Below are 53,953 nucleotides of genomic sequence, written 5' to 3' on the forward strand. Positions count from 1 at the left end.
CGCGCGACGCTGGGGTTGCACCCCAGCCTACGAAAACCCGCCTAGCGTTCCTCGGATGCGAGCTGCATCCTGCGCCGCAACTGCGCGGCCTCTTCCGTCGCGCCCGCCTTCTCGGCACGCATCGCCTGCGCGCCCAGCCACGCCATCACCGCGCGCCGCCAGCCCTGCTCCGATGCCGTATCCGTCGCGGCCTTCAGCACCTCGGGATCGGCCTTCTCGGTCCGCAACAGCACGCCCGCGGCGATCAGCCGCGACAGCGGGTTCCTGATGCCTTTCAGGGCACCGGCGCCGCCCTGCCCGCCCGCGACGCCGCGGTAATCCTCCTGCAGCAGCTTGGCCTGCTCCGGCGCGATCCGGCCGGCCAGGAAGTCCGCATAGGCGCGCTCCGCATCCGACGCGTCGCGGCGCAGCGGCTCGAAGCCGGTGCACGGACTGAAATCCAGGCTCGCCACCTGCACCGCGCAGCGCGTGAGCTCCGCGCGCGCCACCAGCGAAGGCTGCGCCGTGCTCGCCACCTCGCTGCGAAAGCGCGCGAATTCCGCCGTGGCGACGCGGTCCTTGCCGGACAGGTAGGCGCGCTCGTAGCGGTCCTGCGCGCCGTCGGCGTTCACCAGCCAGTCCGGCTGGCGCGGCTTGTTGCCACAGCCCGCGAGCAGCAACGCCAGGATGAGCGTGAGGAGCCGGATCATGGCAATTCGATCTTGCGGTCTTTCGAGAACGGCCACTTGCGGTTCAGGTCGTTGATCAGGTCCTCGATCTTGCGCAGGTTGGCCTCGACGTCACCGCGCAGGCTGCCCAGGTCCTCGCTCGCCTTGTTGACGTTGCCGGCGATGCCCTGCGCCTCCTTCAGCACGGCGTCCACCCGCTGCAGGCTGCCGCGCGTCTCGGCCAGCAGCGCATGCAGCTGGCGCACGCTGGCCTGCGCGTCGTCGGCGATGCCGCCCTGGCCGAACACCCGCTGGTCGGCGTGGCCCACCAGCCGGTCGCCGTTGGCCGCCAGGCGCTGCACCTGCGCCATCGCCGTGTTCGCGCGATCGATCGCCGCCACCAGCTTCTGGGCGTCGGTCTCGTTGCCGAAGATCGCGTGCAGCGCGCCCTTGTTGCCCTGCAGCTTCTGGGTGAAGGCCTGCAGGTTCTGCATGGAGCGATTCAGCTCGGAGTTCGCCGCCGTGATCTGGTTCAGGTTGTCCAGCACGTCCTTCGCGGCGCCGATCACGCGCCCGACCTCCTCGTTGAAGTCGCCGCGCAGCACCGGCCGCTCTGCGCCGTCGGGCAGCGGCGGGTCGGTCAGCACGCCGCTGTAGGCGCGCAGCTGCGCCGACCCGAAGATCGGCTTGATCAGCGTGAAGACGCTGGAGGTGCGAAGCCACTTGGCGTCCTTCTCCACCACGTCGATCAGGATGCGCACGTTGCCGCGCTCGCCGAGTTCCACCCGCTTGACGGTACCGATCGGAAAGCCCGAGAAGGTGAGGTCCATGCCGGAGGCCACGCCTTCGGCGTTGTCGGCCACCAGCACCAGCTGCTGCTTGGGTTCGAAGTAGCCGCGCGCGCGCAGTAGGAACAGCGCCGAGGCGACGATGAGCGCCACGGTGAAGGCCAGCAGCATGGTGGCCTTCAGCTCCAGGTTCTTCACCGGCACGTTCTTGCCGGCGGGTTCGGACTTCCCGGCCGGGGTTTCCGGCTGCGGGGGCGCGGTCGGGGACGGCGGACGGTTCGGGTCGGCCATGGTCAGATGTAGTTGCCCACGAGCGAGGACGCCTCCAGGATCAGCAGCACGCCGAACATGCGCACCAGGCCCTGCAGCGCGGCGCTCTCGCGCGAGCCGTCGTCCTCGATGTTGTTGAGGCCGGACGCCATCGGGATGACCGACACGGCGATGGCGAAGAACAAGGTCTTGAGGGCAAAGATGAAGGTGAACATCGGCTCGAACACGCGGCCGGTCATGTGCGTGTAGCCGTCGATGCCGGCCATGGTGAAGCCGTAGACGGCGAAGTAGGCGAGGATACCCGCCACCACGCAGCTGAGGGCGGCCAGCGTGATGCAGGAGAAGATGCCGGCCAGCAGCCGCGGCAGCACTTCGACGTCGATCGGGTCGAGCCGCCGCCTGCGCAAGGTGCGGAAATGGCCCGCGCGCCGCATCTCCACCAGCGCGGCGCCGCTGGGGATGGTGCAGCGCAGGGCGACGAACAGCGCCGCCGTGAGCGGGATCAGTTCGACCACCAGCACCCGCACCACCATCTCCAGGGCATATTGCGACAGGCCGTAGCTGGCCGACGTGACGATCACGATGCGGGTGATGATCAGCGTGAACAGGGCGATCAGCACCGTGAACCAGCCGAGAATGGGCGCCGTGTCGAGCCACACGTGGCGCGCCAAGTTGTACCGTGTCTGCGGCCCGTAGCTGCGCGGGGAGAAGGAGCGCACCACCATCACCGAGCCGAAGAAGGTGATGCGCGCCCAGGCCGCGGCCCAGCGGATGGGCGCCTTGCTGGTGTGGCCGATGTGCCGGTACCAGGTCGCTGCTTTGGTCATATGCCGGCGATGGTAATGGGCGCTGAACGACAAGGTCGTAAGGCGGCGCCTACAGTTGAGCCATGACCGGGAAAGGATGCGGGATGGACTTCGATTGCGACCTCTTCGTCATCGGCGGCGGCAGCGGCGGCGTGCGCGCCGCGCGCATGGCGGCGCAGCGCGGCGTGCGGGTGATGCTGGCCGAGGCGGCCGCGCTGGGCGGCACCTGCGTCAACGTCGGCTGCATCCCCAAGAAGCTTTATAGCTACGCGGCGCACTTTGCCGACGATTTCCGCGATGCCGCCGGCTTCGGCTGGGACCTCGCGCCGGCACGCTTCGACTGGCGGCGGCTGAAGGCGAATCGCGCCAAGGAGATCGCGCGCCTGAACGGCGTCTACGAAGGCCTGCTGCGCGACGCCGGCGTGGAGTTGCAGCGCGGGTGGGCCACGCTGTGCGATGCGAACACGGTCCAGGTCGCGACCGGCGACACGGCGAAACGCTGGCGCGCGCGCCACGTCCTGGTCGCCGCCGGCGGCACGCCCTCGGTGCCGCACTTCCCCGGACGAGAGCACGTGCTCACCTCGGACCAGATGTTCGACCTCGATCCCTTCCCGCGCCGGCTCGTCGTGGTGGGCGGCGGCTACATCGCCTGCGAGTTCGCCTCGATCTTCAACGGCCTCGGCGCGCAGGTCACGCAGCTCTACCGCGGCGAACAGGTGCTGCGCGGCTTCGACGACGACGTGCGCGCCTTCCTGGCCACGGAGGTGCGCAGGCACGGCGTGGACCTGCGGCTGCGCGTCGACGTGGAAGCCGTGGACCGGTCCGCCGACGGCCTGGCGGTGAAGCTCACGAACGGCGAGACGCTGGCCGCCGATGCCGTTCTCTACGCGACCGGCCGCGTGCCCAACGTCGCCGGGCTCGGCCTCGACGCCGCCGGCGTGCAGCTCTCGGCGCACGGCGGCATCGTCGTCGACGGCGACTATCGCTCTTCCTCCGCCTCGGTCTACGCGGTCGGCGACGTGACCGCGCGGCTGCAATTGACGCCGGTGGCGCTGGCCGAAGCCATGGTGGTGGTCGACCGGCTGTTCGGCGGCGGCGAGCGGGACCTGTCGTACGAATACGTGCCGACGGCCGTCTTCACCCATCCGAACGCGAGCACCGTCGGCCTCACCGAGCTGCAGGCGCGCGAGCGCTTCGGCGCGGTGCGTATCTTCCGCACCGATTTCCGCGCGCTGAAGAACACCTTGAGCGGCAGCGAGGAGCGCACGCTGATGAAGCTGGTGGTGGACGCCGCCAGCGACCGCGTGGTCGGGCTGCACATGGTCGGACCCGACGCGGGGGAGATCGTGCAGGGCTTCGCCGTGGCGATGAAGGCCGGCGCCACCAAGGCCCAGTTCGACGCCACCATCGGCATCCACCCGACCGCCGCGGAGGAGTTCGTGACGATGCGCGAGCCGGTCCCCTCCTGAAAAAAGCGGGGGCGACGCGTGCGTGACAACTTCACGCAGGTCGAATCTGGGTAAGACAGGGACTACAGCCTTTACACGGCCTTTGCGTGCCAAATCGCTATCTCAAGCGTTCAATATCGCATGAGCGCGAACGACACACGTACCGGCGTCAGGCAGGGCTGCCGCCGGTGGAATCATGGCCTGGCAGCCCTGGCATTGGCATGGGGCGGCACGGCCTGGTCGCAGGTGGTGTCCGTTCCCGCCGCTCACCTCAACCATGCGGAGGGCCCGGTGGCGGTCGCGCCGCAGGGCGACAAGGAGTGGCACGACGTGCAGCCGCGCCGCGTGCTCAAGCGCGGCGACCGGCTGTGGACCGACCGCGGCTCCCGCGCCGAAGTGCAGGCCGGCGGCCATGCGCTGCGGCTGAACGGCGAGACGCAATTGGTACTGGAGAACGTCGGTGACACCGCGACCCAGTTGAGCGTCACGCAGGGCAGCGTCGTCGCCACCGTCACGCGCATGAACCCGGGCGACAGCTTCGAGGTCGGCACGCCCAACCTCGCCTTCCGCGCCCGCCAGCCGGGCGATTACCGCATCGACGTCGACACGAAACAGGGTCTCACCCGCATCGTGGTGCTGTCCGGATCCGCCGTGGTGTTCGGCGAGAAGGGCGAGGCCCTGGAGGTGCGCAACGGGCAGCGCGTCACCTTCCGCGAACGCAGCCTGGCGCGCGTTCAGCAGGCGGCGTTTGCCGCCAATGACGATTTCGATCGCTGGGCCGGCGCGCGCCGCCGCGGCGAACCGACGGTCAGCATGCCCGTGGCGGCCGCTGCGGCGCCGGTGCCGGCGCCCGCGGCGGAGCCTTCGAGCAGGAGCCGCACGATCGTCATCCCCGGCGGTCCCGCGGTGGCCGCGGCCAAGCCGGCGCCCGCCACGAAGGCCGTGCCCGCCGTCGCCGTCGCACCGGCGACGCCGATGGCGATCGCTCCCGCGCCCGTCGTCCCGATGCCCGCGGCCAAGCCGATCCCCACCACGCCGATGGCGGCGCCCCTGCGCGTGACCGCCCCCGCGCCCACCGTCCCCGTTTCCTCGCAGGCCGCGCTGGCCGAAGCGCAGGCGCGGGCCCAGGCAGCGCGCGAGAAGGCGGAACGCGAGCGCCTCGCGGCGCAGCAGCGCGCGGAGGAAGACAAGCGTGCGGCCGCCGTGCGTGCGGAACGTGCGGAACGTGCCGAACGTGCCGAGCGCGCCGAACGCGCCGAACGCGAAAAACGCGCGGCGATCGCCGCCGATGCGAAGCGCGCCGAGGAGCGCAAGCGCGCGATCGCGGTGAAGCGCGAGGAAGACCGCAAGCACGCGAAGCGGGCCGAAGAGGAACGCAAGCTGCAGGCCAAGCGCGCGGCGGAAGACAAGCGGCTGGCGCTCAGGCGCGCCGAGGAAGAGCGCCGGCACGCGAAGCGCGCAGCGGAGGAAAAGCGCATCGCGGCCGCTCGCCAGGCCGAGGCGCAGAAGGTGTCGGAGCAGGCCCGTCGCAAGCAGCTGGCCCGCCTGCAGGAGCAGGCGCACCGCGAGGAACAGGCCGTCCAGGCCCGCCGCGAGCAGGCCGCGCGCCGGGCGGAGGAAGACCGTCGGGAGGAACAGGCCCGCCGCGAGGAACAGGCGCGGCATGAAGAGCAGGCCCGTCGCGACGAGGATTTGCGCCGGCAGCGCGCCCTGGCGGATCAATGGCGGCGCGAACAGGAGCGCCGGGACCAGGAAGTGTGGCTGCGCCAGCAGCAGCAGCTGCAGCCGGTGCGGCCGGCGCCGATGGGCGTGCCGGCCCGCCGGGTCAGTTGACGCGGCGCGTGTAGGTGCGGGTGACCGCGGCGGAGGCGGCCTTCTCTTCTTCCGGCGGCAGGTAGATCGTGGTGCGGTCGATCTTGGCGTCGAAGGCGGCGATCTCGGCGCTCGCGCAGCGGATCACGGCGCGATCGAGGGGATGACACTGGCGCTGGCTCAGTTTGGTGAGTTGCTCCGACCCTTCGATATGGGCGCGGACCTGGGCCGGGTCGACCATCAGGGCGAAAGGATTGGCGGCCATCGCTTGCGTCATTTTCTTGGACTCCTTGATTGATTTGCGTCTCTCTGGGACGTCGTTCTGGATGACGCAAACTGTCGTTCCTGGGCCCAAAAACGAAGGTCAGCGGAGTGCGTTACACCTTGTAGGACGGTTTCGCACCGACGGCCGGGTTTGCAGGCGCTTGTAAAGGGAGTTGCACAATAGGCGCATGCCCTTCCAGCCGCCGTTCATCGCACCCACTTTCCATACCGATCCCGAGAGCGCGCTGGACCAGGTCCGCGCCATCTACGCGCAGCAGATCCACCACCTGCGCGAGGCGATGCAAAGGTTCGTGGCCGGCGAGTCCATGCCGGGGCGGGTGAGGGCCTGCTATCCGTACGTGCGGATCCAGACCGAAAGCGTTCTGCCGCAGGCGCAGCTCGAAAACGCGGGCCTGTCGTATGGCTTCGTCGCCAGCGCGGGCCGCTACGAGACCACCCTCACGCGCCCGGACCTGTACGGCAACTACTACCGCGAGCAGTTCCGGCTGCTGCTCGCCAACCACGGCGTCGCGCTGGAGGTGGGCACCAGCAACGAGCCGATGCCGATCCACTTCTCCTTCGCGGAGCACGACCACATCGAGGGCAACCTGCCGCCGCAGCGGCGCGCCATGATGCGCGACCTGTTCGACCTGCCGGACCTGTCCACGATGGACGATGGCATCGCCAACGGCACGCAGGGCTTCGATCCGGCGTCGCATCCGCTGTCGCTGTTCACCGCTTCGCGCGTCGACTACTCCCTGCACCGCATGCGGCACTACACGGGCAGCGCGCCGGACTGGTTCCAGAACTTCGTGCTGTTCACCAACTACCAGTTCTACATCGACGAATTCGTGAAGCTCGGTCACGAGGAGATGAACCGCCGCGACAGCGAGTACATCGCCTTCGTCGAGCCGGGCAACGTGGTGACGCGCCGCGTGGGCCTGCCGCGCGAGGCCATGGACAGCCTGGGCGCGCCGCCGCCGCGGCTGCCGCAGATGCCGGCCTACCACCTGATCCGCCCGGGGCACCACGGCATCACGATGGTCAACATCGGCGTGGGCCCCTCGAACGCGAAGAACATCACCGACCACGTCGCCGTGCTGCGTCCGCATGCCTGGCTGATGCTGGGACACTGCGCGGGCCTGCGCAACAGCCAGCAGCTGGGCGACTACGTGCTGGCGCACGGCTACGTGCGCGAGGACCACGTGCTGGACGAGGAACTGCCGCTGTGGGTGCCGATCCCGGCGCTCGCCGAGATCCAGGTGGCGCTGGAGCAGGCGGTGGCGGACATCACGCAGTGCAAGGGCGCGGACCTCAAGCGCATCATGCGCACCGGCACGGTGGCCAGCACCGACAACCGCAACTGGGAGCTGCTGCCCGGCAACGAACCGCAGCGGCGCTTCTCGCAAAGCCGCGCGGTGGCGCTCGACATGGAATCGGCCACCATCGCCGCCAACGGCTTCCGCTTCCGCGTCCCCTACGGCACCCTGCTGTGCGTGAGCGACAAGCCCCTGCACGGCGAGATCAAGCTGCCGGGCATGGCCAACCAGTTCTACCGGGAACGCGTCGACCAGCACCTGCGCATCGGCATGCGCGCGATCGAGATCCTGCGTTCACAGGGGCCGCAGCGGCTGCACTCCCGCAAGCTGCGCTCCTTCGACGAGGTCGCGTTCCAGTAACGCCTGTCTTCGTAGGTCGGGGTGAGCCCGCAGGCGAACCCCGACGCCTAGAGCGCCGCCTCGGTCTCGATCAGCGTCGCCATCGCCTCCCCCAGCCGCACCGGCTTCGTCGGCCCCCAGTCCGGCGTGAACGTCAGCACGTTGCGCGGGAACAGCAGGATCACCGTGGAGCCGAGCAGGAAGCGGCCCATCTCCGCGCCCTTGGCGATCACGATGTCCTGGTCGTCGTAGCGCCACTCGCGCGGCTCGCGGGTGCGCGGCGGGTTCACCACGCCGTGCCACACGGTGGCCATGCTGCCGACGATGGTGGCGCCCACCAGCACCATCACCATCGGTCCGTGCGCGCAGTCGAACTCGCACACCACCCGCTCGTTGCGCGCGAACAGGCTGGGCACGTGGCGCGCCGTCAGCGGGTTGACCGAGAACAGGTCGCCCGGCACGTAGATCATCCGCTTCAGGCGCCCCTCGCAGGGCATGTGGATGCGGTGGTAATCCTTGGGCGCGAGGTACAGCGTGGCGAAGTGGCCGTGGTCGAAGCGGTGCGCCAGCGCCTGGTCGCCGCCCACCAGCGCGCGGGTCGAGTAGCTGTGGCCCTTGGCCTGGAACAGCTGGTCGTGCTCGATCGGCCCGAACTGGCTGATCGCCGCGTCCACCGGGCAGATGAAGGGCGCGTTCCCGACCGGGCGCGCGCCTTCGCGCAGGGGCCGGGTGAAAAAGTCGTTGAAGCTGGCGTAGCTCTCGAGGCGCGGCTCCACCGCCTCCGCCATGTTCACCTGGTACTGGGCCGCGAAGCGCCGCACCATCCATCGCGTCACGGGCCCGAGCCGCGCGCCGGCCATCTTGCCGGCCAGCACGGTGAGGAACTTCTTGGGCAACAGGTACTGCTGCGTGATGGGCAATGGGGGTAGCAGGGGAAACAAGCGGCGTCCTGGTCGGCAAATCGCAAAATTCTACGGCGGCGCAGCCCGGCAGGCGCGCCGGGCCGGGCTGCGACACAATAGCCGCCGCCCATGACCGAGCCGCTCCTCGACGCCCGCGACCTGACCAAGCGCTACGGTGAAGCCACCGTCGTCGACAGTCTCTCCTTCCGCATCGAGGCCGGCGAGTGCCTGGGCGTGATCGGCCCCAACGGCGCCGGCAAGACGACGACGCTGCGCATGTGCCTGGGCCTCACCGAGCCCGACGGGGGCGAGATCCGCGCGCTCGGGCTGCGCATGCCGCAGGACGCGCTGGTCATCAAGTCGCAGCTGGGCGTGGTGAGCCAGTTCGATTCGCTGGACCCGGACTTCAGCTGCGCCGAGAACCTGCTCGTCTATGGCCGCTATTTCGGCCTGCCCGAACGGCGCGTGCGCGAGCGCATCCCGCAGCTGCTGGAGTTCGCCGCGCTGACGCACAAGGGCCAGGCCAAACCCGGCGAGCTTTCGGGCGGCATGCGCCGGCGCCTCTCGCTGGCGCGCGCGCTGGTCAACGATCCGCGCCTGCTCATGCTGGACGAGCCCACGACGGGCCTCGATCCGCAGGCCCGCCACCTGATGTGGGAGCGGCTGCAGGTGCTGCTGCAGCAGGGCAAGTCGATCCTGCTGACGACGCACTTCATGGACGAGGCGGAACGCCTGTGCAACCGGCTGCTGGTGCTGGACCACGGCCGCAAGATCGCCGAAGGGCGTCCGCGCGACCTGATCGCCGAACACCTGGAGCCCGACGTGGTGGAGGCCTACGGCAACGGAGTCCTGGAGATCGCGCAGTCGCCGCTCAAGTCGCTCGCGCGCCGCACCGAGGTGAGCGGCGAGACGGTGTTCTTCTACACGCAGGACGCGCGGCCGCTGCTCGACACGCTCGGGCGCGAGCATCCCAAGCTGCGCACCCTGCACCGGCCGGCCAACCTGGAGGACCTGTTCCTCAAGCTCACCGGCCGGCAGATCCGCGAAGGAGCCTAGATGACGACGCACGTCTCTCCCTGGCGCGCCCCGGCGCTGTCGCTGCGCTGGTGGCCGGTGTTCCGCCGCAACCTGCTGGTGTGGCGCAAGCTCGCCATCCCCAGCCTGATCGGCAACATCGCCGAGCCGCTGATCTGGCTGGTGGCCTTCGGCTACGGCATGGGTGCGCTGGTGGGCAGCGTGCGGGTCGAAGGCGCCGAAGTGCCCTACATCGTGTTCCTGGCCAGCGGTTCGATCTGCATGAGCGCGATGAACGCCGCCACCTTCGAGGCGCTCTATTCGGCGTTCTCGCGCATGCACGTGCAGAAGACCTGGGACGGCATCCTCAACGCGCCGGTGGTGCTGGACGACATCGTGCTGGCGGAGATGCTGTGGGCCGCCTACAAGGCGATCTTCACGGTGACGGCGATCCTGATCGTGATGCTGGCGCTGGGCATCAGCGCCAGTCCCAAGCTGCTGGTGGCCTGGCCGGTGCTGCTGGGCGCGGGCATCACCTTCTCCTGCATCGCGCTGATCTTCAACGCGCTGGCCAAGGGCTACGACTTCTTCACCTACTACTTCACCCTGTTCCTCACGCCGATGATGTTCCTGTCCGGGGTGTTCTTCCCGCGCGAGCAGCTGCCGCAGGTGGTGCGGGTGGTTTCCGACTGGCTGCCGCTGACGGCGGCGGTGGAGCTGGTGCGGCCGATGTTCGTCGACCAGTGGCCGGAGCACTGGCTGCGGCATCTGCTGGTGCTGGCCGGGTATGCGGTGGTGGCGTTCTGGATCGCACTGGCGCTGACCCGGCGGCGGTTCGCGGCTTGAACAAGGCTGGGGGTTCGTAGGCTGGGGTGGAACCCCAGCGCTGGGGTTGCACCCAGCCTACAAGGCAACGCTCTCCTCGGAAGGCGTGGTGACCTCCGGTCGACGCGCCGACTGCCGGATCATCTCCGCCGCCTTCTCCCCGATCATGATCACCGGCGCATTGGTGTTGCCGCCCACGATGCTGGGCATGATCGACGCATCCACCACGCGCAGGCCTTCCAGGCCGTGCACGCGCAACTGCGGATCGACCACCGCCAGCGCGTCGCTGCCCATGCGGCAGGTGCCCACCGGGTGGTAGATCGTATCGGCGTGGCTGCGCACGAAGGCCTCGATCTGTTCGTCGCTGCACGCCGCCGCGGAGGTCGCGAGTTCGCGGCCGCGGTGGTCCGCCAGGGCGGGCTGCGCCAGGATCTCGCGCATCAGCCGGAAGCCCTTCACGAGGCGGCGCGTATCGTCATCGTCGGCCAGGAAGTTGGGGTCGATGCGCGGCGCGGCGAGCGGATCGGCGCTCGCCAGCGTCAGCGTGCCGCGGCTCTTCGGGCGCAGCAGGCAGACATGGCAGGAGTAGCCGTGGCCGAACACCGTCTTGCGGCCGTGGTCCACCAGCTTGCCGATCACGAAGTGCAGCTGCAGGTCGGGGAGGGCCTCCTGCGGCGAGCTGCGGATGAAGCCGCCCGCCTCCGCGAAATTCGTCGTGAGCATCCCGCTGCGCTGCCGCCGCCATTCGAGGATGCCCTTCAGCGTGTTGAGGATGCCGGGAAAGGACAGCCCGAACAGGTCCGTGAGGTGCGGCGCGTCGACCACCTGCACGACATCGACGTGGTCGTGCAGGTTGCGGCCGACACCGGGCAGGTCGTGCACCAGCGGGATGCCCTGCCGCCGCAGCTCCTCCGCCGGCCCGACGCCGGAGAGCATCAGCAGCTGCGGCGACAGCAGCGCACCGGCGCTGAGGAGCACCTCGCGGCGCGCGCGAACCTGCCGTTCCACGCCGTCCTGCAGGAAGGCGACGCCGGTCGCACGACGGCCTTCGAACAGCACGCGAGTGGCATGAGCCCCGGTGAGCACGTGCAGGTTGGCGCGATGCCGGTTCGGCGCGAGGTAGGCCTTGGCCGCGCTGAAGCGCTCGCCGTTCCTGTGCGTCACCTGGTACAGGCCCACGCCCTCCTGCTCCGCACCATTGAAATCGCGGTTCTCGCGAAAGCCCGCCTCCTTCGCGGCATCCACGAACACCGGCCCGAAGCGATGCGGGCTGCGCAGGTCCATCACGTTCAGCGGCCCGCCCGTGCCGTGGAAGGCGTCGGCGCCGCGCTCGTTGTGTTCGGCGCGCTTGAAGTACGGGAGCACCTCGTCCCAGGACCAACCAGTGTTGCCCGCTGCGGCCCACGCGTCGTAGTCGGCGCGATGGCCGCGTGCGTAGATCATCGCGTTGACCGAGCTGGAGCCGCCCAGCACCTTGCCGCGCGGCTGGTAGCCGCGCCGGCCGTTGAGCCCGGCCTGCGGCACGGTCTGGAAGCCCCAGTTCGCCTGCCCGTTCCGAGCGAGCAGCGCGAGCCCCGCGGGACAGTGGATGAGCACGCTGGTGTCGGGCGGGCCCGCTTCGAGCAACGCCACCTGCACCGACGGGTCCTCGCTCAGGCGCGCGGCCAGCACGCAGCCCGCGCTGCCGCCGCCGACCACCAGGTAATCCACGCTTTCCGGATGGGAAGAAGCCATGCCCAGTCTCCTCTGCGGCCAGTCTAGGGTTTCCCTCCACAAGGTGGACGAGTGGCTGCTCTAATGCGGCCCATGGACACCGCCACGCCCGCAGAGGGCACCATCGTCACCGAGCGCCGCGGCGCGCTGCTCCTGATCGGAATCGACCGGCCCGCCAAGCGCAACGGCTTCACGCCGCGCATGTTCCGCGAGCTGGCGCAAGCCTACACCTTGCTGGACGACGATCCAAGCCTGCGCGTGGGCGTGCTGTTCGCCCACGGCGAGCACTTCACCGCGGGCCTGGACCTGCCCGCGATCGCGCCGTTCATGCAGAAGGGCGAGAAGCTGTGGCCGCCAGGCATGGTGGAGCCGCTGGATCTCGGCTCGCCCGGCTACCGGCGGCGCACCAAGCCGATGGTGGCGGCGGTGCAGGGCATCACTTTCACCCTGGGCATCGAGCTGATGCTCGCGGCCGACGTGGTCATCGCCGCCGACGACTGCCGTTTCTCGCAGCTGGAAGTCAGGCGCGGGATCATGGCCACCGGCGGCGCGACCCTGCGCATGGCCGAACGCGCGGGCCTCGGCAACGCGCTGCTGCACCTGCTCACCGGCGACGAATTCGGGCCCGCCGAGGCGCTGCGGCTGCACTTCGTGCAACGGGTGGTGCCGGCGGGCCGGCAATTCGACGAGGCCCTGCGCGTCGCCGAAGCGATCGCGGCGCAGGCCCCGCAGGCCGTGGTCGCCACCCGCCTGAACGCGCTGAAGGCGGTGGAGCACGGGCCGCTGGAGGCGATGGCGGAGTTCGTGCCGGTGCAGCAGCGCCTGTCGCGCAGCGAGGACGCGGCCGAAGGCCTGCGTTCGTTCGTCGAGAAGCGGCCGGCGCGGTTCACGGGGAAGTAGGCACGCGCGGGCGGCTGCCTGGAAACCCTGGATCCCCGCCTGCGCGGGGATGACGGAACTCCAGTTGAGTTGCACGCAATTCGATTTCGAGCTACAGTTCCGTCCATGCCGAACCGCAGCCTCTCCGCCGACGAAGCCCTCCTGCTGGAGAACCAGGTGTGTTTCGCCCTGTACTCGGCGTCGCTCGCGATGACCAAGCTGTACAAGCCGCTGCTCGACGAGCTGGGCCTCACCTATCCGCAATACCTCGCGATGCTGGTGCTGTGGGAGGGCGACGGCCTGATGGTGTCCGAGCTCGGCCAGCGGCTCTATCTCGATTCCGGCACGCTCACGCCGCTGCTCAAGCGGCTGGAGTCCGCCGGCCTGGTCAGCCGCCTGCGCGACGTGGCCGACGAGCGTCGCGTGCACATCCACCTCACTTCCGCCGGCCGCCGGTTGAAAGCGAAAGCGGCGAAGGTGCCGGCCTGCGTCCTGGCGGCCAGCCAGTGCTCGCTGCCCGAACTGAAACAGATCACCGACCAGGTGCGCCTGCTGCGCGAGCGGCTGGCGGCCTGAACCCTCCCCCGCTTCGCGAGAAGCCTCCATCCCCGAAGGAACAACCATGGCCACTCCCCTCGACAAGGTCCTCTACACCGCCAAGACGCACGTCACCGGCGGCCGCGAAGGCGAAGGTCGCTCCAGCGACGACCGCATCTCGGTCAAGCTGTCCTCGCCCGGCGGCCCCGGCAACGGCACCAATCCCGAACAGCTGTTCGGCATCGGCTATTCCGCCTGCTTCATGGGCGCGATGAAGGCGGTGGCGCCCAAGGTCGGCGTCAAGGTGCCGGACAACGCGGCCATCGACGCGGAAGTGGATCTGGGCCCCACCTCGCTCGGCTACGGCATCTCGGTGCGGCTGAACATCAGCCTGCCGGGCCTGGAGCGCGCGCAGGCCGAGAAGCTGGTGGAGGAAGGCCACAAGGTGTGCCCCTACTCCAACGCCACCCGCAACAACATCGACGTCAAGCTGAACATCGTCTGAGGCCCGGCGCGCGGCGACAATGCCGGCATGCAGCCAGATGCCGTGCGCCATCCTTACGAGACCCTCACGCCGGACGCCGTGCTGGACGCACTGGCGTCCGTCGGTCTCTACGGCGACGGGCGCCTGCTCGCGCTGAGCTCCTACGAGAACCGGGTGTACCAGGTGCACCTGGAGGAGCCTTTCGAAGGCGCCGCGATCGTGGTGGCCAAGTTCTACCGGCCCGCGCGCTGGAGCGAAGCGCAGATCCTGGAGGAGCACGCCTTCGCGGCCGAACTGCAGCAGGCCGAAGTGCCCGCCGTCGCGCCGCTCGCGCCGGGCGGGCGCACGCTGCACCATCACGCCGGCTTCTTCTTCAGCGTGTCGCCGCGCCGCGGCGGCCGCACGCCCGAACTCGACGACGGCGACGTGCTGGAATGGATCGGGCGCTACCTGGCGCGCCTGCACGTCGTCGGCGCGAAGCATCCCTTCGCCACCCGTCCCGCGATCGACCTGGACGGCTTCGGCCGCGAGCCGCGCGACTGGCTGCTCGCGCACGACGCGATCCCGCTGGACGTGCAGGGCGATTGGGAACGCGCCTGCGAACAGGCGTTGCGGCAGATCGGAGCCGCGCTCGATGCGGCCGGCGAAGCGGACGTGCAGGTGCTGCGCCTGCATGGCGATTGCCATCCCGGCAACATCCTCTGGACTCCCGACCAGGGCCCGCATTTCGTCGACCTCGACGACGCGCGCAGCGGGCCGGCGGTGCAGGACTTGTGGATGCTGCTGTCAGGCGAGCGGGCGCAGCGGCAGCGCCAGCTCGGCTTCCTGCTCGATGGGTACGAACAGATGCGTGAGTTCGACCGCGCGGAGTTGGCGCTCGTCGAGCCTTTGCGCACGCTGCGGCTGATCCACTACAGCGCCTGGCTGGCACGGCGCTGGGACGACCCGGCGTTTCCGCGGGCGTTTCCGTGGTTCGGCACGCCCGACTACTGGCGCGGGCAGGTGCAGATGCTCGTGGAGCAGATGGAGGCGATGGAGGAGCCGCCGCTGGTGGCTTGAGGGATGGTGGGCAAGCAAAGCTTGCCCACCCTACGCCGGGGACGTGAGCCTCGTAGGGTGGGCAACTCCGTTGCCCACCATGACGATCACTTCAGCGGATTCTCGAGAACGCCGATCCCGCCGATCTCGATCTTCACCACGTCGCCCGACTTCAGGTACTTCGGCGGCTTGAAGCCGATGCCCACGCCGGCCGGCGTGCCGGTGGCGATCAGGTCGCCCGGGTACAGCGTGATGCCGGCGGAGATGCACTCGATCAGCGTCGGGATGTCGAAGATGAAGTCCTTCGTGTTGGCGTTCTGGCGCAGCTCGCCGTTGACCCAGCACTTCACGTCGGTGTTCTGGCCGTCCATCTCGTCGGCCGTCACCAGCCACGGGCCCATGGGGCAGAAGGTGTCGAAGGACTTGCCCAGCAGCCACTGCGAGTGGCGGCCCTGCCAGTCGCGCGCGGTGAAGTCGTTGATGATCGTGTAGCCCCACACGTGCTTCATCGCATCGGCCTTGCTGATGCCCTTGCCGCCCTTGCCGATCACCACGGTGAGTTCGGCTTCGTAGTCGAGGGCGTCGGAGGCCGCGGGCTTGAGGATGGGCTCATTCGGACCGATCACCGATTCGGGCACCTTGGAGAAGATGATCGGGTGCGCGGGGATGTCGCCGCCGGACTTGGCGCTGGAGTCGAAGCCGCTGCCGGCGAATTCCTTGGCGTGCGCGTGGTAGTTCTTGCCGACGCAGAACACGTTGCGACGCGGACGCGGGATGGGCGCGACGAGCTTCACCTGCGCCAGCGGGATCGCGGCGCCGGTGGCGGGCAGCGCGCGGCCCGCGGCCTGCGCCTCCACCAGCGGCAAGGCGCCCAGCGCGGCATCGGCGGCGCTCAGCTGGAAGGGCTCGACCTGTTGGCCGTCGGCGGAAATCCGGCCGACGCCGGGCTGGTTCTGGTAAACGTACGCGGCGATCTTCATGGGGGAAAACTCTCTTTCGGGGGGAGGCGGCTGTTCAGTAGCATGCTAACAAAACAACCCATAGGAGTTACCCCAATGTTCCGCCGAATCCTGATCGCCGTGGGCCTTGCAGCCGCGGCCGGGCTGGCCGCCGCGCAGGGCGCCTTCCCCACCAAGCCCATCACCATGGTCGTGCCCTTCCCGCCGGGCGGCCTGGCCGACCTCGTCGGCCGTCCCGTCGCCGAGGCCATGGGCCGCGACCTCGGCCAGACGGTCGTCATCGAGAACAAGGGCGGCGCCGGCGGCGGCATCGGCATGGCGTACGCGTCCAAGGCCCCGGCCGACGGCTACACCATCCTGATGGCGCTGGCTTCGTACAGCGTGCTGCCCGAAGCCGACACCGTGCTGGGCCGCAGCCAGATGTACGCCTACAACGCGCTGCGCCCCATCGCCCGCTTCACCGCCGACCCGACGGTGCTGGCCGTGCGCGCCGATGCGCCGTGGAAGACCGTCAAGGACTTCGTCGAGGACGCGCGCAAGCGCCCCGGCGCGATCAACTTCGGCTCCTCGGGCAACTACGGCACCATGCACGTGCCGATGGAGATCCTCAAGCAGGTCGCCAACGTGCGCATGACCCACATCCCCTACACCGGCGCGGGTCCTTCCGTCACCGCGCTGCTGGCCGGCCAGATCGACGCCGTGTCCACCGGTCCCGCCACCGTGCTGCAGCACGTGAAGTCCGGCAAGCTGCGCGTGCTGGCGCACTGGGGCAACACGAAGCTCGAGTCCATGCCCGACGTGCCGTCGCTCAAGCAGTCCGGCTACAACGCCGAATACGCGCAGTGGTCCGGCCTGTTCGTTCCCGCGAACACGCCCGAGCCGGTGGTGCAGCGCCTGCGCCAGGCCGCGCGCTTCGCCGCCAACGATGCCAAGGTGAAGGACACCATCCTCGGCGCCGGCAGCCCCGTGCTGTTCCAGGACACGCCGGAATTCGAGAAGTACGTGCACAGCGACGTCAAGCGCATGGCCGACGTCGTGAAGAAGATCGGCAAGGTCGAATAAGGAGACCCGCGATGAAGCGTCCGCAATTCCTCCGCTGGCTGGCGGCCTCCGCCTGCGCCGCCACCCTGCTGCCGGTGCCTGCCGCCGCGCAGACCTGGCCCGCCAGGCCGATCCGCATCATCGTGCCCTTCGCGGCCGGCGGTTCGGCGGACGTCTACGCACGCTTCCTCGCGCAGCGCCTCCCCGACCTCCTCGGCCAGCCGGTGGTGGTGGAGAACCGTCCCGGCGCCGGCGCGGTGATCGGCACGGAAGCCGTCGCCAAGTCCCCGGCGGACGGCTACACGCTGCTGCTGATGTCGAACACCCACACGGTGAACGAGACGCTGGTGCCGAACCGGCCGTACAACCTCACGCGCGACTTCGTCGCCGTGGCGCCGATCAACTACGCCGACCTGATCCTCGCCGCGCATCCCTCGGTGCCGGCGAACAACGTGCGCGAAGTGCTGAAGCTGGCGAAGGAGCGCCCGGGCAAGCTGAACTACGCCTCCTCGGGCACGGGCACGCCGTACCACATGGCCGGCGAGCTGTTCAAGAGCATGTCCAGCACCTACCTCGTGCACATCCCGTACAAGGGCAGCTCGGGCGCGCGCACCGACCTGCTCGGTGGCCAGGTGGACCTGATGTTCGACGCCGTCACCACCATGGTGGAACAGGTGAAGTCCGGCAAGGTGAAGGCGATCGCCACCACGGGCAAGCAGCGCTCCGTCGTGCTGCCGGACGTACCCACCGTGCACGAGTCCGGCATCCCGAACTACGAAGCCACGATCTGGCTGGGCCTGCTGGCCCCCAAGGGCACGCCGGCGCCCGTGGTGAACCGCCTCAATGAAGCGGTCAGCAAGATCGTGAGCCAGCCCGACGTGCAGCAGGGCTGGGCCAAGCAGGGCGCGACCGCCATGGTCATGAACCCGCAGGCCTTCGACAAGTACGTCCACGAAGACATCGAGAAGTGGGCGAAGCTGATCAAGGCCGCGCACATCAAGGCGGACTGATGCCCAAGACGCTCCATATCCTCAGCGGCGGCGCCGCCCAGGCGCTGGTGACGCGCCTGCAGCCTGCCTTCGAGAAAAAGCACGACTGCAAGATTTCGGGCACCTACGGCGCCGTCGGCCTGATGAAGGACAAGCTGCTCGCCGGCACGCCTTGCGACGTGCTGATCCTGAGCCAGGCGCTGATCGACGACCTGGCGGCGCAGGGCCGCGCCGATGCAGCGACGGCGCGCGCCGTCGGCGGCGTGCAGACCGGCGTGGCGCTGAAGGAAGGCCGCGCGCCGGTCACGCTGCGCAACGAGCAGGACCTGAAGGCGCTGCTGCAATCCGCGCCCGCGATCTACTTCCCCGATCCCGCGAAGGCCACGGCCGGCATCCACTTCATGAAGGTGCTGCAGGCGCTCGGGCTCGCGGAGCAGAAGGAAAAGCTGCGCACCTTCCCCAATGGCGCCACCGCGATGGCGGCGCTGGCGCAGGCGAAGGAAGCCGACGCGGTGGGCTGCACCCAGGTCACCGAGATCCTGATGACGATCGGCGTGAAGCTCACGGGCCTGCTGCCGGCGCCGCACGGGCTCACCACGACCTACACGGCCGCCGCGGCGAGCCCCGCGACCGAGCCACAGCTCGCGCGCGCGCTGATCGCGGCGCTCACGGCGCCGGAAGCGGCGCAGGCGCGCAAGGAATGCGGTTTCACCTGAGACCCGTCATGCCCGCGGAGGCGGGCACCCAGAGCGTTCAGGAAGCGGCCGCCCGGCCGCGTTTCTTTGGTGGCCGCGCTCCATGCCCCTCCGCCAGCAGGTCGATCAGCCGCTGCGCCGCCGCCGAGATGTAGGCCTTGTCGCGATACGTCACCACCAGCCGGCGCAGCATGGTCGTCTCCTTCAGCGGGACTTCCTTCAGGCCCGGCAGCGCCTTGGACCCGAGATGGTGGCGCGAGATGAAGCTGAGAAGTCCCGTTTCCGCGATCAGCGTGGGCAGCATCAGCAGCATCGTGCTTTCCACCTGCACCTGCGGCCGCGGCAGCCGGCGCCGGTCGAAGGTGTGGTCCAGCCAGTCGCGCGTCGGCGCGCCCGGAGGCTGCAGGACCCAGCGATAGCGGGTCAGGTCCTTCAGCGTCGGCTGGCCGCGGAAGATCTCGTGCTCCGCGCTGGCGGCCACCACGATCGCGTCCTCGGCCAGCAGCTTCGAAACCATGCCGGGATCGGCGTGGGTCTCGGTGGCCACCAGGAGGTCGAGCTCGCCCTGGCGCAGCAGCGGCTTGAGCGAGTCGACCAGGCCCACCACCGTGCGCAGCGTGACGTCGGGCCCCTCCTGCAGCAGCTGGCGCGCCGCGGCCGGCAGCAGGAACTGCGCGGCCGTCGGCACGATGCCGATGCGCACGTGGCCCGCCAGTCCGCTGCCGATCGCGGCGATCTCGCGCCGCGCGTCCTCCATGTCGAAGCGCACCCGCTGCGCCCATTTGAGCAGCACCCCGCCCGCCGACGTGAGGCGGATGCCGCGGCCGGCGCGCTCGAACAGCGGCGCGCCGCAGTCCTCTTCCAGCCGCCGGATGCTGCTGGTGAGCGCCGGCTGCGTGCGGTGCAGCTTCTGCGCGGCGCGCCCGACGTGCTGCAGCTCCGCGATGGTCTCGAAATAGCGCAGGTCTCGCAGGTCCATTGCAAAAGTCCGGTGGATGGATCGGAAGAAATTATCGATTGGACCGGAGGTCCATGGGTGCCGATACTCCGCCCATTCCAATTCCATTCAAGGAGACGAAGCCGATGTACACCCGCCGCCTGCTGCTCGCCCTCGCCGCTGCCGCCGCCTGCAGCACTTCCTTCGCCCAGGCCTGGCCTGCCAAGCCGATCCGTCTCGTCGTGCCCTTCCCGGCCGGCGGCGGCACCGACATCATCGGCCGCGAAGTCACCCAGAAGATCACCGAGGCCACCAAGTGGGCCTTCATCGTCGACAACAAGCCCGGCTCGGGCGGCAACATCGGCATCGACAACGTCGCCAAGTCGCCGGCCGACGGCTACAGCCTGGTGCTGGGCCAGACCAGCAACCTGGCGATCAACCCCAGCCTGTACGCCAAGCTGCCCTACGATCCGCTCAAGGACCTGACGCCGATCACGAAGGTCGCAAGCGCGCCGCTGACGCTGGTGGTGTCGGCCGACTCCCCCCTCAGGAACCTGGGCGACCTGGTCGCCGCGGCGAAGGCCAAGCCGGGCTCGATCAACTTCGCCACTTCCGGCAACGGCACCGTCGCCCACCTGGCGACGGAAATGTTCCAGAAGGAAGCGAACGTCAAGCTCACGCACATCCCCTACAAGGGCGCCTCGCAGGGCATCAACGACGTGATCGGCGGCCAGGTGCAGGTCTACGTCTCGTCGATCCCGACGCTGATCGGCCACATCAAGAGCGGCAAGCTGCGCGCCCTGGCCGTCACGTCCGCCAAGCGCGTCGACGACCTGCCGCAGGTGCCGACGATCGCCGAATCGGGCTACAAGGGCTTCGAGGCGGTCACCTGGTTCGGCATCCTCGGCCCCGCCAACCTGCCCAAGGACGTCACCGCTCGCCTGAACACCGAGATCAACAAGGCCCTGAAGACGCCCGAGCTGCAGAAGAAGCTGAGCGACCAGGGCGCGGACGTCGCCGGCAGCACGCCGGAGCAGTTCGGCAAGCTGGTCCGCGACGACATCACCCGCTGGGGCAAGGTCGTCAAGGACTCCGGCGCCAAGATCGACTAAGCCTCCCTCTCCCTCCCCCCACAGGCAGCCGTGCAGTTCCCCGCGCAAAGCGGGGTGGGCACGGCTTTGCCTTCCGCGACCCCACTTCCCCAGGAACGCACATGACCTCTTCGCCCGACATCATCCGTGACTTCGACCGAGTGCCGGCCGACATCGTGAAGCAGGCCGCCGAATACCAGGCCGCCATCCTCGCCGACGTCGCCGGCCGCCGCGGCGCCCTGCATGGCCGCATCGCCGCGCTGCGCCCCGACATGAAGGTCGTGGGCACCGCCTTCACGGTGGACGTGCGCCCCGGCGACAACCTCATGATCCACGCCGCCATGTCGCTGGCGAAACCCGGCGACGTGCTGGTGATCGACGGCAAGGGCGACCAGACGGCCGCCCTCATGGGCACCATCATGATGACGGCCTGCCAGCAACTGGGCATCGCCGGCGTGGTGATCGACGGCGCCGTGCGCGATGCGCTCGAGATCGAGGAGATGAAGTTCCCGGTCTTCAGCGTCGGCACCAACCCGAACGGCCCGACCAAGTTCGTGCCCGGCCGCATCGGCCATCCCGTGACGGTCGGCGGCGTGACGGTCCATCCCGGCGACTTCATCCTCGGCGACGCCGACGGCGTGGTCGTGGTCGAACGCGACAAGATCGCCTCGCTGCTGCCGCTGGCGGCCAAGAAGGTGAAGGACGAAGCGGATCGCATCGCGGCCATCAAGAAGGGCGACACCGCCGCCAAGTGGCTGGACGGCGCGCTGCGCGCCGCCGGCGTGCTGAAGGAAGGGGAGCGCCTGTGAGCGGCAAGCCCGTCCTCCTGGTCACCGCCGCCGACCTGGCGCCGCAGGCGCTCGCGCTCCTGCGCGACTACGAAGTGGTCTACGCCGGCAAGACGCCGACCGAGGACGACATCGTCGCACTGTGCAAGCGGCACGATCCGCAGGCCATCATCGTGCGCTACAGCAAGGTCGGCGCCGCGGCGATGGACGCGGCCCCTTCGCTGCGCGTGATCTCCAAGCACGGCAGCGGCACCGACACCATCGACAAGGTGGCGGCCAAGGCGCGCAACATCGAAGTGCGTGCCGCCGTGGGCGCCAATGCCGCAGCCGTCGCGGAGCAGGCCCTGGCGCTGCTGCTGGCCTGCGCGAAGTCCGTCCCGAAGATGAACGCCCGCATGCACGGCGGCTTCTGGGACAAGGCGACGCACAAGAGCATCGAGCTGGGCGGCCGCACCATCGGCCTGGTCGGACTGGGCGCGATCGGTGCGCGCTTCGCCCGCATGGCGAAGGCGCTGGACCTGCGCGTGATCGGTTTCGATCCGTATGCCAAGTCCGCCCCGGACGGCGTGGAGCTCGTGGACCTGGAGACCCTGTGGCGCTCCGCGGACGCGATCTCCTTCCACTGCCCGCTGACGGAAGACAACCGCAACCTCCTGAACCGCGAAACGCTCGCCAAGTGCAAGCCGGGCGTGATCGTGGTGAACACCGCGCGCGGCGGCCTGATCGACGAGGCCGCGCTGCTGGAAGCAGTGCGCTCGGGACAGGTGTCTTCCGCCGGCCTCGACAGCTTCGCGGTGGAGCCGATGACAGCGGGGCATCCCTTCCACGGCGAGGAGCGCATCATCCTCAGCCCGCACATCGGCGGCGTGACGGCGGATGCGTACGTGAAGATGGGTGTGGCGGCGGCGGAGAACGCGCTGGCGGTGCTGCACGCATGATGGGCGTCGGGGTTCGGCGCTGCGCGCGCTCACCCCGACCTACAGGAGACCGGGCAGTTCGTAGGTCGGGGTGAGCGCGAAGCCGAACCCCGACGCACCGATCAGGCGAGCAACGCGTTCACCCGCTTCACATAAGCCGCCGGATCCTCCGGCATCCCGCCTTCGGCCAGCACGGCCTGGTCGAACAGGATGTGCGCGAGGTCGTGGAAGTTCGGCGAGCCTTCCAGCTTCTGCACCAGCGGGTGGGAGGCGTTCACCTCCAGCACCGGCTTCTGGTTCGGCGCCTGCTGGCCGGCCTGCTTCAGCAGGCGCGCCAGTTGCAGGCTCATGCCGCCTTCGGTGACCACCAGGCAGGCCGGCGAGTCGACCAGGCGCGTCGTGACGCGCACGTCCTGCGCCTTGTCCTTCAGCGCTTCCTTCAGCTTCGCCAGCACCGGCTTGAAGCTCTCGGCGGCTTCCTCCGCCGCCTTCTTCTCCGCCTCGTCCTGCAGCTGGCCCAGGTCCACCTGGCCCTTGGCCACCGATTGCAGCGGCAGGCCATCGAACTCGTTGAGGAAGGACAGCGCCCATTCGTCCACGCGGTCCGTCATGAACAGCACCTCGATGCCCTTCTTGCGGAAGATCTCGAGCTGCGGGCTGTTCGCGGCGGCGGCCTGCGTTTCGGCGGTGACGTAGTAGATCGCCTCCTGCCCTTCCTTCATGCGCGCCTTGTAGTCGGCCAGCGAGACGCCGGCGACGTCGCTGCCGGTCGACGCGAAGCGCAGCAGCCTGGCCAGGCGCTCGCGGTTGCCGAAGTCCTCGCCCAGGCCTTCCTTCAGCACGGCGCCGAACTCGGCGTAGAACTTCGCGTACTTCGCCTTGTCCTCTTCCGAGGCCGCTTCGTCCATCCCGGCCTTCGCCATGTCCTCCAGCATCGACAGCACGCGGCGCGTGTTGCCTTCGCGGATCGCCTTCACGTCGCGGCTTTCCTGCAGCAGCTCGCGGCTGACGTTCAGCGGCAGGTCGGCGGAGTCGATCACGCCCTTCACGAAACGAAGGTAGGAGGGCAGCAGGGCCTCCGCTTCGTCCATGATGAACACGCGCTTGACGTACAGCTTGACGCCGGCCGACTTGTCGCGGTTCCACAGGTCGACGGGCGCATGCGCCGGGATGAACAGCAGCTGCGTGTACTCGGTGCCGCCTTCCACGCGGTTGTGCGTCCAGGCGAGCGGGGCCTCGTGGTCGTGGCTGATGGACTTGTAGAACTCCTGGTACTGCTCGGGCGTGATGTCCTTCTTCGCGCGGGTCCACAGCGCGGTGGCCTGGTTCACCGTCTCCCATTCGTCCGTGAGAACGTGGTCGCCGGGCTGGCCCTCCTCGCCCTCCTTCCACTCTTCCTTGCGCATCAGGATGGGCAGCGAGATGTGGTCGGAGTACCGGCCGACGATCGACTTGAGCTTCCAGGTGGAGAGATAGTCCAGCGCGTCCTCGCGCAGGTGCAGCGTGACGGCCGTGCCGCGCTGCGGCCGCGTGATCGTCTCCACCTCGAAGTCGCCGGCCCCGGCGCTCGTCCAGCGCACGCCCTCTTCCGGCTTCTGGCCGGCACGGCGCGATTCGACCGTGATCCTGTCGGCGACGATGAAGCCCGAATAGAAGCCCACGCCGAACTGTCCGATCAGCTGCGCATCGGACTTCTGGTCGCCGGAGAGACGCCCCATGAACTCGCGCGTGCCGCTCTTGGCGATGGTGCCCAGGTTGTCGATCGCTTCCTGCTGCGACAGGCCGATGCCGTTGTCGGCGATGGTGAGCGTGCGCGCATCGCGGTCGAAATCCACCCGCACCTCGAGGTTCGGCGCGTCCTCGTACAGCGCGGCGTCGTGCAGCGCCTCGAAGCGCAGCTTGTCGCAGGCATCGGAGGCGTTGGAGATGAGCTCGCGGAGGAAGATCTCCTTGTTCGAATACAGCGAATGGGTGACGAGGTGCAGCAGCTGCGCCACCTCGGCCTGGAAGGAGAGGGTCTGTTTCTGGCTCATGGCGTGTCGTTTGGATCGGCGCGACGGCGGCGAAAACCTCCGGTCGGGCCGTGAACTTATCAGGGCGCGTGATGCTACTGCACCTCGTCGTGAAGTTTTCGACGTTTCCCGCCGAGTATCGGCGCCCGGCGGCGCGGGACCGGTGCAACCGGTCGTTACAGTGGCAGGCATGAGGATCGAACTGCCCCCCGCTTCGTGGGCCGACACGGCACAGCGCGCCGAAGACGACGCCCACACGCTCACCGTGGCCGCGCCCGCCGCCGCGGACTGGGTGCAGTGGCAGTGGCCGACCGGTCCGGAGGAAACCCTCCGGGTCGAGGTGCCGGGCGAGCAGCCGCGCCGCCTCACCCTCACTTTCTGAGCGCTTCGCGCGCTTTCCCTGCAGCCCTTTCGAGCGCCTGCGCGCGATAGCGCCGCACTGCCGGGCGCCGTGGTTACGGCGCGCAATCGCAGGTAACAGGCTGCGCGGCCGCTTCACCAAAAAAATCCGCTCGACCTCTTGTCACCGCTTCTTCCCGGGAGCAAGTTCCGCTTGTTGGCAAGACGCATGGGAGACGGGCCGACGCCCAGCCGAAGCGGGCGCGGTCGGGATGAACCTCAGAACAAATGTTCACAAGGAGGCCCCCATGAGCGGTACGGATTCCTCTGCGGTCCGCGTTTTCGCGACGGACTCGCGCCCCCTGATGCTCCAGGGCATCGCCGCGATCGGCGACAGGGGCAAGCCCCTGCTCGAGCTGGTCGCGGCCGAGACCGACTATCGCGCCGCCGTGCAGCAGGTCGAGCGGCTGCTGCTCGGCTGGCTGGCGGACGGCATGACGCCGATGGATGCCTTGCGCCTGCTGGTCCGATGCTGCCGGGCCCGGGTCCTGCTCCTGTGCGACCTGAAAGGTGTGCCCACCCGGAACGAGCAGCCCGTGCCCGCCGTCGTCAACGGCGGCGCCCTGGTCGACGAGCCCGTCGAGCGCATGGTCGAGGCGATCCTGCAGTCGGTCTGCCCGGCGCAGGAGGCCGACGCAGTGGAGTGCATCGCGTGCGAGGCGCCGCAGATCGCAGTGCGGCCGCCTGCACCGGCGACACCGGCAGCCGCCTGGCCGCACGTCGAAGCGGTGGCCGAACCCGCCGTCCACGCGAAGCACCCGCTGACCGCGCGCGAGCTCGAAGTGATCCGCGCCGTCGTGGCGAACCCTTCGGCCAAGTACCTCACCATCGCCGCGATGCTGAAAGTCAGCGAGCACACGGTGCACAACCACCTCACCAACATCTACCAGAAGCTCAATGTGGTGAACCGCACCGGCCTGCTGCATTACGCGATCACGAACCGGATCGCCGGCGTCGGCGCGGCACCCGCTCGCCACGCAGACGCCGCGTCCTGAGTCGCTCAGCGCCTGGGCTCCGGCGCATTGTGATGATGGTGCTGCGCGTTGCCCGCGCCGGCGTTTGGTGACGCGCCGGCCGATGTCGCCGCCCGGCTCTGCTGCGCGAGCCAGGCCACGAGCCCCCTCACGTCGTCTTCGCCGAGGGACAGGTTGGGCATTGGAACGCCGCCGTACTTCTTCGACAGTGCGACTGCGGTCGGGTCGCGTTCGGCGAGCACGCGTTCGGGCTCCTTCAGGTAACGCGCCAGCCAGGCCGCGTCCCGCCGTTGCGTTACGTTCAATAGGTCGGGGCCGATGCGGTCGCCGGCACCCATCGTGTGGCAGGAGCTGCAGCGGCTCTCGAACAGATACTGCGACTTGCTGATGTCCACCACCCGGGCCTGGCCGTAATCCTGGGTCGGCAGCGCATCCTTCCACTGGAAGAACGATGCCATGGTGGTGGCGAGGAAGCGCGGGTTGTCCACCGAGGAGGTGCGCATCCACTGGCCGCCGCGGTCGTCTCCCAGCATCAGGCTGGAAGCATGGCCGTCCTTGCTGAAGGCGTCGCTCGTGCGCGAGAGTCCGAGCTTGCGCGTCAGCAGCTGGATGTCCTGCTTCCTGCCGGTGAGGAACAGCCATCCCGGGCCGACGCCGAAGCGGGCGGCGTAGGCCTTGAGGACCTTGGGCGTGTCACGCTCCGGGTCGATGCTGATCGAATAGAACCAGACGTCGCGGCCCACGCGGCCGGCGAGCAGGCGCTGCACTTCGGCCAGGCGCGCCGTCTCCAGGGGACACTCGTCGACGCAACTCGTGTAGATCACGTTCACGGCGACCGACTTGCCCTTGACCAGGTCCTCGTAGAAGTGCACCTGCCTGCCGTCCTGCGTGGTGAGCACCACGTCGGGAAAGTAGTCCGCCCCCCACTTGTTCGCGGCCGCCGGCGCGGCGGACGCGGCGACGGCCAGCAGCACGCCGGCCAGCAGGCCGCGCCAGCCGGCCATTCGTCGAAAGTTCATCGTCGCTCCCGGCACTTCACGGATTCCGGACGGGAGTCGCGCGCACGGTGACCTGCCGGGCCGGGTTCGTGACGACCTGCAGCGAAACCACTCCGGTGCGCGCCGTACGCGGGTTGTTGCCCGGCCCGTAGGGGAAGGTGACCTCGAACTCGTCGAAGGCCTTCAGCGGGCGGCGCACGATCACCAGCGCTTCCGTGCCGAAGGCTGCACGGCTGCCGAGGCCGATGCCCCGGATGGTGCTGAAATCGATGGTCAGCTCCAGCACGTCGGGGTTCAGGAATACCGCGTCCTGGACGATGCGGGTCTCGATGCTCAGCTGGCCGGCGAAGTTGACCCTCTCGATCGGGTGGTCGAGCATTCCCTGGATCGGAACCCGCGCATTCGCCTTCGCGACCTGCGCGTCGGCCGACACGGGGGTGAGCAGCGGCATCGCCGCTGCCGTGCAGGCGGCCGCTGCGAGGCAGCCGCGGCGGATGACGGAAAGCATGGCGTTCCTCCAGTGCGTGTGCGCTCAGGCGGTGGGCAGCACCTGCGTCGGTGCCTGGAACTTCACGCCGTAGGGCGTGGGGATCGGCGTGGGCAGCGCCTGCAGTTCGCCGAGCTGCCAGCGCAGCAGCATTGCGTTGTCCTCGTGCACGGTGTTGTGGCAGTGCTCCATGAACATGCCGCCCCAGTCGCGGAACTGCAGGCTGATGGTGATGCTGCCGCCGGGCCGCAGGCGGTAGACGTCCTTGCGGCCGCGCTCCCATGGCGGCACCAGGCTGGCGCTGCCGTCGCGCGCGAGCACCAGCCCTTCCTCGAAGTGGATGTGGATCGGATGGTCCCAGCCGCCGCCGCCGTTGACGAGCGTCCAGATCTCGCGCGATCCCGGCCTGGGCGCAGCGGAAACGCGGCCGTAGTCGGCGTTCAGCATGTCGCCGCCGTCGGTCTTGATGCCCCAGGGGCCGAACGCCGACGACACCGGGTCGCGGGTGACCTGCTTGCCGCCGCGGCCGAACTCGAAGGTGCGGCGGCGCGCGATCGGAACCCTGGAGTGATCGGGATTCTCGATCAGGTTCATGCCGCCGGGCTTCGAGAAATCGCGGCTGGGATCGGGGGCCGGCGCCTGCCCCTTCACCCGGAATTCGAGGATGGGCCCGACGCACGGGTCGGCGGAATTGCCGGACATCGCTTCGCGGATCGACAGGTCGTTGGCGACCCGCCGCCCGTTCTGGTGCTCCGCCAGGTTCACCAGGTAGATCTTCGTGCCGTCGGAATAGCTGGAGAAATCGATCACGATGTCGTAGCGCTCGGCGATGCCCTGTTCGTCCAGTTCCGTGAGCTGCACGGCCCGCGGCAGCAGGTTGCCGTCGTTGCCGATCTGGAGGATCGGCGCGGCGTTGCTGAGGGCCAGCTTGTAGAAGCGGCCGACCGAGCCGTTGAGGATGCGGAAACGGTACTTGCGGCGCGCGACCTCGAAATAGGGCCGGTAGGTGTGGTTCACCATCATCACGTCGCCGAGGAAGCCGTCGAGGTCGAAGATGTCGAACGTGAGCTGGCCGCCGGTGTCGAAGGCCTTGTCGCTCAGCAGGAGGTTGACGTCGTAGTCCAGGTTGCCCCAGTCCTTCTTCGATCCGCTCGGCAGCCGCAGGTTGACCCCGTCCTCGAGCGCCTCGTTGCCCCGGTCCAGCGAGCTGTAGATGTTCATCATCGCCGCGTTGCCCTTGTAGACGTTCTGCGAGGTGAAGCTGAACATGTGGTCGTGGAACCAGTGCGTGCTCATGGTCTCGCGCCAGTCGCCCGGCAGCTTCCGGATGCCGCCCGAGCCGTCGGGGCTGCCGCAACGCGGATCGGTCGCCGCGGTATTGAAGGTGCGGAAGCCCGCATGCACGATCGGCCAGTGGTAGTCGTAGTACTGCCCGGGGTAGAAGAAGGCGCCGGTGAAGCCGTCGTTCTCCGCGCCGTGGTGGCCGTTGTGCTCGTGCGTGGTGATGGTGTTGCGGCCGAAGCCGTTGTTCTCCGTGACCTTTCCGGGCAGCTTGTTGTGGTGCCGGAACAGGACGGGCTCGCCGTAGCGCACGAGCAGCAGGTTCGGCGGGGCGTTGCCGTCGAAGGTCCACATCGCCGTGCCGCTCTGGTCCGGCATCAGCGGATGGAAGCAGGGCCGCACCGGGTCCGTTTGCAGGATGCCCGAATTGCCGCTGGAGGGCACGCCCGGGTCGTAGTCGTCGCAGGTGTTGGCGCCCTCCTGGAACGCCTCCACCGCCACCACCGGCGCGAAGTCGGTCCAGCCCTGGTGCGCCCACATCGGTCCGGGCGGCCGCCCCTCCTTCGGGCCCGGCACCGCCACGCCGTCCGGTCCGAACACCTGCGTCTTGTCGGTGTTCGCCTGCTCGAGCGGAGCCGGCGAGAGCGTCGAGATGGCACTGCGCTTGAACTGGGTGAAGCGCAGCATCCGCGCGGTGAACGGCTTGGCGCCGAACATCGGACTGCGCGGCAGGAGCACCAGGTCGGTGGCACGGGCGCTGGGCAGGAACGGATGCAGGCCGTACTTCAGGGCCACGCCGCCCCCCGCCGTGATGAGCCCCATTTTCAGCAGCTCGCGCCGGCTGACCTGCCCGTGCGACAGCGCCCGGATGATCTGCTGGCGGTGGTAGCGCGCGCGCTCCGCGATCCGGATCGCCGCGGCGGAAGCGTTCTCGGGCAAATACATGGTGGAAGGCTCCGTGCGTGGTGTTTCCCCTGGCACGTTCCAATCTAGGCCGGAGCCTGCATCCGCGCATCGACCGAAACTCCTGCGCGATGCAGGAGTTTCGGCCAGAAGAGCAGGAGGCTTGCGCATCGATCGCGCCAAGGCAAAAGGGCTGCATCGCTGCAGCCCTTGCTTTCCCGAAGCGGCGCCGGTCAGAGGCTGCGCTCGCCCGACGGGATCTTGCCCAGGCGCACCGCATCGACCGTCTCGGCGCGCACCGTCCGCACGTCGACCGTCGACTGCAGCGTCGCGATCGCGCGGGCGCCGGGTTCGTCGATGCTGCGCGTGGCGGGCACCCGCGCGGCCTCGGCCATCACCTCGGCGCGGGTACGGTTGCCCTCGAACTTGATGGCGAACTGCTGGGAAGGATCGATGCTGTCGGCGCGGGCGATGCCCGAGAAGGCGGCGGCGAGGGCACCGATGGTGGTGGCGGCGAACAGGATCTTGGCATTCATGGCGGGGACCTTTTCAGTGAGGGGTGGGACCGGGTGGTTCGGTCTCCGCTTCCTGTGCGTCGACCGTGATCTCAATGTAGGTGCCTGCCTTTAGGCGACTCTGAGCGCTTCGTTAGGCGGGGATGAGGGAGCACGCAGGCGCTTGCCGCCGCGACAAGGAAAAAGGGCTGCATCGCTGCAGCCCTTGCTTCCTGCGGGAAGTGACGATCAGAGGCTGCGCTCGCCCGACGGGATCTTGCCCAGGCGCAGCGCGTCGATCGCCTGCGCGCGCACCGACTGCGCGTCGACCGAAGATTGCAGCGGCGCGATCGCGCGCGCGCCGGGCTGGTCGATGTTGCGCTTGGCGGACACCTGCGCGGCCTCGGCCATCACCTCGGCCTGGGTGCGGTTGCCCTGGAACTTGATGGCGAACTGCTGCGAAGCGTCGGCGTCGTCGGCACGGGCGGCGCCGGAGAAGGCGAGGGTACCGAGGGCAGCGGCGGCGAGCAGGATCTTGGCATTCATGGCGGGAACCTTTCAGTGAGCGTTGGAACCGGGGTTGATCGGCCGACGCTTCCTGTGCTTCGACCGTGTTCTCACTGTAGGTAGCCGCCCTTAGGCGACTCTGAGCGCTTTGTTAGGTGAGGATTAGGGGGTGGATTCGATGCGCGCGATCAGGCCGCTGCGGTCCTGCCGGTTGCGCAGCGTGAGCAGCAGGCCGGCGCGCTGCGCCGCCGCCTGCGCGATCGAGAGTCCGAGGCCGCTGCCGCCGGGGCCCGTGCCCGGGACGCGGAAGAAGCGGTCGAACACGCGCGGCAGCAGTTCCTGCGGGATGCCCGGGCCGGTATCCACCACCTCCACGGCGACATGTCCCTCGTCGCGCAGCAGGCGCACGTCCACGACGCCGCCCTCGGGCGTGTAGCGCAGCGCGTTCTCGATCAGGTTGTCGAGCAGGCTGCGCAGGTCGCCCACCGCGCACTGCAGCGTGATCGGGTCGCAGGGCGGCTCGGGGCCGACGAGCCCCAGGTCGATGTTGCGCTGGTCCGCCAGGCCGATCAGCGTGTTCATGCTGTCGCGAAGCTGCATCTGCAGGTCGACGATCGCGGGGCCGTCGGCGCCTGCTGCTTCCTGCCGCGACAGGCGCAGCAGCTGGTCGACCAGGCGGCTCGCGCGCTTGACGCCCGCCTCGAGGTGGGCGAAACGGTCGGCGGCGGCGGCGCAGTTGACGTCCTGCCGCATGTTTTCCACCTGCAGGCCGATCGCCGCGATCGGCGTGCGCAGCTCGTGCGCGGCGTCCTGCACGAAGCGGCGCTGCGTCGCGAAGGCGTCGCGCAGTCGCCGCAGCAGGCTGTTGAAGGACTGCACCAGGGGCGCGATCTCGCTCGGCACGTTGTCCACCGGCAGCTCGGTGATGGTGTGCTCGTCCTGCTGCGCGGCCCGCCGGCCGATGTCCTGCAGCGCGCGCGACATCGCGCGCGCCACCAGCCACAGCACGAACATCGACAGCGGCAGCAGGATCACCACCGGCGCGACCGCCGCGCCCGCGCGCTCGGCGGCGAGCTTGGTGCGGAAGGATCCGCTCTGCAGCACCTGCACCGTGCGGCCGTCGCCGCCCTGCGTGACATAGGCGCGCCAGCGCGAGCCCTGGTGGGCCACGTCGTGGAAGCCTTCGGCCTGCCTGGGCACGCGCAGTTGCGGCCAGGAGCTGGACACCAGCGCGCCTTCCGGCGCCCAGGTCTGCACGACGTAGGCGCCCCATTTGTTCACCTTCTCGGCGTCCTGCTGCGGCGGCTGCACGGCCGGATAGGCCGCGAGCGACTGCGCCAGCTGCTGCATCTGTTCGTCCATGAAGCCGCTGACCATGCGCGAATAGGTCCACCACGACAGCGCGGCGGACATCGCGGCCACCAGCAGGAACAGCGGCACCAGCCACAGCAGCATGGCGCGGCGGATCGAGCACATCGGCCCGTTGGGAAAGACGTGCCATTTCATGCGGAGGCTCCCGTGGAACCGCCGGCGACGCGCCAGCCCAGCCCGCGCACGTTGCGGATGGCTTCGGGCCCGAGCTTGCGCCGCATGCCGTAGATCAGGACGTCGACCGCATTGCTGGTGACCTCCTCGCCCCAGCCGTAGATGCGGTTTTCCAGCTGTTCGCGCGAGAGGATCGCGCCGGGGCGCTCCAGCAAGGCGTGCAGCAGCGCGAACTCGCGCGCCGACAGCTGCGAGCGCCCGCCCTGCACCAGCACCTCGCGGGTGGTGAGATCCAGCTGCATCGCGGCGTTGCCGATGATCGAATGGGCGGCGCCGTCGCGGCGGCGGATGATGGCCCGCATGCGCGCGAGCAGCTCCCGCATCTCGTAAGGTTTGAGCAGGTAGTCGTCGGCGCCGAGGTCCAGGCCGTGCACGCGGTCGTCGACGCCGTCGCGCGCGGTGAGCACGAGCACCGGCGTGCTGTCGCCGCTCCCCCGCGCGTGGCGCAGCACCTCCACGCCATCCCGCTTGGGCAGGCCCAGGTCCAGCAGCACGCAGGCATAGTCGCCGTCGGCCCAGGCGCTTTGCGCCAGCAGGCCGTCCTTCACCCAGTCGACCGACCAGCCCTGGGAAGACAAGGCTTCGCGCAGGCTGTGCCCGATCATCTCGTCGTCTTCCACCAGCAGCACACGCATGTTCGGCTCTCCTGCGGCGGACGGTAGCACTTGAGTCTTAGGCCGGCGTGAGCGGGGCGCGGCGAGGCGACCGTCACATTCCGGCCACGGCCACCGGTCAGCGCCGGCCATCCGCCTGTCCTGCTGTAAACCCGAAGTTCGCCACACCGGTGCAACGAAGTGTGCCAAATTGCGCGGCTGAGCCTGCCGGGCGCGCGCAAGTCTTTGATTTGCCTGACTGGCGATGTTGCAAGTCGTTACCGGCTCGCCTACAGTTCGCTTACGGGAGCTTAGGCAAGACACCTAAGCAACGTTAGGACGAATCGCTAGGAGATGAACATGAGCAAGATCTTTCGCATGACGGCAATCGCCGCCTTCGCCGCCCTCGCCGCCTCGGCTTCGATGGCCGAGACCATGAACATGGACGTCAAGGCGTCCGTGACGGGCACCTGCAAGCTGGCGGCCGCCAACGCGCTGGACTTCGGCGCGCTGGACCCCGTCGCTGCCCCCGCGGTGACCGGCAAGACGACCACGATCACCTACCTGTGCACCAAGGGCAAGACCCCGGCGGCGCTGACCATCAACGGCGGCTCCGGCAGCACGACCAGCTCCATGGTCCACGCGACCGTGGTGGCCGACCTGATCCCCTTCTCCCTGACCTGGAGCACGACGCTGCCGGCAGGCCTGGGCATGGGGACCGGCAAGGAAGTGACCGTCACGGTGTCGGGCGACATCGCCGCCGGCGTGTACTCCAACCTGACGGCCGGCAACTACTCGAAGACGCTGACGGTCGACTTCACGCCCTGATCCCCTTCACGGCAAAGGACTCGGGCGCCACGGCGAAAGCCGGCGCCCGATTTTTTTCCCCGCACCATGCAGTTTCAAGACGTGACCCGCGCGCCCGCCCGGTCCGCGTGGACCCTGTGCGCCCTGGCGGCCGCCGCGACGTTCCTCGCGCCGGCAGCCCAGGCCGAGACCCGCGGCTTCGCCGTCGGCGCGGTCATCGTGTCCAAGAGCAACTGCAAGTTCAACACGCCCACCCTGCTGCTCGATTTCGGCACCATCAACCCGGCGTCGACGACGACGGCCACGGCCAGCGTGAGCAGCAGCGTCACCTGCAACGGTGGCCAGGGAAGCACCGTCACCCTCGCCTTCACGCTGGGCGCGGGCACCTTCGACAGCGGCCCCGGCGCCCGGCGCATGCGCCACGCCACGACGCTCACCGAATTCCTGCCGTACAGCCTGGGCGTCACGCCCGCGTCGGCGACGATCGCCAAGAACGGCACGCTCGCCTTCACCGTGAACGGGTCCATCCTCGCGTCGCAGTTCCAGAATGTGATGGCCGGCAACTACACCGACCGGGTCGCCATCACCGTCTCGCCTTGACCTTTTGTCGGGGCGGACCCACAGTGACGAAATGCCTTTCCTGAAGTTCCTGCGGCGGGTGGCCGCCTGCCGCATGCTGGCGCTCGCCGCCTGCGCGCTGCCCCTGTCCTGCCTCGCCGCCAGCTTCTCCGTTTCGCCGATCCGCGCCGACCTCAAGCCGGGCGTGCTGAGCGAAACCATCACGGTCACCAACGATTCCCCCGCGCGCCTGCGGGTGCTGGTGAAGCTGGTGGAGTGGACCCAGGACGAGACCGGCAAGGACGTCTACACGGAAAGCGCCGACCTCGTGTACTTCCCGCGCCAGATGGACATCGAGCCCGGCGCCAAGCGCCTCGTGCGCGTGGGCGCCAAGGCGCCGGCGCAAGGCAGCGAGCGCGCCTACCGGCTGTTCATCGAGGAAGTGCCGTCTCCCTCCGCGGGCGGCCCGACGGCGGTGAGCTTCTATTTCCGCTTCGGCGTGCCGGTATTCGTCACGCCCGGCGGGGCGGCAGCCAAGCCGGAGATCGCGCAGCCGAAGCTGGCGAAGGGCAAGCTGTCCCTGGCCGTGAGCAATCCCGGCTCGCAGCATTTCCGCGCCGCGCGCGTGAATTTCACCGACAACGCCGGCTGGTCGCGCGACGTCAACGGCTGGTATTCGCTCTCCGGCACGGCACGCACCTACCAGGTGGACGTGCCGCCCGAGGTGTGCCGCAGGACGCGCAAGTTCTCGGTCACGGTCGAAGGGGCGGAAGACAACATCAAGTACGAGCGCAGCCTCGATGTCGACCCGGCGGCCTGTTCCTGATCGTTGCCGGCCGCGCGCGGATCGTGCCTGCGCCCGCGCCACCGGTGCGCGCCGGGGCGCATGAAGCTCCATGCCCGCTCCGCCGCCTTCCTGATCGCCTGCATTTTCTCGGCCACGGCGCCGCTGCTGCATGCGCAGGCGGTGCCCGCGGCCAGCCAGGACAACGCGGATGAACTGATCGTCACGGTGCGCGCCAACGGCGTGTCCCGCGGCGAGTTCACGGTGCTGCGCACGGCCGACGGCGATTTCTGGATCGCCGCGCAGGACGTCGAGCGGCTCAAGCTGACCCCCAGGCCGGAGGCGCGCCGCCGCACGCTGGCGGGCGACTACTACTCGCTGCGCGACCTGTCGAACCAGAGCCTGCGCTTCGACGAAGCCAACCTCTCGCTGAACCTGGACTTCCCGGCGGGCGCGCTGGAAGCCACGCGCATCGACCTGTCGGGCCGTCCGCCGCGCGGCGAGATCACGACGCCGCCCGCCAGCGCGATCCTCAACTACCGCGCCGGCGTGCGGCAAGCGGACGTCGGCCCCATGCAACTGCGGCTGAACACCGAGCTGAACGCGCGCGTGGGCGAGGTGCTGTTCCGCCAGGAAGCGAAAGCGGAGACCGGGCGCAACCTGCCGGTGTTCGCGCGTGGCGTGACGCAGGTCGTCTGGGACGACCGCCGCGACGGCCGGCGCCTGCTGCTCGGCGATCAGCTCACCGCGGGCGGGCCTTTCGGCAGCAGCTTCCCGGCCGCGGGCCTGTCGGTGACCAAGCTGTTCTCGATGACGCCGGACGTGCTGTACCAGCCCACCGCGAACTTCCAGGTCTCGACCAGCACGCCCTCGCAGGTGGAAGTGGCGGTGGACGGCAACCCCGTCTACCGCACGACGGTGGCGCCCGGCCCGGTGAACGTGCAGAACCTGCACTACTACAGCGGCGTGCGCAACGTGAGCGTGACGGTGATCGACGCCAACGGCAACCGGCAGGTCTACGAGCAGCCCTTCCTCTTCACCGACACGGTGCTGGCCCGGGGCATGCACGAATACAGCTACTTCCTCGGCAAGCGTTCCGAGCTGGGCTTCGACGACCGCTGGCGCTATCGCGAGCAGGCGTGGCAAGGCTTCCACCGCTACGGGGTGAGCGACCACCTGACCCTCGAAGCCGGCGCCGAAGGCAACCCCGACTTCGCCAGCGGCGGCGCCGGCGTCACCTTGCGCAGCGACCTTGCCGGCCTGCTGTCGGTGGGCGCTCTGGGCAGCGTCGACCGCGTGAAGGACCGCACCGCGCAAGGCTGGTCGACCCGCTACACCTACATCGCGCCGCGCGCGACTTTCTACGCCACGCGCAGGCGGCTGGACCCGGGGTTCCGCACGTTCGCGTCGGCCAGCACCAGCAACGCGCTGCTCGCGGAGACGCGGCTGGGCGGTTCGCTGCGCCTGAGCGAGATGGCCAATGCCTCGCTGGACTACACGCGCGCCAGCGAGACGGGCGGGCGGCGGGAGAACTTCGCCGTGCGCCTGTCTTCCAGCATCACGCGGCAGCTGTCGATGTTCGCGGAATACAGCCGCTCGAGGACAGGAGGCGGCAGCGAGTCCTGGGCCTTCAACACCTACCTGCGCTACGAGCTCGACCCGCAGCACTGGACGGGCGGGACCTATCGCGCCAGCCGCGACTTCCGCGCGGTGGAGGCCGAGGTCGGGCGCAAGCTGCCGCAAGGCGAAGGCGTGGGCTACCGCGTGGGCACGGTGCTCGGGCGCACGCGCGGCGAACCGGCCGAATCGGCGCACGCGGCGGCCAACTGGAACCTGCGCCCGGTGAGCTTCGACTTCAACGCCAGCACGCAGACGCGCGGCGGCCAAAGCTGGTTCGCCGAAGCCGGCGTGTCCGGCGCCTTCGTCACGCTGGACGGCTACGTGGGCGCCACGCGCCAAGTGCCGGACGGCTTCGCGCTGGCGCGGCTGGGCGTGCCGCAAGGCGGCGTGGACGTGTACCTGAACAGCCAGGTGCAGGGCCGGACCGATGCCGACGGCAACCTGCTGATCCCCAACGTGGGCGCCTTCGGCCGGCAGGACGTGACCCTGGACGACAAGAAACTTTCGATGGAATACAGCCTTGCGCGCAAGCGCGTGACGATCGCGCCGGCCTACAAGAGCGGCACGCTCGTGAACTTCGGCGGCAAGAAGCTGCAGGCGGTGACGGGCCACGCCTGGCTGCAGCAGGCGGGCGGCCGCAAGCCGATCGCCTCGCGCGCGTGGACGGTGACGGGACCCGGCGGCCGCCTGGCGATCGAAACGGCACCGTCCGGGGACTTCTACCTGGAAGACGGGCCGGCGGGACGCTATACGGGAAGCGTGCAAGTCGACGGCAAGGTTTATTCTTGCGCCATGGACATCCCGAGCTTCACGGAGGCAGTGCATGAATTGCGCGACGGCCTGGTCTGCCGCTAGGCCCCTGCTGCTGGCGGCGTGCGCCGCCTTCGCGGCGCCGCTGGCCACCGCTGCCGTGAGCTGCGGCATCGTCAGCGGCACCAGCACCAATTTCGGCGCCTACGACATCACGTCGACGGCGCCGGCCGACACCGTGGCGACGCTGCAGGTGCGCTGCGACAGCGTCGAGCCCGGCAACCCGAACATCACGCTCACCGTGACGGTCGGTGCGGGCAACGGAGGATCGGTGAACAATCGCCGCTTGCGCCACACCGGCGGCAGTGCCGACGTCCTGAACTACGGCTTGTTCCGCGACGGCAGCCGCTCCGCGGTGTGGGGCGTCACGCCCGGCATCGACGCGATGACGCAGACGGTGAAGGTGCAGAACAACCGCACCGCCCAGGCGCTGTTCACGATCTACGGGCGCATTCCGCCGCTGCAGGACGTGACGCCGGGGGACTACGCGGACCTGGTGCAGGTGACGCTGTCGCCCTGAACGCAACCCGCCATTCCCGCGCAGGCGGGAATCCAGGGCTTCAAAAACAAGAAAGCGGCCCGCGGGCCGCTTTTTCCATCAGGCCGCGCCGGGAGGCGGCAGCGCCACGTCGGCCGGCAGCGCCGGGCCTTCACCGTAGGCGTTCGGCCCCACACTCGGCTGCGCCAGCCAGTAGATCAGCACCGCCCAGCCGATCACGGGGATGAACCCGAGCAGCTGGAACCAGCCGCTCTTGCCCATGTCGTGCAGGCGACGGGAGCCGGCGGCCAGCTGCGGCAGCAGCAGGGCCAGGTTCACCAGCATGGCAACCATGTTGCCCAGCACGGCGGACACCAGGAACTGGACGATGACGACGGCCAGCACGAACCACCAGAACTCGGGCCGCCCGGCGCGCCCGTTGAATTCGACGTACTTTTTCAGGCAGGCCTTGACCGACTGTTGGAAATCCATGGAATGCCCTCCTCTTGTTGTAGGCGCGGCCATCATAGGGAGATGCGGAGCGAAAGCAAAGACCCAAACGGTCAGGGCTTCGGCACGCCGGGCGCGCCCTTGCCAAATAGTCCACGGCGCTCGAGCAGGAACAGCGGGATGCTGCGCAGCGGCAGGATCTCGCGCCCCTGCTGCAGCGCCCGCAGGTAGCGGCCGACGAGATGCCGGCGATCGAGCTGGTTTGCACGAGCGAGATGCCGAGCCGCCTGCTCGCGCCGTCCGGACAGCCACAGCGCCAGGGCGACGCATCCCTCGGACTCGGCCGATTCCGGGTCCAGGCCCAAGGCCTGGCGGAACGCGGTGAGCGCTGCGGGCGTGTCCTGCAGCAACAGGCAGGACCATCCGAGGCCATGCCATGCGCCCGCGCTGGAGGGCAGCAACGCGGCCGCGCGCGAGAACTGGATGCGGGCCTCCTCGGGGTGATTCGCCCGCAGGCTGGCGACGCCGAGCGCGAACCAGGACGCGGCATCGGCGGGGTCCGCCGCGAGCGAACGGTGCAGGAGGCGCAGGGCCGGCAGGTCGCGGCGCATCGTGTTCAGAAGGATGTGGCCCAGTCGGCGTGTTCGCGCAGGGCCCCGCGCAGGCGCGACAAGGCCTGCTTGTGGATCTGCGAGATGCGTCCGCGCGTGAGCTGCATCTCGGCGGCGATCTTTTCAAAGGCGAGATCGTTCACGTAGTGCCCGCGCAGAACGTAGCGCTCCGCCGGCGGCAGCCCCTCGATCGCCTGCGCCAGTTGCCGCCGCAGTTGCTGGATCGCCGCGGAGCGGTAGAAGGGAACGCTGACGGAGGCGGCCGGGTTGTCGACCATCGCCGTGTCCTCCAGCATCCAGCACAGGGCCAGGCCGATGCCGACCTCCGACACGTAGCGCATCAGCTCGCGCGGATGCCGGGGAACGTCGCCCGCCTCGCCGGCCAGCTGCTTCACCTCGACCAGGCGTTCCGATCGCATCCGCTTGCGGGCGGCGATCTGCTGCTGCTTTTCCGTCATCCGCTCCAGGCCGGTCAGGATGGCGCCGTGCATGCGTCTTGCGGCGAAGGTCCGGAACTGCACGCCGCGCGCCGGGTCGAACCGGTCCATCGCCTCCAGCAGGCCCATGGAGGCGAGCTGCAGCAGGTCGTCGAACTCGATGTCCTGGTCGTAGCGCCGCGAAAAAAAGGAGGCCGCCACCACTCGGGCGTAACCGAGATGCATGTCGAGCAGGCGCTGCTTCGCATCGGCGTCACCGTGCTCGCGCCAGCGCTGCCAGAGCGCGGCCTCCTGCACGCTGTCGGGCGTGGCGAGGTCCATGGACGTTCAATGGAAGGACCCGACGAGGGCTTTCAGCACCAGGGCCCACCCGTCGACCAGGACGAACACGAGGACCTTGAGTGGCAAGGACACCGTGGTGGGCGGCAGCATCATCATTCCGAGCGCCATCAGGACCGATGACACGATCAGGTCGATCAGCAGGAAGGGCAGGAACAGCAAAAGGCCGATCTGGAATGCGGCGCGCAGCTCCGACAGCATGAACGCCGGGATCAGCTGCACGTTCCCGACTTCCTCGATGCCCTGCGGGATCCTCGCCTTGGACAGTTCGATCATCAGCGCGAGGTCCTGCTCGCGCGTCTGGCGCACCATGAACTCGCGCAGCGGCGCGATGCCTTTTCCGTACGCCGCCTCCATGCCCATGCTGCCGTTCATGAACGGCTGGAAGGCCTGCTCGTTGAGCGCCTGGAGAACGGGAGACATCGTGAACAGCGTGATGAACAATGCCAGGCCGATCAACACCGGGTTCGGCGGCGTTTCAGGCATGCCGATGGCCTGCCGCAGCATCGACAGGACGATGATGATGCGGAGGAACGACGTGAGGCACACCAGCAGCGCGGGCAGGATCGCAAGGACGCTCAAGCCGAGAACGACGCGCAGTGCCTGCGCCGTCTCGGTCGATGCGCGCGTCGATGGCGTCAGCCCCGCAAGCGATGGCAATTCGGATGCGGCGAACGCTCCTGCGTGCCACACCAGTGCCAACAGGACGAGCAGGGCACGCGCTGCGAGCCGCCGGCCGGGTCCGCTCATGCATCCTCCGTCGCCGACGTCGGCCGGCGTGAAACCAAGGTGATCTCTTGCGAGGTGCACGCCAGCAGGTACTCCTCGCCGTTCCAGCGCACGGCGTGAACGCTCGCGTGCGGCGTCAGGGCCTGGCTGGACAGCCGGACGATCGCCTGACCGTCCGCGGAGCCCTTGCGCCGCAGCGCGCGGGATCCCGCGCGCACCCACCACCAGAAGCCGCCCGCGGCGCCGGCGACCCCCAGCCATGCCAGCACGGACGGCAAGGCCCCATCGATCGGGCCTGGCTCGGCGCGCATCGGCAGGTTTGCCAGCAAGCGGCGTTCGGCGTTCGCGGCAGTCCGTGGCGACGTCGCCGAAGTTTCCTCCGCATGACTGCATGGGAAGAGCGCGCACAGCAGGCTGGCACAAAGACCGGCGCGAACCATCGCAAGGCAGCCCATCTCAGAACTTCAGGGGCAACGGAACTTCGGTGATGCGGACGGCAAAGTTTCCGTCGTCGACGGCAACCAGCTGCCCGCGTCCGACCACCTTTCCTTCCAGCACCAGATCGACGGGTTGCTCGATCGTTCGATCCAGCACCAGGACCTGGTTCTCGCGCGCTGCGAGGAGTTCACCGATGCTCAGGACCGCCTCCCCCACGCGCACGTCGAGCCGTACCTTCACTGCGTGCAAGGGATGGGCATCCCGCAGGAGAACGGCGCCCGGCTCGGAACCGCCGTCGCTTTCCTGCAGTTCCACGGCCTGCGCTCGCAGCGACGCCAGGGGCGCCGGCTGCATGAAGGATTCGAACATCTGGCTCATGACGGGTCTTTCAGGAAGGGAACTCAGGCTGTCGCGGAAAGCTCGATCACCTTGCGCCCACGGCTGCTCGCGAGATGACCGCTGAACAGGGTTGCGCCGGATTCCGTGCGTACCTGCAACGGGGCATCGAGGGGGTGCGGGATGCGCAGCACGTCGCCCGGCCGCAGGTCCTGCAGGACGCCGAGATCGATCTCGCACGGCGCGAGCTGGGCTTGCAGGGCCAGGCGCTGTGCTGCTGCAGCCTGCAGCAGCGGCATCGCCGCGGACGAGCCGGGCAAGGAACGGGGCTGTCCCGCCACGCCACTTCCGCCCAGGCAAGCGTCGACCGCGGCGCAGTTCATCAGCAACGCGCCATCGAAGGGGAGCACGGCCCACACCTGCCCGCTCCAGGGGCCGCCGTAGTGCGGTGCCGCTGTCGTTCGTTCCGGCAGGGCACCTGGCATGGCCAATGCCAGGACGAGTCGCCGCGTGAAGTCGTCGACGCACGCGCGTGCAACTTCCTCGACGATCGCGCCCGTCCCGCCCGCGTGACCAAACAGCTCCTCGGCCAGTGCGCCTGTCCAGGATGCATCACGCAACCAGGCCAACGCGCCCTCCGGCCCGCGCAGCGTCGTCCCCTGGGTTGCTCCTTCGGCGCAGGCGGCCGCGCGATGACAGGACACGCGCGCCACGTCCTCGGGCAGTCCCCAATCGCTCGCCCAGGAGCGCAAGGCCTGCCCCAGCAGACGCTCCAGCCTTTCAAGCTGTTCCGTCCTCCAGTAGCGCAGGGGCTGCGCCGCAGCAGCTGGCCGGATGCTCACTTGCGCTTCATCCCGAACAACTCCTGCAGCATGTCGTTCGCGGTGGAAATCACCTGCGACGACGCCTGGTAGCCGCGCTGCATCACGACCAGGTCGCTGAATTCGCGCGACAAGTCCACGTTGGATCCCTCCAGCATGCCGGCCTTCACGGACCCGAAGCCACCTTCGCCCGCGCTGCCGATCTGCCAGGCCATGCCGCCGGCCTCGGCGAACAGATTGCCGCCGAGTTCCTTCACCGCATCCGGCGAAGAGAAGCGCCCCAGCGCGAGACGCGGACCTTTCACCGTCTGCCCGTTCGAGTAGGTCGCCACCAGCGTCCCGGCGGCATCGAAGACCACCTTGGCGAGATTGCCGGGCGCATAGCCATCCTGTGTCGCCAGGGCCAGCGTCGACAGGTTGCCGGCAGCGAAAGAGGTCACGTCCGCGCCGAACGTGAAAGCCAGCTGCTGCGCCGCCTGCCCCGAGGGGGTGTACGTGAAGACCAGCTTGTTCGTTGCGGCGCTCGGGCGGCCGTCGACGAACACCAGCTCGGCCGACCCCAGGGACGTGGTGCCTTCGAGGAGCTCCACCTTCCAGCTGCCCGGCGTCTCGGAGGCCGTGTTGGTGAACTTGAGCGAGAGGGCGTGCTCGCCTCCCACTGCGTCGAACACTTTCAGGCCGCTCACGGTGTGCTCCGGCAGAGTGCTCGACAGGTTTCCGTTGAATTGCCCCGACGAAGTGGCCTTGCCCGCAGAAGTGCGCAAACCCGCGATGGACACCTCGACCAGCTTGTCGGACGCGTCCCGGGCCAGGACCTTGCTGCCATCCGCGCGGTTGACGAAGATGCCGTCGCCATTGAACTCGAACAGCCCGGCACGCGTGTACCGCATCTGGCCCTGCGCATCTCGCAGGGCGAACAGCCCTTCGCCGTCCAGCGCCAGGTCGAAGTCGTTGCCGGTCTGCCGCAGGTCCCCCGGACGGAAGTTGAGCTGGGTGCCCGTCGTGTCCAGGCCATGTCCGAGCTGGATGTCGGAACGGCCGCCGCCTGGAGACGCCGAATAGAACAGATCGGCGAATTGCAGCGTGGAGCTCTTGTAGCCCGGCGTATTGAGGTTGGCGGTGTTGTTCGCGATGACCCGCAGGCCCTGCTGGTAGCCGGCGAGGCCCGTGACGCCGATCTGGATCGAATCGAGCATGGTGTTTCTCCTTGGATTCAACGAACAGAGAGGACCTGGCCGAGACTCACGTTCTGCAGCACGCCGCCGCCGGCGACCGACAGCGTCAGCAACGGGGTCTCGCCTTGCAGGGACAAGGACGTCACCGTCCCCGTCGCCTGCCCTGTGCTGGTGGCGACATCGACGGTGCGCCCGATCAGGCTGACGGACTGCAGCGCCGCCTGGTTCTCGATCAGCTGCTGCACCCGGTCGTTCAGGCGCTGCGTCTGTTCCAGCGAAGTGAACTGCGCCATCTGCGCCATGAACGACTGGTTGTCCATGGGCTTGAGCGGATCCTGGTAGGTCAGCTGCGTGAGCAGGATGCGCATGAAGTCCTGCAGCCCGAGGCTGCTTGCGCCGGTCGCGGAAGCGGGCGCGCTTCCGATCGCACTTATCGCCATGACGGCTCCTTCTTCGTTGTCGACCCGGTCACGGGTGCTTCGCCATACACCACCGAACCGTTGCAGATGACGGCGGCGAGGCGCCAGTGCACGCCCTGGGAATGGCGCACCAGCTCCGCCGCGATGGCCAGCGCCTGCGCGCCCACGGAGGCGGCATCGCCGTCCAGCCCGATCCAGACCGCCGTTCCCTGGTCGCCTTGTTCGATGTGCAGACGCATCGGTTGCGCATATGCGGCCGGAACCGGATGCCTTCGGCCCTGAACGGCGCCATCCGGGAGCAAGCCGTCGGTTCCGCGCACGCATGCCGCGGTGCGCGCCGGGAAGCTTTGCGCCGGCACTGAAGCCGCGACCACGGCCGAAGTCCTCGCGAGCACCGAGCTCGGGGCGCCGCCGAAGGGCGCCTGCGTTGTCTCAGGCCTCGCCTGGTTGGGACGCGACAGGTCCAACAGGTTGGCCCCCTCAGGCATTGCGGACAAGGGGCGCCATCCCGGGATGCCGACGCCTCGCCCCGGGCGGTCCTGGCCGGCTCCGGAAGCAAGGCTGCCAGCACTGCGGGGATCCAGGGGGCCGTGGAACCAACCCCGCGTGAAGGCGCTTTCGAGTTCCCGCCTCCAGCCGGTGGCCATGCTGCCGGCCCCTTGCCGTGGCGCGCCTTGCGGCACTTCGGCAGGACCGGCGAACGGAACAAGCCCTGTGTTCACGACCCGTCCTCCGGGCCGGAGCGCCCCGTGAACCTCGACACCAGCCACGCGAAGTCGGCCTCCTTCGTTGCGGCCCGCAGGCGGGACCCCGCGTACGCGCCCTGCGCCGCGTCGCGCAGCTTGCGCGCCGATGCCAGGGCGCGTTCGGCATCGACGCAGGCCAGCCGGGCTGCCTCGATCCGGCTGGCGAGTTCGCGCAATTCCTCCTCGCGTGCTTTCAACGAAAGCCCCTGCTGTAACGCGTGCCGCAAGCGAACGCCCCTGGCCACAGGATCGACCGATCGCCGGCCGACCGCCATGCCGGCGAGCACGTGACGGCGCTCTCCGTCGATGGCGTGCACGGATTGGCAAAGCTCCGCCTCCTCGCGACGCAAGTTGGCGAGCCGCAGCTGTGCGGCATCGCGTGCGATCTGGAGCTTGCAGTCCAGCGGAGCCAGGGGCCAGTGAAATCCGCGCAGGTCCATGGAACTCATGCCCGTGCCCCGGTTGCGAGTGCGCGCTGCAAATGCGCCACTGCGTCCGCTCGCCGGATGCCCCCGCCGTCCTGGCGCAGCCATGCGAACAGCGACGCTTCGGCGGACAGTGCGGAATCGAGTACCGCATTGGAACCCCGCACGTACGCTCCCAGGTCGACGAGCTGGCGGTTCCTTTCCAGTGCGGCGAGATGACGAACCGCGAGCGCCGCAATCTCCCGCTCTGGTTGGCTCGCGAGATCCGCCATCAGCCGGCTCGCGCTTTTCAGCACATCGATGGGCGGGTAGTGCCCTTGCTGGGCGAGTTCGCGTGACAGCACGACGTGGCCGTCCAGGATGGCGCGCATGTTGTCTGCGACCGGTTCGTTGAGGTCGTCCCCTTCCACCAGCACGGTGAGCAAGGCGGTGACCGAGCCGCCGGAGGGCGCGGTGCCGCAACGCTCGCAGAGCTGCGGCAGTTCGCTGAACACCGAAGGTGTGTAGCCGCGCGCGGTGGCCGGTTCGCCGGCTGCCAGGCCGATCTCGCGCCGCGCCATCGCCAGCCGGGTGACCGAATCCATGGTGAGGAGCACCCTCTTGCCGTCTTCCCGGAATCGGCTGGCGATCGCGACGGCGGCGTGCGCGGCGCGGATGCGCGCGAGCGCGGGCTGCTCCGAAGTAGCGGCGACGACCACGGAGCGCGCCAGGCCTTCCGGGCCCAACTGCTCCTCGACGAACTCGCGAACCTCGCGGCTCCGTTCGCCGATCATGGCGATCACGTTGACATCGACCTGCGCGTGCCGGGTGATCAGTCCCAGCAGGCTGCTCTTGCCGACGCCGCTGCCTGCGAAGATGCCCACGCGCTGGCCTTCGCCGATGGTGAGCAAGGCGTCGATCGCGCGGATTCCCGTTTCGAGGATGCGCGTGATGCGCGGGCGCTGCATCGGGCTCGATGTCTTTCCCTCCAGGGGAGTGCGCTCGTGGCCCCGGATCATCGGGCCGCCATCCAGCGGCAGTCCGAATCCATCGATCACCCGCCCGACCAGCTCGGGCGAGGCGACCACGTCCGCGGCATGCCCCAGCGCGATCACGCGCGAGCCCGGCCCGATGCCGCGCAAACCTCCATAGGGCAGGAGCACGATGTGATCGCGGGCGAGGCCCACCACTTCCGCCATCAAGGGTTCGCTGGCGGCATCGCGCGGGACGATGCGACACATTTCGCCCACGTTCGCATCGGGGCCCTCCGCGTGGATCGCCAGCCCCTGCACGTGGCGAACCCATCCGATGCGCTGCGTCACATCGCTTCGAGCGAAAACGCCGTGGTATGCGGAAAGTGTCATGACGACTTCTCCCCGCCGCTGCGGCGCAGCGCCCTGTGCGCGAGCAGCGCCGCCTTGCATCCCTCGAGGGCCGTCTCGAGCCGGGCATCCAGTCCGCCACCGCGGCCCACCAGGATGCAGCCGCCGATGGACACCTCGGGGTCGGCGACCCAGTTCCATCCTTCAGCCTTCTCACCCATGCCCGAGGCCGCGAGCATTTCCGCGTCTTGCGGATGGACATGAACTTCGATGGCGGAGATGGATCTCCACTGGGACAGGAGATGCTCCAGGTGCGAACGCACGACCTCCGGACGGAGAGCGTTGCTCCCGAACACGTGGCACACCGCCTCGAAGCAGAGTGCCACCAGCTCGTCCTCCACCGAAGCGAGTCCGCGTGCGACGCAATCGTTCAACGCGCCCGCCAGTCCCCGCAGGCGTTCCTCCTGTTTGGCCAACGGCGCCCGTGCCTCCGTGACGGCCTGCTCGGTGGCGGCGCGGCCGCGGGCCAGTGCTTCCTCCATTCCCTTGCGGACACCTTCCTCGTGCCCTAAATGGAAGCCCTCCTCGCGGCCTTGCTGCCAGCCCGCGTCGTGGCCTCGCTGCACCGCGACTTCTTCAGGCGGGCGCACTGCGGGCTCGGAGCGGTCCAAGGCACTCGCCGGGCCCTCTTTCGCTGCATGACGGCCGACACGTACGGGCGTGGCCTCCACGCAGATCCCGCGAAGCAGTTCCGCAGCCACGGGCGCGTTCATGCGGTCCTCCGCAGGACGTTCCAGGCGCTCCACCAGGAGCTGCGCGCCGTTCCACCCGCCTGCCGGTTCAACCGGCCCTCCACCACGGCAAGGAGGGCAGCCGCCAGTGCAGGACCGTTGGACACCGCGGAGGACAGGCCTCTCACGCGCGTGGCGAAACGGGGATCCAGCGCCTTCAGGAGCGAATTGCGCCAAGCGGCATCGCCCGCGGCAAGCAGCGCGCGCGTCACTTCGGGCGGCTCCTGCTCCAGCAAGCGCGCCAGGTGCTGGATCTGCGGACGGCCGAGGCGGGCCAGCCGGGCGGTCGCCGAGACCGGCGAGGGCGAGTCGCTTTCGATCTGCTCCAGTACGCGCCGATCGGATTGGATGCCCAGGTCCCGCAGCTCGCTCAACAAGGGCTCCAGGACGGCACGTTGCTGCGGCTGCAATTGCGCAAGCATCCACGCGCGATCCTCCTCGCCCAGCGCATGGATCGTGAGGGCGGCGCGGCGTGCTGCGACCTGCGTTTGCACACCGGCGCTCATTCGGCTCCCCTCGATGGCACTGTGGTGAACGCTGCCGCGGTCGTGTCCTGCAGCAACCAACCCTGCACCCGCTGCAACGCGGCACGTCTCTCGGCTTCGGTGAGGCGCGCCGTCCTCCTCGCTGCCTGCTTGCGGCGCCACGCCAGCAAGATCCCTCCGATGGCGAGCATCAGCGCCGCCGGTGCGATCCATTCGGCACTGGGCGAGACCTGGACGCGCGGGCCTGCCGGCAGGGGATCGGGCAAGGCAGGCGGAACCTCCGCCGGTACCGGTTGCAGCGATTGCAGGACCACCGTATCGCCCCGCTCCGGCTGTGCTCCCACGGCAGCGGCGACCAGCCGCTGGAGCTGGTCCTTCTGCTCGTCGCCGAGAGGCTGCCGGATCACGGCGACCACATGCAGGCGCCGGATCGCGCCCGGCTGCGTGACGACCTGCTCCATGCGGCGTCCCGCCTGGTATTCCGCATCCCTTTGCATGCTGCTGCCGCGCGCGGTGTTTCGGGCATCCGGAGCGGCCGTGTCGCGAGCGGACTCGCGCTCCCGAACCAGGACGCCGGTCGTCGTCGTCCCACGGGGATCCAGCGCCGGGATCACGTCCTCGGTGGTGACGCGCACCTGGTCCATGTTGAGTGTCACGTCGACGCTGGCCAGCGCCTGCCCGGCGCCGACCGCCTTCTCCAGGACGACGCTGGCCTTGCGCGAAAGATAGTTCTCGGTGTCCCGCTTGAGGTCGAGCCTGCCGCTTCCCGTCGCCGGGTCTCCGTCGGCATCGGACGACCTGCTCAAGGCCGTGCCCTGTTGATCGACGATGGTGACCTCCTGGGCATGCAGGCCGGGGACCGCCGCAGCGACCAGCCGCTGGATGCCGCTGACCTGGTCGCCGCGGAGCGCCTGTCCCGGGCGCATCGCCAGGGTGATGGCCGCCTTGGGCCGCGCGGCGTTCTGCTTGAAGAGGCCCTGCTCCGGCAGCGCAAGGTGCACGCGCGCGTCGCGGATCTCGGCCAGGGCGAGGATCGTTCGCGTGAGCTCTCCCTGCAGGGCTCGCTGGTAGTTGATCTTCTGCGCGAACTCCGTCATGCCGAAGTCGGTGTGGTTGAACAACTCCAGGCCGACCGTGCCGTTGAGGGGAAGCTCGCGCCCCATCAGCTTCAACCGCGCGGCGTGCACCTGCGAGCGATCGACCAGCAAGGTCGCGCCGTTGTCCGCGAACGTGTAAGGGATCTTCAGCTTGTCCAGTTCCGCGCTCATGAGCGCGGCATCCTGCGGTCGCAGGTCGGAGAAAAGCACGGCATGCTCCACCCGCAGGATCCACCAGGCCGCCGCCGCCAGCGCGATGCACACCGCACCGGCAGCCGCGACGAGGGTCATTCGAGCCCGTGGCGTCAAGGTGTTCCATCCCCAGTTCATGGCGTGTCTCCCGGGCGCCCGCTACACCTGCATCCGCATGACGTCCTGGTAGGCCTCCAGGACGCGATTGCGGACCTGCAGCATCAGTTGCAAGGCCATGCGGCTTTCTTCCAGCCGGATCATGATGTCGTGCAGGTTCTCCGCTTCGCCGACCGCCAGGGTCTGCAGGTCCCGCTGGCTGCCAAGCAACTGCGTGTTCAATTGCTCCAGCCCGCTGCCGATCCGGTCGGCGAAGGAAGGCGCCGCAGCGTCCGCCGGCTGGAGCGCACCGGGCGGGCGCAGCGGCGCCACTTCGTCGTGCGCACCGAGCGCCGGCAAGGCTTCGACGTTCATGCGTTCCTCCCGATCTCCAGGGTTTTCAAGGCAAGGACACGGGCGGTGTTCAGCGCTGCGACGTTGGCTTCGTACGAGCGCATCGCACTCATGAGCGTCACCATCTCGGTCACGGGATCGACACCGGGATAGGCGACGAATCCACGCTCGTCGGCCATCGGGTGTCCGGGTTCGTGGACGAGACGCGCGCGGCCGGGCGCGGGCTCGAGCGTGGCGACCGGTGTGCTCACTCCGCCGGTCTGGTCGACGAGCGTGGCGAAGGGAGCGGCACGCACGACGGCACGCATGGGCCCGGCGGATCGCTCCGCGGGATGCTGCGCCACGTGTGCGTTGGCGATGTTGACGACCGCGGCCTCGACACGCGTGCGTTCGGCAGTCATGCCCGCCGCGCTGATCGCAAATGCCTGCAGATAGTCCATGGCTTACCTTTTCCCGTCCGCTGCCGCCAGGGCCAGCATCGCCAGATGGCGCGACAGGCCTTGCGTGAGCGCCTGGAACTGCACGGAATTGCGTGCGAGTTCGGCCATTTCCGCATCCAGGCGCGTGCGCGTGCCTGCCTCCGCCGCGTCCTGGATGGGTCCGACGGATCCCCGGAGAGCGTCGATGGCGCCGGGCGCGAGCCATTGCTGTTCGCGCAAGGACTGGCGCGCTTCCTCGATGCGCTCGTCGAACTGCAGGCGTAGCGGCACGTAGCCCTCGCTGTTGGCGTTGGCGATGTTCCCCGCGATGACAGCGTGCCGCCGCGAAGCAGCATCCAGGGCGGCGCTGAGCGCGGAGGTGGTGAGGGCTTCGATGGGCATGGGCATGGAAGGTCGGCTCCCTACTGGACGATCAGCTCGCCGTGCAGCGCACCGGCAGCCTTGATGGCACGCAGGATGGAAATCACGTCGCGCGTGCTGGTTTTCATGCGGGCGAGCGACTGGACCAGGTCGGCCACGGTCCCGACGCCCTTGACGAAACCGACGCCGGTCGCTTCGTCGACGTCGAGCAGGCTGTTGCTCACGACGGCGGTGCCGACGCCGGGCCCGGTGCGCCCCAGGTAAGCGGGCTGGGACACGCTGGTCTGCGTGGCCACCGAGATCTTGAGATCCCCGTGCGAGATCGCGATCGGCGAGATCCGCACGTCCCCGCCGGCGACGACGGTGCCGGTGCGCTCGTTGATCACGACGCGCGCCCGCCGGTCGGGTTCGACACCGACGCTCTCTACGCGCGCGAGGAACGCGACCGGGTCCTGTTGCAGCAGCTCCGGGATGTCGATCTCGATCCCGGAAGCATCGCGGGCCCGCGCCAGGCCCGGTGCGATCTGCGCGTTGATCGCCGCCACGACGCGAGCCGCCGTGGTGTAGTCGGGCTCGTGCAGGACGAAGGTCACGGATGACGGCGCACCGACCGGTCCGGGCATGCCGACTTCCACGGTGGCCCCGTTGGGGATGGATCCGGCCGTGGGGTGGTTCTTCTGCACGACGTTGCCGTTGGCGTCGTACCGATGCCCACCGATGGACAAGGGGCCTTGCGCCAGCGCATAGATCCTCCCGTTCGGGGCGCGCAGTGACGTCAGCAGCAGGCTGCCTCCCAGAAGGCTTCGCGCGTCGCCGCTGGAGGTGACGCTGACGTCCAGCGTGTCGCCGGCGCGCGCGAACGCCGGAAGGGACGCGCTGACGACGACGACCGCGACGTTCCGGCTGTTCACCTGTTCCGGCGGCACCGTCAGGTTGAACTGGGACAGCACGTTGGAAAGCGCCTGCCGCGTCGCGCGGTTGGCCGGCGAGTCGCCCGTGCCGGCAAGCCCCGTGACGATGCCCGTTCCCACCAGCACGTTCTCCCGCCAGCCTTGCACCTTGCCGAGGTCCTTCACGCGCATGGGCGCTTCGCGACACCAGCCAGGACCGGCGAGCAGCATTGCAAGAAGGAGTGCAAGAGCCAGTCGCATGGTCAGAGCCCGAGTGCGTCCAGCAGGCGCCGCCACCAGGCACGCCGGCTGCGCTCCGTCACGTCGCCTTCGCCCAGGTAGGTGATGCGCGCCTCGGCGAGGCGCGACGAGGAAACGACATTCGCATCCGTGATGTCGACGGTCCGCACGATGCCTTCCAGGGTGACGCGCTGCAGTTCCTCGTTGACCATGAGGGAATGGGTGCCGGCCACCCGCAGGTGTCCGCCGGGCAGGACTTCCTGGACGACCACCGACACCGTGGTCAGCAGGCGGCTTGCCCGCTGGGTGCGGCCGCCGCCGTCGAATTCGCCGGCCACCGCCAGCGAAGCCTGCGCCGACTTGTTGCTCCCGTGTGCCAATTCCGCCTGCAGGCGGTTGCTGCGCCGGGTTCCGGTATCCGCGCTGCTGCTCGCGCTGGAGTTCTCGAGCACCTGGACGGTCAGGACGTCGCCGGGCCGGAAGGCCTTGTTGTCGCCGGTCCACCCGCGCCAGCTGTGTTCGTCGAACAGGCTCTGCGCCTGCGTCGAAGTGGCGAGCAGCAGCCCAAGGAGGCAGGTGACTCTCCAGCTCACGGAGCGACCTCCACCTGGCCAGGCCCGATGACGCGCGCGGACAGGAGAGCCGCTGCTCCCTGCTGTCGCACCCGCACGAGGTCGCCCACGCGTCCGTCCTCCAGGACTTGCACGCGGCTTTCGAGCTGTACGGCGCCGGCGACACTGCGCAGGGCCGCGGTTTCTCCCCGCTCCACCGCGAGCCGGGCGGCCGCGGCATCGACCTGGCGCGATCCGGGCCGGCTGCCGTTTTCTTCGAGCCACCGGTGTTGCAGGCTTCGCGGCCGCCCTCCACCCGAGATGTTCAGGCTCACCGGAACGGATCGGACGAGCGCGTCGGCAACCCACACGTCCACCCACACCAGCGTGCGAGCGCCCAACTGCGCGCCGCTCCACGGTCGCGGCTGCAGGCGCACCAGGCCGCGAGGTACCTGCAGGTCGTGCGGAATGGAAGCCGCGTTGACTTCATGCGCCTGCCCGGCGCGCTGATGCATGGCCTGGACCGCGAATTGCGCGGCGCGCGCGATTTCTTCGCCGGTGACGCGCGCGGCCTGCCGCTCGACGCGGCTCTCCCGGGCACCCGACCAAGCCACGTCATCTGCACGCATGCCGACCTGCCGTTCGATCCAGGCCACCAGGTCGCGGACCGGGATGCTGGCGGACTCACCGGGCCTGGGAGCGCGCCCCAGGTCCAGGCCGACCAGTTGCCGCATCAGCTCGAGGTCAGGGGAATGCAGGCGCGCGATCTCCCCCAGCTGGATCGTGGGCCCCTCGATCTGGGCATCGGCCCGCAGTTCGATGCTCACGCGCGGAGCGGCGGCGGCGGGAAGGACCAGCCAGGCCAGCAAGCAGAGGAGGATTCTGGCCATGCGCTACTTCCTCAGCGCGTTGACCATGCCGAGCATTTCGTCGGAGGCCTGGACGACTTTCACGCTCGCCTCGTAGGCACGCTGGGCGACCATGAGATCGACCATCTCGTCCAGCAGCTTGACGTTGGAGGATTCGGTGAAGCCCTGCGCGAGCGAACCCATGCCGTCTTCGCCGGGCCGTCCGAGCACGGCATCACCCGAGGCATCCGTGGCCCGGTAGAGATTCCCTCCCTGCGCAAGCAGGCCCTGCGGATGGGCGAATCGAACCAGCTCGAGCTGCCCCAGCTCCATGAGTCCCGATTGGCCGGGCATGCGCACCTGCACGCGACCCGTGCCGGAGATCAGCAAGGCTTCGGCGTTCTCCGGGACCGAGATCCCTGCCTTCAGCGGGATGCCCGCCTGGTTGGCGAGCAGGCCCTCGGCGTTCACCTTGAGGGACCCGCCCCTGGCATAGGCGCGCGAGCCATCGGGCATCGAGAGTTCCAGGAAGCCGTCGCCGGCGATGGCCAGGTCCAGGGGTGCGTCGGTCTTCTTCAGCTCGGCGCCATCGAACACCTTGCCCGCGCTGGCGACGCGCACGCCGACGCCCGCGGAGCTGCGCAGCGCGGAGTCCTCTGACCTTCCCGCTCCCGTGACTGCCGCGCCGCTCACCACCAGGTCCGAGAAGCTGACCCGCGTTTTCTTGAAGCCGGGCGTGTTGACGTTGGCGAGGTTGTTGGCGATGGCATCCACCTGCGTCTGCTGCGCCTGCATCCCGGTAGCGCCGATGTACATGGCATCCAACATGGTTTTCTCCTTGGTGTCACGCCTCACCGAGCTTGCGGATGCTGGTGGCCAGCATCTCGTCGTAGCCCACGGTCACGCGCTGAAGGGACTCGAAATGACGGACCGTCTCCATCAGCCGGACCATCTCCTGCAACTGACTGACGTTCGCGTTTTCGAGAGCGCCTTGCTGGAGTTGCACGGCACCCTCGCGCGCGGGCACGGCTTCGCCGGCCGCCGCGTACAGGCCATTGCCGAGGGGCTGCATGGCCGAAGCACGCTCGAACTGCACGACCTTGATCTGGCCGGCCGGAGCCGATCCGTGGGGCGCACCCATTCCCTGCGCGGCCTGGCCGTCGAACACACGTCCAGCCGTGTCGATCACCGCCGCGCCGCGCGCGAGCAGGATCTCCCCGCCCGTCCCCATCACCGGCGAGCCTTCCTGCGTGACCAGCCGCCCGCCCGCGTCGAGGCGGAAGTTGCCCTTGCGCGTGTACGCCGGTCCGCTGTCCGTGGCCACTTCGAACCAGCCGTCACCGACGATCGCGACATCCAGGCTCTGGCCCGTGGTCCGGAGGGTGCCGGGGCGCGCATCCAGATGGACCGAGACGGCGGGCGACGTTGCCGCCTGCACTCCGGAAGCCGCTTCGAACTCCGCAGCGAACGTCGTCACGGTCGCGATCTCGCGCTTGTACGCCGGCGTCTGCACGTTGGCCAGATTCGTCGCGACGCGTTCGGCGCGCGCCATGTCGGCCTGCATGCTGGAGACGAGGACGCCGAGGATTTCGTTCATGCCTGGACCTCACGCACCGACGGTTGCATAGGA

Annotated in this window: 62 protein-coding genes and 1 pseudogene (1 of these 63 cut by a window edge); 23 read left to right on the plus strand and 40 right to left on the minus strand. The window is 69.0% G+C overall.

What is annotated here, in order from left to right:
• Nucleotides 1-41 precede the first annotated feature (41 nt).
• Genes VF522_RS01495 through VF522_RS01505 form a run of 3 tightly spaced genes read right to left on the minus strand, consistent with a single transcriptional unit; the run spans nt 42 to nt 2,532 of the window.
• Nucleotides 42-689, minus strand: a complete 648-nt coding sequence (locus VF522_RS01495; RefSeq protein WP_330906435.1) for a hypothetical protein — start codon at nt 687-689, stop codon at nt 42-44.
• Nucleotides 686-1,726 (minus strand): MlaD family protein, encoded by a 1,041-nt coding sequence (locus VF522_RS01500; protein WP_330906436.1) that lies wholly within the window; start codon nt 1,724-1,726, stop codon nt 686-688. The genes VF522_RS01495 and VF522_RS01500 overlap by 4 nt, the downstream gene beginning before the upstream one ends.
• 2 nt (nt 1,727-1,728) lie before the next feature.
• The gene (locus tag VF522_RS01505; RefSeq protein ID WP_330906437.1) at nt 1,729-2,532 is read right to left on the minus strand and encodes an ABC transporter permease; all 804 of its coding nucleotides are present in this window, start codon (nt 2,530-2,532) and stop codon (nt 1,729-1,731) included.
• Between the two features lie 62 nt (nt 2,533-2,594).
• Here VF522_RS01505 and gorA point away from each other — a divergent pair, with 62 nt between their 5' ends.
• Together gorA and VF522_RS01515 are read left to right on the plus strand one after the other, a co-directional pair.
• Nucleotides 2,595-3,980, plus strand: coding sequence for a glutathione-disulfide reductase (gorA, locus tag VF522_RS01510; protein ID WP_330906438.1), 1,386 nt, complete (start codon nt 2,595-2,597; stop codon nt 3,978-3,980).
• A 120-nt stretch (nt 3,981-4,100) separates the two neighbouring features.
• A complete protein-coding gene (locus VF522_RS01515; RefSeq protein WP_330906439.1) occupies nt 4,101-5,792 on the plus strand; it encodes a hypothetical protein in 1,692 nt (563 codons plus the stop codon).
• On the opposite strand, the gene VF522_RS01520 is transcribed toward VF522_RS01515, so the two are convergent.
• Complete coding sequence (locus VF522_RS01520; protein WP_330906440.1) at nt 5,785-6,048, minus strand: hypothetical protein; 264 nt, start codon at nt 6,046-6,048, stop codon at nt 5,785-5,787. The genes VF522_RS01515 and VF522_RS01520 overlap by 8 nt on opposite strands.
• A gap of 175 nt (nt 6,049-6,223) precedes the next feature.
• On the opposite strand from VF522_RS01520, the gene VF522_RS01525 reads away from it, so the two are divergent.
• Entirely contained in the window at nt 6,224-7,714 is a 1,491-nt protein-coding gene (locus VF522_RS01525; protein WP_330906441.1) for an AMP nucleosidase, read from the plus strand.
• A 47-nt stretch (nt 7,715-7,761) separates the two neighbouring features.
• Here the strand turns inward: VF522_RS01525 and asd are convergent, their stop codons facing one another.
• Complete coding sequence (asd, locus tag VF522_RS01530) at nt 7,762-8,553, minus strand: archaetidylserine decarboxylase (protein ID WP_330906524.1); 792 nt, start codon at nt 8,551-8,553, stop codon at nt 7,762-7,764.
• Between the two features lie 228 nt (nt 8,554-8,781).
• On the opposite strand from asd, the pseudogene VF522_RS24520 reads away from it, so the two are divergent.
• The 3 genes and pseudogenes from VF522_RS24520 to VF522_RS01540 form a co-directional block, all read left to right on the plus strand.
• Nucleotides 8,782-9,159 (plus strand): annotated as a pseudogene (locus VF522_RS24520) (ATP-binding cassette domain-containing protein); the annotation flags it as partial.
• A complete protein-coding gene (locus VF522_RS24525) occupies nt 9,145-9,651 on the plus strand; it encodes a hypothetical protein (protein WP_414709420.1) in 507 nt (168 codons plus the stop codon). The pseudogene VF522_RS24520 and the gene VF522_RS24525, both read left to right, overlap by 15 nt.
• Nucleotides 9,652-10,455 (plus strand): ABC transporter permease, encoded by an 804-nt coding sequence (locus VF522_RS01540; RefSeq protein ID WP_330906443.1) that lies wholly within the window; start codon nt 9,652-9,654, stop codon nt 10,453-10,455.
• A 57-nt stretch (nt 10,456-10,512) separates the two neighbouring features.
• On the opposite strand, the gene VF522_RS01545 is transcribed toward VF522_RS01540, so the two are convergent.
• Nucleotides 10,513-12,168, minus strand: a complete 1,656-nt coding sequence (locus tag VF522_RS01545; protein ID WP_330906444.1) for a choline dehydrogenase — start codon at nt 12,166-12,168, stop codon at nt 10,513-10,515.
• A 72-nt stretch (nt 12,169-12,240) separates the two neighbouring features.
• On the opposite strand from VF522_RS01545, the gene VF522_RS01550 reads away from it, so the two are divergent.
• From VF522_RS01550 to VF522_RS01565, 4 genes are all read left to right on the plus strand, one after another.
• Nucleotides 12,241-13,047 (plus strand): crotonase/enoyl-CoA hydratase family protein, encoded by an 807-nt coding sequence (locus VF522_RS01550; RefSeq protein WP_330906445.1) that lies wholly within the window; start codon nt 12,241-12,243, stop codon nt 13,045-13,047.
• 105 nt (nt 13,048-13,152) lie between these two features.
• A complete protein-coding gene (locus VF522_RS01555; protein WP_330906446.1) occupies nt 13,153-13,602 on the plus strand; it encodes a MarR family transcriptional regulator in 450 nt (149 codons plus the stop codon).
• A gap of 46 nt (nt 13,603-13,648) precedes the next feature.
• Nucleotides 13,649-14,068, plus strand: a complete 420-nt coding sequence (locus tag VF522_RS01560; protein WP_330906447.1) for an organic hydroperoxide resistance protein — start codon at nt 13,649-13,651, stop codon at nt 14,066-14,068.
• Between the two features lie 27 nt (nt 14,069-14,095).
• Nucleotides 14,096-15,106: a serine/threonine protein kinase gene (locus tag VF522_RS01565; protein ID WP_330906448.1), complete on the plus strand. Its 1,011-nt coding sequence runs from the start codon at nt 14,096-14,098 to the stop codon at nt 15,104-15,106.
• An 86-nt stretch (nt 15,107-15,192) separates the two neighbouring features.
• Here the strand turns inward: VF522_RS01565 and VF522_RS01570 are convergent, their stop codons facing one another.
• Complete coding sequence (locus VF522_RS01570) at nt 15,193-16,065, minus strand: fumarylacetoacetate hydrolase family protein (RefSeq protein WP_330906449.1); 873 nt, start codon at nt 16,063-16,065, stop codon at nt 15,193-15,195.
• A gap of 75 nt (nt 16,066-16,140) precedes the next feature.
• Here VF522_RS01570 and VF522_RS01575 point away from each other — a divergent pair, with 75 nt between their 5' ends.
• Genes VF522_RS01575 through VF522_RS01585 form a run of 3 tightly spaced genes read left to right on the plus strand, consistent with a single transcriptional unit; the run spans nt 16,141 to nt 18,790 of the window.
• Complete coding sequence (locus VF522_RS01575; RefSeq protein ID WP_330906450.1) at nt 16,141-17,106, plus strand: tripartite tricarboxylate transporter substrate binding protein; 966 nt, start codon at nt 16,141-16,143, stop codon at nt 17,104-17,106.
• Between the two features lie 11 nt (nt 17,107-17,117).
• Nucleotides 17,118-18,095, plus strand: a complete 978-nt coding sequence (locus VF522_RS01580) for a tripartite tricarboxylate transporter substrate binding protein (RefSeq protein WP_330906451.1) — start codon at nt 17,118-17,120, stop codon at nt 18,093-18,095.
• The gene (locus VF522_RS01585; protein WP_330906452.1) at nt 18,095-18,790 is read left to right on the plus strand and encodes a substrate-binding domain-containing protein; all 696 of its coding nucleotides are present in this window, start codon (nt 18,095-18,097) and stop codon (nt 18,788-18,790) included. The genes VF522_RS01580 and VF522_RS01585 overlap by 1 nt, the downstream gene beginning before the upstream one ends.
• A gap of 37 nt (nt 18,791-18,827) precedes the next feature.
• Here VF522_RS01585 and VF522_RS01590 read toward each other — a convergent pair whose 3' ends face one another.
• On the minus strand, nt 18,828-19,748 hold the full coding sequence (locus VF522_RS01590) for a LysR family transcriptional regulator (RefSeq protein WP_330906453.1): 921 nt from the start codon (nt 19,746-19,748) through the stop codon (nt 18,828-18,830).
• Nucleotides 19,749-19,852: 104 nt separating this feature from the next.
• Here VF522_RS01590 and VF522_RS01595 point away from each other — a divergent pair, with 104 nt between their 5' ends.
• From VF522_RS01595 to VF522_RS01605, 3 genes are all read left to right on the plus strand, one after another.
• Nucleotides 19,853-20,818: a tripartite tricarboxylate transporter substrate binding protein gene (locus VF522_RS01595; RefSeq protein ID WP_330906454.1), complete on the plus strand. Its 966-nt coding sequence runs from the start codon at nt 19,853-19,855 to the stop codon at nt 20,816-20,818.
• A gap of 101 nt (nt 20,819-20,919) precedes the next feature.
• Complete coding sequence (locus tag VF522_RS01600) at nt 20,920-21,606, plus strand: RraA family protein (RefSeq protein ID WP_330906455.1); 687 nt, start codon at nt 20,920-20,922, stop codon at nt 21,604-21,606.
• A complete protein-coding gene (locus VF522_RS01605; RefSeq protein ID WP_330906456.1) occupies nt 21,603-22,523 on the plus strand; it encodes an NAD(P)-dependent oxidoreductase in 921 nt (306 codons plus the stop codon). Before VF522_RS01600 ends, VF522_RS01605 begins: the two co-directional genes overlap by 4 nt.
• A gap of 101 nt (nt 22,524-22,624) precedes the next feature.
• On the opposite strand, the gene htpG is transcribed toward VF522_RS01605, so the two are convergent.
• Complete coding sequence (htpG, locus tag VF522_RS01610; protein WP_330906457.1) at nt 22,625-24,535, minus strand: molecular chaperone HtpG; 1,911 nt, start codon at nt 24,533-24,535, stop codon at nt 22,625-22,627.
• Nucleotides 24,536-24,704: 169 nt separating this feature from the next.
• On the opposite strand from htpG, the gene VF522_RS01615 reads away from it, so the two are divergent.
• Entirely contained in the window at nt 24,705-24,896 is a 192-nt protein-coding gene (locus VF522_RS01615) for a hypothetical protein (protein ID WP_330906458.1), read from the plus strand.
• 265 nt (nt 24,897-25,161) lie between these two features.
• Nucleotides 25,162-25,908 (plus strand): helix-turn-helix transcriptional regulator, encoded by a 747-nt coding sequence (locus VF522_RS01620; protein WP_330906459.1) that lies wholly within the window; start codon nt 25,162-25,164, stop codon nt 25,906-25,908.
• Nucleotides 25,909-25,913: 5 nt separating this feature from the next.
• Here the strand turns inward: VF522_RS01620 and VF522_RS01625 are convergent, their stop codons facing one another.
• The 7 genes from VF522_RS01625 to VF522_RS01655 all read right to left on the minus strand — a co-directional run bounded on the left by VF522_RS01625 (nt 25,914) and on the right by VF522_RS01655 (nt 32,737).
• Entirely contained in the window at nt 25,914-26,906 is a 993-nt protein-coding gene (locus VF522_RS01625) for an SCO family protein (RefSeq protein WP_330906460.1), read from the minus strand.
• A gap of 16 nt (nt 26,907-26,922) precedes the next feature.
• Entirely contained in the window at nt 26,923-27,393 is a 471-nt protein-coding gene (locus VF522_RS01630; RefSeq protein ID WP_330906461.1) for a hypothetical protein, read from the minus strand.
• Between the two features lie 24 nt (nt 27,394-27,417).
• A complete protein-coding gene (locus VF522_RS01635; protein ID WP_330906462.1) occupies nt 27,418-29,598 on the minus strand; it encodes a multicopper oxidase family protein in 2,181 nt (726 codons plus the stop codon).
• A 191-nt stretch (nt 29,599-29,789) separates the two neighbouring features.
• Nucleotides 29,790-30,092 carry a DUF4148 domain-containing protein gene (locus VF522_RS01640; protein ID WP_330906463.1) on the minus strand — a complete coding sequence of 101 codons (303 nt, stop codon included), beginning with the start codon at nt 30,090-30,092 and terminating at the stop codon, nt 29,790-29,792.
• Nucleotides 30,093-30,299: 207 nt separating this feature from the next.
• Entirely contained in the window at nt 30,300-30,596 is a 297-nt protein-coding gene (locus VF522_RS01645; RefSeq protein WP_330906464.1) for a DUF4148 domain-containing protein, read from the minus strand.
• 123 nt (nt 30,597-30,719) lie between these two features.
• Nucleotides 30,720-32,063 (minus strand): sensor histidine kinase, encoded by a 1,344-nt coding sequence (locus tag VF522_RS01650; RefSeq protein WP_330906465.1) that lies wholly within the window; start codon nt 32,061-32,063, stop codon nt 30,720-30,722.
• Nucleotides 32,060-32,737: a response regulator transcription factor gene (locus VF522_RS01655; RefSeq protein ID WP_330906466.1), complete on the minus strand. Its 678-nt coding sequence runs from the start codon at nt 32,735-32,737 to the stop codon at nt 32,060-32,062. Before VF522_RS01655 ends, VF522_RS01650 begins: the two co-directional genes overlap by 4 nt.
• Before the next feature lie 318 nt (nt 32,738-33,055).
• Between VF522_RS01655 and VF522_RS01660 the strand changes: the two genes are divergently transcribed.
• From VF522_RS01660 to VF522_RS01680, 5 genes are all read left to right on the plus strand, one after another.
• Nucleotides 33,056-33,523 (plus strand): spore coat protein U domain-containing protein, encoded by a 468-nt coding sequence (locus VF522_RS01660; RefSeq protein ID WP_330906467.1) that lies wholly within the window; start codon nt 33,056-33,058, stop codon nt 33,521-33,523.
• A gap of 66 nt (nt 33,524-33,589) precedes the next feature.
• Nucleotides 33,590-34,102 carry a spore coat protein U domain-containing protein gene (locus tag VF522_RS01665; protein WP_330906468.1) on the plus strand — a complete coding sequence of 171 codons (513 nt, stop codon included), beginning with the start codon at nt 33,590-33,592 and terminating at the stop codon, nt 34,100-34,102.
• 31 nt (nt 34,103-34,133) lie between these two features.
• Complete coding sequence (locus tag VF522_RS01670; RefSeq protein ID WP_330906469.1) at nt 34,134-34,886, plus strand: fimbrial biogenesis chaperone; 753 nt, start codon at nt 34,134-34,136, stop codon at nt 34,884-34,886.
• 60 nt (nt 34,887-34,946) lie between these two features.
• Nucleotides 34,947-37,319, plus strand: a complete 2,373-nt coding sequence (locus VF522_RS01675; protein WP_330906470.1) for a fimbria/pilus outer membrane usher protein — start codon at nt 34,947-34,949, stop codon at nt 37,317-37,319.
• On the plus strand, nt 37,288-37,794 hold the full coding sequence (locus tag VF522_RS01680) for a spore coat U domain-containing protein (RefSeq protein WP_330906471.1): 507 nt from the start codon (nt 37,288-37,290) through the stop codon (nt 37,792-37,794). The genes VF522_RS01675 and VF522_RS01680 overlap by 32 nt, the downstream gene beginning before the upstream one ends.
• 78 nt (nt 37,795-37,872) lie before the next feature.
• Here the strand turns inward: VF522_RS01680 and VF522_RS01685 are convergent, their stop codons facing one another.
• The 24 genes from VF522_RS01685 to VF522_RS01800 all read right to left on the minus strand — a co-directional run.
• The gene (locus tag VF522_RS01685) at nt 37,873-38,244 is read right to left on the minus strand and encodes a DUF805 domain-containing protein (RefSeq protein WP_330906472.1); all 372 of its coding nucleotides are present in this window, start codon (nt 38,242-38,244) and stop codon (nt 37,873-37,875) included.
• A gap of 71 nt (nt 38,245-38,315) precedes the next feature.
• Nucleotides 38,316-38,813 carry a tetratricopeptide repeat protein gene (locus tag VF522_RS01690; protein WP_330906473.1) on the minus strand — a complete coding sequence of 166 codons (498 nt, stop codon included), beginning with the start codon at nt 38,811-38,813 and terminating at the stop codon, nt 38,316-38,318.
• A gap of 5 nt (nt 38,814-38,818) precedes the next feature.
• Complete coding sequence (locus VF522_RS01695; protein ID WP_330906474.1) at nt 38,819-39,571, minus strand: sigma-70 family RNA polymerase sigma factor; 753 nt, start codon at nt 39,569-39,571, stop codon at nt 38,819-38,821.
• Nucleotides 39,572-39,577: 6 nt separating this feature from the next.
• Entirely contained in the window at nt 39,578-40,339 is a 762-nt protein-coding gene (gene fliP, locus VF522_RS01700; RefSeq protein ID WP_330906475.1) for a flagellar type III secretion system pore protein FliP, read from the minus strand.
• The gene (locus VF522_RS01705) at nt 40,336-40,647 is read right to left on the minus strand and encodes a flagellar biosynthetic protein FliO (RefSeq protein ID WP_330906476.1); all 312 of its coding nucleotides are present in this window, start codon (nt 40,645-40,647) and stop codon (nt 40,336-40,338) included. The genes fliP and VF522_RS01705 overlap by 4 nt, the downstream gene beginning before the upstream one ends.
• 127 nt (nt 40,648-40,774) lie before the next feature.
• On the minus strand, nt 40,775-41,134 hold the full coding sequence (locus VF522_RS01710; RefSeq protein WP_330906477.1) for a FliM/FliN family flagellar motor switch protein: 360 nt from the start codon (nt 41,132-41,134) through the stop codon (nt 40,775-40,777).
• Nucleotides 41,135-41,157: 23 nt separating this feature from the next.
• Nucleotides 41,158-41,934: a FliM/FliN family flagellar motor switch protein gene (locus tag VF522_RS01715; protein ID WP_330906478.1), complete on the minus strand. Its 777-nt coding sequence runs from the start codon at nt 41,932-41,934 to the stop codon at nt 41,158-41,160.
• A complete protein-coding gene (locus VF522_RS01720) occupies nt 41,931-43,109 on the minus strand; it encodes a flagellar hook-basal body complex protein (protein ID WP_330906479.1) in 1,179 nt (392 codons plus the stop codon). Before VF522_RS01720 ends, VF522_RS01715 begins: the two co-directional genes overlap by 4 nt.
• 17 nt (nt 43,110-43,126) lie before the next feature.
• Nucleotides 43,127-43,528 (minus strand): flagellar hook assembly protein FlgD, encoded by a 402-nt coding sequence (locus VF522_RS01725; RefSeq protein WP_330906480.1) that lies wholly within the window; start codon nt 43,526-43,528, stop codon nt 43,127-43,129.
• Nucleotides 43,519-43,746, minus strand: a complete 228-nt coding sequence (locus VF522_RS01730; protein WP_330906481.1) for a hypothetical protein — start codon at nt 43,744-43,746, stop codon at nt 43,519-43,521. Before VF522_RS01730 ends, VF522_RS01725 begins: the two co-directional genes overlap by 10 nt.
• A 479-nt stretch (nt 43,747-44,225) precedes the next feature.
• Nucleotides 44,226-44,702 carry a hypothetical protein gene (locus VF522_RS01735; protein ID WP_330906482.1) on the minus strand — a complete coding sequence of 159 codons (477 nt, stop codon included), beginning with the start codon at nt 44,700-44,702 and terminating at the stop codon, nt 44,226-44,228.
• Nucleotides 44,699-45,979, minus strand: a complete 1,281-nt coding sequence (locus VF522_RS01740; RefSeq protein ID WP_330906484.1) for a FliI/YscN family ATPase — start codon at nt 45,977-45,979, stop codon at nt 44,699-44,701. The genes VF522_RS01735 and VF522_RS01740 overlap by 4 nt, the downstream gene beginning before the upstream one ends.
• Nucleotides 45,980-46,017: 38 nt before the next feature.
• Nucleotides 46,018-46,752, minus strand: coding sequence for a FliH/SctL family protein (locus VF522_RS01745; RefSeq protein WP_330906485.1), 735 nt, complete (start codon nt 46,750-46,752; stop codon nt 46,018-46,020).
• Complete coding sequence (locus tag VF522_RS01750; protein ID WP_330906486.1) at nt 46,749-47,276, minus strand: hypothetical protein; 528 nt, start codon at nt 47,274-47,276, stop codon at nt 46,749-46,751. Before VF522_RS01750 ends, VF522_RS01745 begins: the two co-directional genes overlap by 4 nt.
• Entirely contained in the window at nt 47,273-48,682 is a 1,410-nt protein-coding gene (gene fliF, locus VF522_RS01755; RefSeq protein ID WP_330906487.1) for a flagellar basal-body MS-ring/collar protein FliF, read from the minus strand. Before fliF ends, VF522_RS01750 begins: the two co-directional genes overlap by 4 nt.
• 21 nt (nt 48,683-48,703) lie before the next feature.
• Nucleotides 48,704-49,015, minus strand: a complete 312-nt coding sequence (gene fliE, locus VF522_RS01760; RefSeq protein WP_330906488.1) for a flagellar hook-basal body complex protein FliE — start codon at nt 49,013-49,015, stop codon at nt 48,704-48,706.
• A complete protein-coding gene (flgC, locus tag VF522_RS01765; protein ID WP_330906489.1) occupies nt 49,012-49,434 on the minus strand; it encodes a flagellar basal body rod protein FlgC in 423 nt (140 codons plus the stop codon). The genes fliE and flgC overlap by 4 nt, the downstream gene beginning before the upstream one ends.
• Nucleotides 49,435-49,437: 3 nt before the next feature.
• Nucleotides 49,438-49,815 carry a flagellar basal body rod protein FlgB gene (locus VF522_RS01770; protein ID WP_330906490.1) on the minus strand — a complete coding sequence of 126 codons (378 nt, stop codon included), beginning with the start codon at nt 49,813-49,815 and terminating at the stop codon, nt 49,438-49,440.
• Nucleotides 49,816-49,835: 20 nt separating this feature from the next.
• On the minus strand, nt 49,836-50,876 hold the full coding sequence (flgI, locus tag VF522_RS01775) for a flagellar basal body P-ring protein FlgI (protein ID WP_330906491.1): 1,041 nt from the start codon (nt 50,874-50,876) through the stop codon (nt 49,836-49,838).
• Nucleotides 50,877-50,947: 71 nt separating this feature from the next.
• Entirely contained in the window at nt 50,948-51,517 is a 570-nt protein-coding gene (locus VF522_RS01780) for a flagellar basal body L-ring protein FlgH (protein WP_330906492.1), read from the minus strand.
• Nucleotides 51,514-52,365 (minus strand): flagella basal body P-ring formation protein FlgA, encoded by an 852-nt coding sequence (locus VF522_RS01785; RefSeq protein ID WP_330906493.1) that lies wholly within the window; start codon nt 52,363-52,365, stop codon nt 51,514-51,516. The genes VF522_RS01780 and VF522_RS01785 overlap by 4 nt, the downstream gene beginning before the upstream one ends.
• Nucleotides 52,366-52,368: 3 nt before the next feature.
• Nucleotides 52,369-53,151, minus strand: a complete 783-nt coding sequence (gene flgG / locus VF522_RS01790; protein WP_330906494.1) for a flagellar basal-body rod protein FlgG — start codon at nt 53,149-53,151, stop codon at nt 52,369-52,371.
• Between the two features lie 16 nt (nt 53,152-53,167).
• Entirely contained in the window at nt 53,168-53,920 is a 753-nt protein-coding gene (locus tag VF522_RS01795) for a flagellar hook-basal body protein (protein WP_330906495.1), read from the minus strand.
• Between the two features lie 9 nt (nt 53,921-53,929).
• A protein-coding gene (locus VF522_RS01800; protein WP_330906496.1) for a flagellar biosynthesis protein FlhA crosses the window boundary here: on the minus strand, nt 53,930-53,953 show its final stretch. 2,025 nt of this gene lie beyond the right edge of the window; 24 of the gene's 2,049 nt are visible here — the last part of the coding sequence; the start codon falls outside the window, past its right edge; it ends in the stop codon at nt 53,930-53,932.

The sequence above is a fragment of the Ramlibacter sp. genome, from assembly GCF_036383835.1.
Lineage (GTDB): Bacteria > Pseudomonadota > Gammaproteobacteria > Burkholderiales > Burkholderiaceae_C > Ramlibacter.

Coding starts and splice junctions, on each gene's coding strand:
- VF522_RS01495 (WP_330906435.1), bottom strand. CDS start 689: ATGATCCGGCTCCTCACGCTCATCCTGGCGTTGCTGCTCGCGGGCTGT.
- VF522_RS01500 (WP_330906436.1), bottom strand. CDS start 1,726: ATGGCCGACCCGAACCGTCCGCCGTCCCCGACCGCGCCCCCGCAGCCG.
- VF522_RS01505 (WP_330906437.1), bottom strand. CDS start 2,532: ATGACCAAAGCAGCGACCTGGTACCGGCACATCGGCCACACCAGCAAG.
- gorA (WP_330906438.1), top strand. CDS start 2,595: ATGACCGGGAAAGGATGCGGGATGGACTTCGATTGCGACCTCTTCGTC.
- VF522_RS01515 (WP_330906439.1), top strand. CDS start 4,101: ATGAGCGCGAACGACACACGTACCGGCGTCAGGCAGGGCTGCCGCCGG.
- VF522_RS01520 (WP_330906440.1), bottom strand. CDS start 6,048: ATGACGCAAGCGATGGCCGCCAATCCTTTCGCCCTGATGGTCGACCCG.
- VF522_RS01525 (WP_330906441.1), top strand. CDS start 6,224: ATGCCCTTCCAGCCGCCGTTCATCGCACCCACTTTCCATACCGATCCC.
- asd (WP_330906524.1), bottom strand. CDS start 8,553: ATGGCCGGCGCGCGGCTCGGGCCCGTGACGCGATGGATGGTGCGGCGC.
- VF522_RS24525 (WP_414709420.1), top strand. CDS start 9,145: ATGCGCCGGCGCCTCTCGCTGGCGCGCGCGCTGGTCAACGATCCGCGC.
- VF522_RS01540 (WP_330906443.1), top strand. CDS start 9,652: ATGACGACGCACGTCTCTCCCTGGCGCGCCCCGGCGCTGTCGCTGCGC.
- VF522_RS01545 (WP_330906444.1), bottom strand. CDS start 12,168: ATGGCTTCTTCCCATCCGGAAAGCGTGGATTACCTGGTGGTCGGCGGC.
- VF522_RS01550 (WP_330906445.1), top strand. CDS start 12,241: ATGGACACCGCCACGCCCGCAGAGGGCACCATCGTCACCGAGCGCCGC.
- VF522_RS01555 (WP_330906446.1), top strand. CDS start 13,153: ATGCCGAACCGCAGCCTCTCCGCCGACGAAGCCCTCCTGCTGGAGAAC.
- VF522_RS01560 (WP_330906447.1), top strand. CDS start 13,649: ATGGCCACTCCCCTCGACAAGGTCCTCTACACCGCCAAGACGCACGTC.
- VF522_RS01565 (WP_330906448.1), top strand. CDS start 14,096: ATGCAGCCAGATGCCGTGCGCCATCCTTACGAGACCCTCACGCCGGAC.
- VF522_RS01570 (WP_330906449.1), bottom strand. CDS start 16,065: ATGAAGATCGCCGCGTACGTTTACCAGAACCAGCCCGGCGTCGGCCGG.
- VF522_RS01575 (WP_330906450.1), top strand. CDS start 16,141: ATGTTCCGCCGAATCCTGATCGCCGTGGGCCTTGCAGCCGCGGCCGGG.
- VF522_RS01580 (WP_330906451.1), top strand. CDS start 17,118: ATGAAGCGTCCGCAATTCCTCCGCTGGCTGGCGGCCTCCGCCTGCGCC.
- VF522_RS01585 (WP_330906452.1), top strand. CDS start 18,095: ATGCCCAAGACGCTCCATATCCTCAGCGGCGGCGCCGCCCAGGCGCTG.
- VF522_RS01590 (WP_330906453.1), bottom strand. CDS start 19,748: ATGGACCTGCGAGACCTGCGCTATTTCGAGACCATCGCGGAGCTGCAG.
- VF522_RS01595 (WP_330906454.1), top strand. CDS start 19,853: ATGTACACCCGCCGCCTGCTGCTCGCCCTCGCCGCTGCCGCCGCCTGC.
- VF522_RS01600 (WP_330906455.1), top strand. CDS start 20,920: ATGACCTCTTCGCCCGACATCATCCGTGACTTCGACCGAGTGCCGGCC.
- htpG (WP_330906457.1), bottom strand. CDS start 24,535: ATGAGCCAGAAACAGACCCTCTCCTTCCAGGCCGAGGTGGCGCAGCTG.
- VF522_RS01615 (WP_330906458.1), top strand. CDS start 24,705: ATGAGGATCGAACTGCCCCCCGCTTCGTGGGCCGACACGGCACAGCGC.
- VF522_RS01620 (WP_330906459.1), top strand. CDS start 25,162: ATGAGCGGTACGGATTCCTCTGCGGTCCGCGTTTTCGCGACGGACTCG.
- VF522_RS01625 (WP_330906460.1), bottom strand. CDS start 26,906: ATGAACTTTCGACGAATGGCCGGCTGGCGCGGCCTGCTGGCCGGCGTG.
- VF522_RS01630 (WP_330906461.1), bottom strand. CDS start 27,393: ATGCTTTCCGTCATCCGCCGCGGCTGCCTCGCAGCGGCCGCCTGCACG.
- VF522_RS01635 (WP_330906462.1), bottom strand. CDS start 29,598: ATGTATTTGCCCGAGAACGCTTCCGCCGCGGCGATCCGGATCGCGGAG.
- VF522_RS01640 (WP_330906463.1), bottom strand. CDS start 30,092: ATGAATGCCAAGATCCTGTTCGCCGCCACCACCATCGGTGCCCTCGCC.
- VF522_RS01645 (WP_330906464.1), bottom strand. CDS start 30,596: ATGAATGCCAAGATCCTGCTCGCCGCCGCTGCCCTCGGTACCCTCGCC.
- VF522_RS01650 (WP_330906465.1), bottom strand. CDS start 32,063: ATGAAATGGCACGTCTTTCCCAACGGGCCGATGTGCTCGATCCGCCGC.
- VF522_RS01655 (WP_330906466.1), bottom strand. CDS start 32,737: ATGCGTGTGCTGCTGGTGGAAGACGACGAGATGATCGGGCACAGCCTG.
- VF522_RS01660 (WP_330906467.1), top strand. CDS start 33,056: ATGAGCAAGATCTTTCGCATGACGGCAATCGCCGCCTTCGCCGCCCTC.
- VF522_RS01665 (WP_330906468.1), top strand. CDS start 33,590: ATGCAGTTTCAAGACGTGACCCGCGCGCCCGCCCGGTCCGCGTGGACC.
- VF522_RS01670 (WP_330906469.1), top strand. CDS start 34,134: ATGCCTTTCCTGAAGTTCCTGCGGCGGGTGGCCGCCTGCCGCATGCTG.
- VF522_RS01675 (WP_330906470.1), top strand. CDS start 34,947: ATGAAGCTCCATGCCCGCTCCGCCGCCTTCCTGATCGCCTGCATTTTC.
- VF522_RS01680 (WP_330906471.1), top strand. CDS start 37,288: ATGAATTGCGCGACGGCCTGGTCTGCCGCTAGGCCCCTGCTGCTGGCG.
- VF522_RS01685 (WP_330906472.1), bottom strand. CDS start 38,244: ATGGATTTCCAACAGTCGGTCAAGGCCTGCCTGAAAAAGTACGTCGAA.
- VF522_RS01690 (WP_330906473.1), bottom strand. CDS start 38,813: ATGCGCCGCGACCTGCCGGCCCTGCGCCTCCTGCACCGTTCGCTCGCG.
- VF522_RS01695 (WP_330906474.1), bottom strand. CDS start 39,571: ATGGACCTCGCCACGCCCGACAGCGTGCAGGAGGCCGCGCTCTGGCAG.
- fliP (WP_330906475.1), bottom strand. CDS start 40,339: ATGAGCGGACCCGGCCGGCGGCTCGCAGCGCGTGCCCTGCTCGTCCTG.
- VF522_RS01710 (WP_330906477.1), bottom strand. CDS start 41,134: ATGAGCCAGATGTTCGAATCCTTCATGCAGCCGGCGCCCCTGGCGTCG.
- VF522_RS01720 (WP_330906479.1), bottom strand. CDS start 43,109: ATGCTCGATTCGATCCAGATCGGCGTCACGGGCCTCGCCGGCTACCAG.
- VF522_RS01725 (WP_330906480.1), bottom strand. CDS start 43,528: ATGGCGATAAGTGCGATCGGAAGCGCGCCCGCTTCCGCGACCGGCGCA.
- VF522_RS01730 (WP_330906481.1), bottom strand. CDS start 43,746: ATGCGTCTGCACATCGAACAAGGCGACCAGGGAACGGCGGTCTGGATC.
- VF522_RS01735 (WP_330906482.1), bottom strand. CDS start 44,702: ATGAGTTCCATGGACCTGCGCGGATTTCACTGGCCCCTGGCTCCGCTG.
- VF522_RS01745 (WP_330906485.1), bottom strand. CDS start 46,752: ATGAACGCGCCCGTGGCTGCGGAACTGCTTCGCGGGATCTGCGTGGAG.
- VF522_RS01750 (WP_330906486.1), bottom strand. CDS start 47,276: ATGAGCGCCGGTGTGCAAACGCAGGTCGCAGCACGCCGCGCCGCCCTC.
- fliF (WP_330906487.1), bottom strand. CDS start 48,682: ATGAACTGGGGATGGAACACCTTGACGCCACGGGCTCGAATGACCCTC.
- fliE (WP_330906488.1), bottom strand. CDS start 49,015: ATGAACGTCGAAGCCTTGCCGGCGCTCGGTGCGCACGACGAAGTGGCG.
- flgC (WP_330906489.1), bottom strand. CDS start 49,434: ATGGACTATCTGCAGGCATTTGCGATCAGCGCGGCGGGCATGACTGCC.
- VF522_RS01770 (WP_330906490.1), bottom strand. CDS start 49,815: ATGCCCATCGAAGCCCTCACCACCTCCGCGCTCAGCGCCGCCCTGGAT.
- flgI (WP_330906491.1), bottom strand. CDS start 50,876: ATGCGCGTGAAGGACCTCGGCAAGGTGCAAGGCTGGCGGGAGAACGTG.
- VF522_RS01785 (WP_330906493.1), bottom strand. CDS start 52,365: ATGGCCAGAATCCTCCTCTGCTTGCTGGCCTGGCTGGTCCTTCCCGCC.
- flgG (WP_330906494.1), bottom strand. CDS start 53,151: ATGTTGGATGCCATGTACATCGGCGCTACCGGGATGCAGGCGCAGCAG.
- VF522_RS01795 (WP_330906495.1), bottom strand. CDS start 53,920: ATGAACGAAATCCTCGGCGTCCTCGTCTCCAGCATGCAGGCCGACATG.